Source organism: Pseudomonas sp. NFPP04, assembly GCF_900113815.1.
Taxonomy (GTDB): Bacteria; Pseudomonadota; Gammaproteobacteria; order Pseudomonadales; family Pseudomonadaceae; genus Aquipseudomonas; species Aquipseudomonas extremorientalis.
In genome coordinates, this window is sequence record NZ_FOQS01000015.1 from 1 (window position 1) to 57,671 (window position 57,671).

50 protein-coding genes, 1 rRNA gene and 1 pseudogene (1 of these 52 running past the window's edge) are annotated in these 57,671 nt (G+C 61.4%); 27 read left to right on the forward strand and 25 right to left on the reverse strand.

The features are described 5' to 3' along the window. Positions 1-97 precede the first annotated feature (97 nt). Together rrf and mrdA are read left to right on the forward strand one after the other, a co-directional pair. Positions 98-213: ribosomal RNA gene (rrf, locus tag BM017_RS25040) — 5S ribosomal RNA — on the forward strand. A gap of 216 nt (positions 214-429) precedes the next feature. Next, on the forward strand, positions 430-2,322 hold the full coding sequence (mrdA, locus tag BM017_RS25045) for a penicillin-binding protein 2 (RefSeq protein WP_071489740.1): 1,893 nt from the start codon (positions 430-432) through the stop codon (positions 2,320-2,322). A 1-nt stretch (position 2,323) separates the two neighbouring features. On the opposite strand, the gene BM017_RS25050 is transcribed toward mrdA, so the two are convergent. Next, a complete protein-coding gene (locus tag BM017_RS25050; protein WP_092249497.1) occupies positions 2,324-2,725 on the reverse strand; it encodes a GFA family protein in 402 nt (133 codons plus the stop codon). A gap of 99 nt (positions 2,726-2,824) precedes the next feature. Between BM017_RS25050 and BM017_RS25055 the strand changes: the two genes are divergently transcribed. Beyond that, a complete protein-coding gene (locus tag BM017_RS25055; protein WP_092249500.1) occupies positions 2,825-3,292 on the forward strand; it encodes an SRPBCC family protein in 468 nt (155 codons plus the stop codon). 34 nt (positions 3,293-3,326) lie between these two features. On the opposite strand, the gene BM017_RS25060 is transcribed toward BM017_RS25055, so the two are convergent. Continuing rightward, positions 3,327-5,537 (reverse strand): TonB-dependent receptor, encoded by a 2,211-nt coding sequence (locus BM017_RS25060; RefSeq protein WP_092249503.1) that lies wholly within the window; start codon positions 5,535-5,537, stop codon positions 3,327-3,329. 198 nt (positions 5,538-5,735) lie between these two features. Between BM017_RS25060 and BM017_RS25065 the strand changes: the two genes are divergently transcribed. The 4 genes from BM017_RS25065 to BM017_RS25080 all read left to right on the forward strand — a co-directional run bounded on the left by BM017_RS25065 (position 5,736) and on the right by BM017_RS25080 (position 10,141). After that, a complete protein-coding gene (locus tag BM017_RS25065; protein ID WP_092249506.1) occupies positions 5,736-8,093 on the forward strand; it encodes a DNA polymerase II in 2,358 nt (785 codons plus the stop codon). 69 nt (positions 8,094-8,162) lie between these two features. Beyond that, entirely contained in the window at positions 8,163-8,741 is a 579-nt protein-coding gene (locus BM017_RS25070; RefSeq protein WP_092249509.1) for a GNAT family N-acetyltransferase, read from the forward strand. Positions 8,742-8,753: 12 nt separating this feature from the next. After that, on the forward strand, positions 8,754-9,386 hold the full coding sequence (locus BM017_RS25075) for a glutathione S-transferase N-terminal domain-containing protein (protein WP_092249512.1): 633 nt from the start codon (positions 8,754-8,756) through the stop codon (positions 9,384-9,386). 164 nt (positions 9,387-9,550) lie between these two features. Then, positions 9,551-10,141, forward strand: a complete 591-nt coding sequence (locus BM017_RS25080; protein WP_092249515.1) for a DUF4174 domain-containing protein — start codon at positions 9,551-9,553, stop codon at positions 10,139-10,141. A 261-nt stretch (positions 10,142-10,402) separates the two neighbouring features. Here the strand turns inward: BM017_RS25080 and BM017_RS25085 are convergent, their stop codons facing one another. From BM017_RS25085 to BM017_RS25155, 15 genes are all read right to left on the reverse strand, one after another. After that, complete coding sequence (locus BM017_RS25085; RefSeq protein ID WP_092249519.1) at positions 10,403-11,458, reverse strand: acyltransferase family protein; 1,056 nt, start codon at positions 11,456-11,458, stop codon at positions 10,403-10,405. Positions 11,459-11,480: 22 nt separating this feature from the next. Next, positions 11,481-12,890: a murein biosynthesis integral membrane protein MurJ gene (murJ, locus tag BM017_RS25090; RefSeq protein WP_092249522.1), complete on the reverse strand. Its 1,410-nt coding sequence runs from the start codon at positions 12,888-12,890 to the stop codon at positions 11,481-11,483. Next, on the reverse strand, positions 12,890-14,317 hold the full coding sequence (locus BM017_RS25095) for an O-antigen ligase family protein (protein WP_092249840.1): 1,428 nt from the start codon (positions 14,315-14,317) through the stop codon (positions 12,890-12,892). Before BM017_RS25095 ends, murJ begins: the two co-directional genes overlap by 1 nt. A gap of 2 nt (positions 14,318-14,319) precedes the next feature. Beyond that, a complete protein-coding gene (locus BM017_RS25100) occupies positions 14,320-15,423 on the reverse strand; it encodes a glycosyltransferase family 4 protein (RefSeq protein ID WP_092249525.1) in 1,104 nt (367 codons plus the stop codon). After that, the gene (locus BM017_RS25105) at positions 15,414-16,631 is read right to left on the reverse strand and encodes a glycosyltransferase family 4 protein (protein WP_092249528.1); all 1,218 of its coding nucleotides are present in this window, start codon (positions 16,629-16,631) and stop codon (positions 15,414-15,416) included. The genes BM017_RS25100 and BM017_RS25105 overlap by 10 nt, the downstream gene beginning before the upstream one ends. Before the next feature lie 8 nt (positions 16,632-16,639). Further along, entirely contained in the window at positions 16,640-17,968 is a 1,329-nt protein-coding gene (locus BM017_RS25110; protein WP_071489729.1) for a GH39 family glycosyl hydrolase, read from the reverse strand. After that, positions 17,958-19,148 (reverse strand): glycosyltransferase, encoded by a 1,191-nt coding sequence (locus tag BM017_RS25115; RefSeq protein ID WP_092249531.1) that lies wholly within the window; start codon positions 19,146-19,148, stop codon positions 17,958-17,960. Before BM017_RS25115 ends, BM017_RS25110 begins: the two co-directional genes overlap by 11 nt. Next, positions 19,148-21,139 (reverse strand): GumC family protein, encoded by a 1,992-nt coding sequence (locus tag BM017_RS25120; RefSeq protein ID WP_092249534.1) that lies wholly within the window; start codon positions 21,137-21,139, stop codon positions 19,148-19,150. Before BM017_RS25120 ends, BM017_RS25115 begins: the two co-directional genes overlap by 1 nt. 15 nt (positions 21,140-21,154) lie before the next feature. Beyond that, complete coding sequence (locus BM017_RS25125) at positions 21,155-21,931, reverse strand: polysaccharide biosynthesis/export family protein (RefSeq protein ID WP_071489726.1); 777 nt, start codon at positions 21,929-21,931, stop codon at positions 21,155-21,157. Between the two features lie 29 nt (positions 21,932-21,960). After that, positions 21,961-22,872 (reverse strand): glycosyltransferase family 2 protein, encoded by a 912-nt coding sequence (locus tag BM017_RS25130; RefSeq protein WP_092249537.1) that lies wholly within the window; start codon positions 22,870-22,872, stop codon positions 21,961-21,963. Position 22,873: 1 nt separating this feature from the next. Next, on the reverse strand, positions 22,874-24,334 hold the full coding sequence (locus BM017_RS25135) for a mannose-1-phosphate guanylyltransferase/mannose-6-phosphate isomerase (RefSeq protein ID WP_092249540.1): 1,461 nt from the start codon (positions 24,332-24,334) through the stop codon (positions 22,874-22,876). Further along, positions 24,334-25,773, reverse strand: coding sequence for an undecaprenyl-phosphate glucose phosphotransferase (locus tag BM017_RS25140; RefSeq protein WP_092249543.1), 1,440 nt, complete (start codon positions 25,771-25,773; stop codon positions 24,334-24,336). Before BM017_RS25140 ends, BM017_RS25135 begins: the two co-directional genes overlap by 1 nt. 431 nt (positions 25,774-26,204) lie before the next feature. Next, a complete protein-coding gene (locus BM017_RS25145) occupies positions 26,205-28,688 on the reverse strand; it encodes a TonB-dependent siderophore receptor (protein ID WP_092249546.1) in 2,484 nt (827 codons plus the stop codon). 105 nt (positions 28,689-28,793) lie between these two features. Further along, the gene (locus BM017_RS25150) at positions 28,794-29,744 is read right to left on the reverse strand and encodes a FecR domain-containing protein (protein ID WP_092249549.1); all 951 of its coding nucleotides are present in this window, start codon (positions 29,742-29,744) and stop codon (positions 28,794-28,796) included. Then, on the reverse strand, positions 29,731-30,246 hold the full coding sequence (locus tag BM017_RS25155; RefSeq protein ID WP_071489720.1) for a sigma-70 family RNA polymerase sigma factor: 516 nt from the start codon (positions 30,244-30,246) through the stop codon (positions 29,731-29,733). The genes BM017_RS25150 and BM017_RS25155 overlap by 14 nt, the downstream gene beginning before the upstream one ends. Before the next feature lie 160 nt (positions 30,247-30,406). On the opposite strand from BM017_RS25155, the gene BM017_RS25160 reads away from it, so the two are divergent. Continuing rightward, entirely contained in the window at positions 30,407-31,036 is a 630-nt protein-coding gene (locus BM017_RS25160) for a LysE family translocator (RefSeq protein WP_092249552.1), read from the forward strand. A 56-nt stretch (positions 31,037-31,092) separates the two neighbouring features. Here BM017_RS25160 and inhA read toward each other — a convergent pair whose 3' ends face one another. Beyond that, positions 31,093-31,773 carry an isonitrile hydratase gene (inhA, locus tag BM017_RS25165; protein ID WP_092249555.1) on the reverse strand — a complete coding sequence of 227 codons (681 nt, stop codon included), beginning with the start codon at positions 31,771-31,773 and terminating at the stop codon, positions 31,093-31,095. Between the two features lie 90 nt (positions 31,774-31,863). On the opposite strand from inhA, the gene BM017_RS25170 reads away from it, so the two are divergent. After that, entirely contained in the window at positions 31,864-32,868 is a 1,005-nt protein-coding gene (locus BM017_RS25170) for a GlxA family transcriptional regulator (protein ID WP_092249558.1), read from the forward strand. Here the strand turns inward: BM017_RS25170 and BM017_RS25175 are convergent. From BM017_RS25175 to BM017_RS25195, 5 genes are all read right to left on the reverse strand, one after another. After that, a complete protein-coding gene (locus BM017_RS25175; protein WP_092249560.1) occupies positions 32,802-33,716 on the reverse strand; it encodes an alpha/beta fold hydrolase in 915 nt (304 codons plus the stop codon). The genes BM017_RS25170 and BM017_RS25175 overlap by 67 nt on opposite strands. A gap of 78 nt (positions 33,717-33,794) precedes the next feature. Further along, the gene (locus BM017_RS25180) at positions 33,795-34,355 is read right to left on the reverse strand and encodes a GNAT family N-acetyltransferase (RefSeq protein WP_092249563.1); all 561 of its coding nucleotides are present in this window, start codon (positions 34,353-34,355) and stop codon (positions 33,795-33,797) included. Next, the gene (locus BM017_RS25185; RefSeq protein WP_092249565.1) at positions 34,352-34,825 is read right to left on the reverse strand and encodes a cysteine hydrolase family protein; all 474 of its coding nucleotides are present in this window, start codon (positions 34,823-34,825) and stop codon (positions 34,352-34,354) included. Before BM017_RS25185 ends, BM017_RS25180 begins: the two co-directional genes overlap by 4 nt. Positions 34,826-34,874: 49 nt before the next feature. Beyond that, positions 34,875-36,701, reverse strand: a complete 1,827-nt coding sequence (locus BM017_RS25190) for a glycoside hydrolase family 15 protein (RefSeq protein ID WP_092249569.1) — start codon at positions 36,699-36,701, stop codon at positions 34,875-34,877. Further along, the gene (locus tag BM017_RS25195) at positions 36,694-37,494 is read right to left on the reverse strand and encodes a glucose 1-dehydrogenase (RefSeq protein WP_092249573.1); all 801 of its coding nucleotides are present in this window, start codon (positions 37,492-37,494) and stop codon (positions 36,694-36,696) included. Before BM017_RS25195 ends, BM017_RS25190 begins: the two co-directional genes overlap by 8 nt. Before the next feature lie 253 nt (positions 37,495-37,747). Here BM017_RS25195 and BM017_RS25200 point away from each other — a divergent pair, with 253 nt between their 5' ends. The 15 genes and pseudogenes from BM017_RS25200 to BM017_RS25275 all read left to right on the forward strand — a co-directional run bounded on the left by BM017_RS25200 (position 37,748) and on the right by BM017_RS25275 (position 52,595). Further along, positions 37,748-38,452: an HAD family hydrolase gene (locus BM017_RS25200; RefSeq protein WP_092249576.1), complete on the forward strand. Its 705-nt coding sequence runs from the start codon at positions 37,748-37,750 to the stop codon at positions 38,450-38,452. Between the two features lie 25 nt (positions 38,453-38,477). Further along, positions 38,478-39,701, forward strand: coding sequence for a transaldolase family protein (locus BM017_RS25205; protein WP_092249579.1), 1,224 nt, complete (start codon positions 38,478-38,480; stop codon positions 39,699-39,701). Beyond that, positions 39,698-40,426 (forward strand): sulfotransferase-like domain-containing protein, encoded by a 729-nt coding sequence (locus BM017_RS25210; RefSeq protein WP_092249582.1) that lies wholly within the window; start codon positions 39,698-39,700, stop codon positions 40,424-40,426. The genes BM017_RS25205 and BM017_RS25210 overlap by 4 nt, the downstream gene beginning before the upstream one ends. A gap of 10 nt (positions 40,427-40,436) precedes the next feature. Continuing rightward, complete coding sequence (locus BM017_RS25215; RefSeq protein ID WP_092249585.1) at positions 40,437-41,162, forward strand: SDR family NAD(P)-dependent oxidoreductase; 726 nt, start codon at positions 40,437-40,439, stop codon at positions 41,160-41,162. Continuing rightward, a complete protein-coding gene (locus tag BM017_RS25220; RefSeq protein WP_092249588.1) occupies positions 41,159-42,295 on the forward strand; it encodes an SDR family oxidoreductase in 1,137 nt (378 codons plus the stop codon). The genes BM017_RS25215 and BM017_RS25220 overlap by 4 nt, the downstream gene beginning before the upstream one ends. 7 nt (positions 42,296-42,302) lie before the next feature. After that, positions 42,303-43,073 carry a class I SAM-dependent methyltransferase gene (locus BM017_RS25225; RefSeq protein WP_071489708.1) on the forward strand — a complete coding sequence of 257 codons (771 nt, stop codon included), beginning with the start codon at positions 42,303-42,305 and terminating at the stop codon, positions 43,071-43,073. 9 nt (positions 43,074-43,082) lie between these two features. After that, entirely contained in the window at positions 43,083-44,312 is a 1,230-nt protein-coding gene (locus BM017_RS25230) for an MFS transporter (RefSeq protein ID WP_092249591.1), read from the forward strand. Next, positions 44,309-44,914, forward strand: coding sequence for an adenylyl-sulfate kinase (gene cysC, locus BM017_RS25235; RefSeq protein ID WP_092249594.1), 606 nt, complete (start codon positions 44,309-44,311; stop codon positions 44,912-44,914). Before BM017_RS25230 ends, cysC begins: the two co-directional genes overlap by 4 nt. 107 nt (positions 44,915-45,021) lie before the next feature. After that, positions 45,022-45,672, forward strand: coding sequence for a CGNR zinc finger domain-containing protein (locus BM017_RS25240; protein ID WP_092249597.1), 651 nt, complete (start codon positions 45,022-45,024; stop codon positions 45,670-45,672). Between the two features lie 78 nt (positions 45,673-45,750). Continuing rightward, positions 45,751-46,251: a sigma-70 family RNA polymerase sigma factor gene (locus tag BM017_RS25245; RefSeq protein WP_071495145.1), complete on the forward strand. Its 501-nt coding sequence runs from the start codon at positions 45,751-45,753 to the stop codon at positions 46,249-46,251. A 26-nt stretch (positions 46,252-46,277) separates the two neighbouring features. Further along, a complete protein-coding gene (locus BM017_RS25250; RefSeq protein WP_092249600.1) occupies positions 46,278-47,231 on the forward strand; it encodes a FecR family protein in 954 nt (317 codons plus the stop codon). 97 nt (positions 47,232-47,328) lie between these two features. Beyond that, positions 47,329-49,734, forward strand: coding sequence for a TonB-dependent siderophore receptor (locus BM017_RS25255; protein WP_092249603.1), 2,406 nt, complete (start codon positions 47,329-47,331; stop codon positions 49,732-49,734). 199 nt (positions 49,735-49,933) lie between these two features. Further along, the gene (locus BM017_RS28945; RefSeq protein ID WP_139216875.1) at positions 49,934-50,863 is read left to right on the forward strand and encodes a type III secretion effector protein; all 930 of its coding nucleotides are present in this window, start codon (positions 49,934-49,936) and stop codon (positions 50,861-50,863) included. A 15-nt stretch (positions 50,864-50,878) separates the two neighbouring features. Continuing rightward, positions 50,879-51,087, forward strand: a pseudogene (locus BM017_RS25265) (RNA polymerase subunit sigma-24); the annotation flags it as partial. 632 nt (positions 51,088-51,719) lie between these two features. Next, positions 51,720-52,595 carry a hypothetical protein gene (locus tag BM017_RS25275; protein WP_256575688.1) on the forward strand — a complete coding sequence of 292 codons (876 nt, stop codon included), beginning with the start codon at positions 51,720-51,722 and terminating at the stop codon, positions 52,593-52,595. A gap of 51 nt (positions 52,596-52,646) precedes the next feature. Here the strand turns inward: BM017_RS25275 and BM017_RS25280 are convergent, their stop codons facing one another. Together BM017_RS25280 and BM017_RS28950 are read right to left on the reverse strand one after the other, a co-directional pair. Next, entirely contained in the window at positions 52,647-53,798 is a 1,152-nt protein-coding gene (locus BM017_RS25280; RefSeq protein WP_092249613.1) for an MFS transporter, read from the reverse strand. Positions 53,799-53,819: 21 nt separating this feature from the next. Then, positions 53,820-54,152, reverse strand: a complete 333-nt coding sequence (locus BM017_RS28950; RefSeq protein WP_139216876.1) for a hypothetical protein — start codon at positions 54,150-54,152, stop codon at positions 53,820-53,822. On the opposite strand from BM017_RS28950, the gene BM017_RS25285 reads away from it, so the two are divergent. The 3 genes from BM017_RS25285 to BM017_RS25295 form a co-directional block, all read left to right on the forward strand. Then, positions 54,151-55,137, forward strand: coding sequence for a diaminopimelate epimerase (locus BM017_RS25285; protein ID WP_092249616.1), 987 nt, complete (start codon positions 54,151-54,153; stop codon positions 55,135-55,137). The two genes, BM017_RS28950 and BM017_RS25285, sit on opposite strands and share 2 nt — an antisense overlap. Before the next feature lie 306 nt (positions 55,138-55,443). Further along, positions 55,444-57,459: a type VI secretion system Vgr family protein gene (locus BM017_RS25290; protein WP_092249619.1), complete on the forward strand. Its 2,016-nt coding sequence runs from the start codon at positions 55,444-55,446 to the stop codon at positions 57,457-57,459. Further along, positions 57,459-57,671, forward strand: the 5' end (the start) of a protein-coding gene (locus BM017_RS25295) for a DUF4123 domain-containing protein (RefSeq protein ID WP_092249622.1). It continues 624 nt past the right edge of the window; the window shows 213 of its 837 coding nt (coding positions 1-213); the start codon lies at positions 57,459-57,461; the stop codon falls past the right edge of the window. Before BM017_RS25290 ends, BM017_RS25295 begins: the two co-directional genes overlap by 1 nt.

Consider the following 57,671-nt stretch of genomic DNA (forward strand, 5'->3'; position numbering starts at 1 on the left):
AAATGAACCGAAAGTTCGACGTTCACAAAACACCGAAAGCTGTCACATACCCAATTTGCTGAAGCGAGGCCCAGGCCGCGACTCAGTACCCGAATTTCTTGACGACCATAGAGCATTGGAACCACCTGATCCCATCCCGAACTCAGTAGTGAAACGATGCATCGCCGATGGTAGTGTGGGGTTTCCCCATGTGAGAGTAGGTCATCGTCAAGATTAAATTCCAGAACCCCTGATTGCTAACGCAGTCAGGGGTTTTGTTTTGGGCGGTCGAAAATTCAAGCGCAGCTCATCCTCAATAAATACCGTACCGTTGAGCAAAACGATGCAAAGTGTTTCTGCATTTTTGGTATGGTGCAGCACATTTTCACAGGGATTGATCTTTCACCCGCAGGATGCGGCGTCGACCTTCTTCAACGAGATGCTGTAGAAATGCCTGAACCGATACCCATCAAAGATCACGAAAAAGAAAACCGTCTGGTCAACAAGCGCCTGCTCGCCTGTGCGCTGCTGGTGATTGGCATTTCCTGCGCCCTGGTGGGGCGCATGTACTTCCTGCAGGTCGTGCAGTTCGACTATCACTCCACGATTTCCGAAAACAACCGCGTCCACGTATTACCCATCACGCCGACGCGTGGGCTGATCTACGACCGCAATGGCGTCGTGTTGGCCGACAACCGCCCTAGCTATAACCTGACCATCACCCGAGAGCGCACCACCGACCTCAAGGGCGAGCTGGACGCCATCGTCAGTTTGCTGCACCTGCCCGCCGAGGATCGCGCGATGTTCGACAAGGCGCTGAAGCAGGCACGCCACCCCTTTGTCCCTGTGACATTGTTTTACGAGCTGACCGAAGAGCAGATCGCGTTGCTGGCGGTGAACGAGTTCCGTCTGCCAGGGGTTGATGTAGAACCTCAGTTCGTTCGCCACTATCCCCTGGGCGCCCACTTTGCGCATTCCATCGGTTACGTGGGACGGATCAACGAGAAAGAGTCCAAAGCCCTCGATTCGGTTGAGTACCGCGGCACTCAATCCATCGGCAAGACCGGCATCGAACGCTTCTACGAGTCCGAGCTGCATGGTCACGTAGGTTATGAAGAGGTCGAGACCAACGCCCAGGGCCGTGTGCTGCGTGTACTCAAGCACACCGATCCGATCCCCGGCAAAAACATAGTACTGAGCCTCGACGTCCACCTTCAGGAGGCGGCAGAAGAAGCCTTGGGCGATCGCCGTGGCTCGGTGGTTGCCCTCGACCCACAAACAGGCGAAGTGCTGGCCATGGTCAGCAAACCGAGTTTCGACCCTAACTTGTTCGTCACCGGCATCAGCTTCAAGGAATATGCCGCGCTGCATGACTCCATCGACCGGCCACTGTTCAACCGCGTCCTGCGCGGGCTCTATGCGCCGGGCTCGACCATCAAGCCGGAAGTCGCCATCGCCGGTCTCGACAGCGGTGTCGTCACTGCACAGACCCGTGTGTTCGATCCCGGTTACTACCAACTGCCGGATTTCGACCACAAATACCGCAACTGGAACCACAGCGGTGACGGCTGGGTCGACATGGACGCCGCTATCATGCGCTCCAACGATACCTACTTTTACGACCTGGCCCACAAGCTGGGCATCGATCGCCTGCACGACTACCTGGCTGAATTCGGCCTGGGCCAGAAAGTGTCGCTGGACATGTTTGAAGAGTCGGCTGGCTTGATGCCCTCCCAGGCCTGGAAGCGCGCCACTCGCCGCCAACCCTGGTTCCCGGGCGAGACCGTGATCCTCGGTATCGGCCAGGGCTACATGCAGGTCACACCGCTGCAACTGGCCCAAGCCACCGCGCTGATCGCCAACAAAGGCGTGTGGAACCGACCCCGCTTGGCCAAGACCATTAACGGCGTGCCACCGGTGGATGAAAACCCTATGCCCAATGTGGTCCTCAAGGATCCACGTGATTGGGAGCAGGTCAACCATGGCATGCAATTGGTGATGCACGACCCACGCGGTATCGCCCGTGCTGCCGCACAAGGCGCGCAATACCGTATCGCTGGCAAGAGTGGTACCGCACAGGTGGTCGCGATCAAGCAGGGCGAGCGTTATAACCGTGAAAAGACCCTGGAGCGCCACCGCGACAACGCGTTGTTCGTCGGCTTCGCCCCAGCCGAACACCCGAAAATTGTGATTTCGGTGATGATCGAAAACGGTGAAGCCGGCGGTCGCGTTGCTGGGCCGGTCGTACGCCAGATCATGGACGCCTGGTTGCTCGACCAGGAAGGTCACTTGAAACCGCAATACGCAACGCCGGCCAAAGCACCTGGAGACCCAAAGGTTTAAATCAGGCTTTCCACTCGTCCCATTGCTCTACGCCTTCATGGGCAAGCCAGGGCACATCATGGGCCATCCAGATGTGCGCGGTGGGTTTGAAGCCCGGATCATCGTCCAGCGTCGCCACCCGGACAATGACGTGAGGTTGATGCCCTCGTTCGGCCATCAGGTGCGAGCCGCAACGCGAGCAGAAATGCCTGAGCTTGCCCGGCGACGACTCGAAAGACGCCAGCAGTTCCACACCCTGGGTCCAACGAAAGTGTTCGCGCATCACGCCGGCTGTCGTGACAAATGCCGCTGCATGCACCTTGCGGCAGCTGTCGCAATGGCAGTGGCTGATCGGCATGTCCAGACGCCTCACCTGATACCGCACGCCCTTGCAGAAGCAACTTCCATTCAATGGGTCAGTCATAACGTAATTGCCGGATCAATAAAGGGGTCATCATCATTGCTTACAATCCCAGGTTGCGCATTGTTCGATGTCACCTACTGTCAATGGAGGAGGTGACTTATGCACGTATTGGATCGAATCGAACGGAAAGTCCTGCTCAACGCTTCACGCAAACAGGTGTGGGAAGCCCTCACCGATGCCGAGCAGTTCGGCCAATGGTTTGGTATCGCCCTCGAAGGCAAAGCCTTTGTTGCCGGGCAAACCATCGAGGCACCGATCACCTATCCGGGTTATGAACATGTGATCTGGAAGGCCAGGATCGAACGCATCCTGCCGCAAACGCTGTTCTCCTTCTGGTGGCATCCTTTCGCGGTCGAGGCGGGTGTCGATTATGACCAGGAAACCCCCACGCTGGTGGAGTTCACCCTTGAAGACCGTGCTCCAGGCATTCTATTGCGGGTGGTCGAGTCCGGCTTCGACACGGTGCCAGAAGCCCGTCGGCAAAAGGCCTTCAAGATGAACTCCCGGGGCTGGGATGAACAAATGGGCAACATCGAAAACTACCTGAACCAAGCCCGCCAGGCATGACTGCAACAACGGGCTCACTTCGTTGTAGTGCTTTTTAGAAGTCTACAGTCGCCGACAACTTGGCAACACGCGGGTCGCCCTGGCTCAGGAAACCGCCCTGGGCCGATTCCCAGTACTTCGTGTTGGCGACGTTCTCCACGGTGGCGCCGAGGGTGACATCACGCTTGGCAACCTTGAAGTTGTAACGCGCGCCTATATCGAAGCGGTTCCACGTCGGCAAGCTCAAGTTGTTGGCGGCGTCGGCGTACTGCCCGCCCGTGCGCAGCCAGCGGCCATTGAGGGTTACGCCTTGCAGGCCAGGCACATCCCACTCCACATCGGCGTTGAGCTGGAACGAAGGCACGCCGATTGCTCGGTTACCGTCATTGGCGCCGTTTTGCGTGTCCTTGAGTTCGGTCTTCATCACCGTCACACCGCCCAGCAAACGCAGGCCGCTGAGGGGCTCGCCGAAGACGTTCAGTTCCACGCCTTTGTTGATCTGCTGGCCTTCACGCACATAGCGCGCTGTAGTCGCATCGATGACCTGAACGTAGCCGGCCCCAGGCTGTTCGATACGGTATACACCCAGCGTGGCGCCATAGGTGCCCATGTCCACCTTCACACCCGCTTCGATTTGTTTGGAGCGAGCGGGCGCAAACGCCTGGCCGCCACCGATGATCGTCCGGTTACCCGAGTTGACCGGCGACGTCGGGCCTTGCGCAAGGCCTTCGATGCGGTTGGCGTAGAAGGACACGTGTTGCCACGGTTTGAACACCAGGCCGTAGACTGGCGTGGTAATTGACTCGTCATAGTTGGAAGTGCGCGTACCGCTCATGTAGTTGTAAGCCTGTACCACCATCTGCTGGCGGCGCGCGCCCAGCGTGACCAACAGGCGGTCATCGAAGAAGCCCAGGGTGTCGGACACCGCTGCGCTGCGCACGAATGTTTTGCCTGTAATGGTAGGGTCGCTGAAATCAGTGCCTGGCGTATTGCGCGGGTTGTTCAGGGTGGGCGGAGCGCCGGTCACAGGGTCGTAGATATTGGTTCGGGTAGCCGTCGACGAGGCGTTGAACACATAGGCATTGCGTGCTTGAGTCCAGATACCGGCCAGGCCAAAGTTGAGTCGATGGCTCACAGGGCCGGTCTGGAAACTGCCGTTCAACCCGCCCATTAAGCTGCGGTTGTCTTCTTCGTGGGCGATGGTCGAGCGGCTTGCCAGGGCATTGCCGCTGTTGTCAGTCAGCGTGACCGACGAGTAGCGCCCCATTTCCCGGGTGTGCTTGGCACCGCCTGCTGCATAGGCCGTCCAGTTGTCGTTCAGGTCATACTCGGCGCGCAGCATCCCCAGGGTGTCTTCGAGGTTGGTGCTGCTCCAGCTCGGCGCGTAGTTGGTGTCTGCCGAAGGCGCATCCGGCACATGGGTGGCCGTGCCAAGGAATACCGAATTACGCCCACCGTTGATGCGCTGCTTCTGATACACGAAATCACTGGACAGACGCAACGCATCACCGCGGTAGTCCAGGCCCACGGTGAACAGCTTCGAGCGCTGATTTTCATCATCGATGCCGGTATCGCCTTCGCGCTGGGACAGGTTCACGCGTGCACCAACCTGGTTGTCCTCGCCGAAGCGCTGGCCAATATCCAGATGCTCGCCCACCCGGCCATCGCTGCTGATATCGGTACTGAAGCGACGCAGTGGCAGGTCATCGGCGCGCTTGGGTTGCAGGTTCACACCACCGCCTATCCCCGAGCCGGTCGGTGTCACACCATTGATGAAAGCATTCGGCCCCTTGAACACTTCCACACGCTCCAGGGCGTCGGTGGACATAATCTGACGCGGCAGGATGCCGTACAGGCCGTTGAAGGACATGTCGTCACCGGCGAGCGGCAGGCCTCGGATCATGAACGTCTGTGCCTGGTTGGCATAGCCAGACGCCTGGCGCACCGATGAATCATTGAGCAGTACATCGCCGATCGTTTCGGCCTGCCGGTCGCGGATCAATTTCTCGGTATAGGAGGACATGCTGAACGGCACGTCCATGATGTCCTGGTTACCCAGCACCCCCAACTGAGCGCCACGTGCCACCTGGCCGCCGGCGTATACCGGGGGCAGGGCGCCTGGCGCAGGGGCCTCGGCGCTGACAGTGGTGGCGCCCAGTTCCAGCGTGCCGGTTTCCTGGCTGGCGTGAGCCGAGAGGCTCAGGGAACAGCACAGGGCGAGCAGGGTGGGGCGATACGGCACAGCGAATGGAATACGGGCGGGCATGGTCGATCCTGACGGTGAACCGTCAATGGTGAGGGAAAGGGCAACAATGGTTGCGCTTCCTCACTGCGCGGATACAACTCCAGTGCAAATGATAGTAATTATTATTAACGTCATGCAACAATTTTGTGAGATTAAGGTCCGCGCGTTCGGATGCCGAGTAGAATCACGCCCTGAAAGCGATTCCTGAGGTGCGGTACGGTGGATTTACAGCAGGGTTTTGTCCTGACCCGGCATTGGCGCGATACCCCGGCGGGCACGGAGGTCAGTTTCTGGCTGGCCACCGACCAGGGTCCGAGGTTTATCCGCCTACCTGTGCAGACCTCGGTGATGTTCATCCCCGAAGCCCATCGCAAGCCGTTGGATTGGCTGCTCAAGGGCGAGCGCGATATCGAACTGCGCCCGTTGCAGTTGTGCGATTTCCATCACCGCCCGGTCCTGGGTCTGTACACACGCCAGCACCGCCAGGCGATGGACGTGGAAAAACGCCTGCGCGCTGCGGGCGTCGACGTCTATGAGGGCGATGTGCGCCCACCCGAGCGCTACATGATGGAGCGCTTCATCACCGCGCCCGTGTGGTTCGGCGGCACCCCCGACGCTACCGGCGCACTCTGCGATGCGCAGATGAAACCCGCGCCCGACTACCGCCCGCCGCTGAAACTGGTGTCCCTGGACATCGAGACCACCGCCCAGGGCGATCTGTATTCCATCGCTCTCGAAGGCTGCGGCGAACGCCAGGTGTACATGCTCGGCCCGCCGAACAAAACTGACGTGGTGGATTTCAAGCTCGACTACTGCGACACCCGCGCCCAACTGCTCGAGCGCCTCAATCAATGGCTCGCCGAGCACGACCCCGACGCGATCATCGGCTGGAACCTGGTGCAATTCGACCTGCGCGTGCTCCACGAACATGCCCAGCGCCTCAACGTGCCGCTGATGCTCGGGCGGGGCGACGAGCCGATGGCCTGGCGCGAACACGGCAGCCGCAACCATTACTTCGCGGCGGCAGCGGGGCGGTTGATCATCGACGGCATCGAGGCCTTGCGCTCAGCGACATGGAGTTTCGAATCCTTCAGCCTGGAAAACGTCGCGCAAACCCTGCTCGGCGAAGGCAAGGACATCTCCACGCCGTACCAGCGCATGGACGAAATCAACCGCATGTTCGCCGAGGACAAGCCCGCCCTGGCTCGCTACAACCTCAAGGACTGCGAGCTGGTCACGCGGATTTTCGCCAAGACCGAACTGCTCAAGTTCCTGCTGGAACGCGCCAGCGTCACCGGGTTGCCGGCCGACCGCAACGGCGGCTCCGTCGCCGCGTTCACCCATTTGTACATGCCGTTGATGCATCGCCAGGGCTTCGTCGCGCCTAACCTGGGCGACAAACCACCCCAGGCCAGTCCGGGCGGCTTCGTCATGGACTCACGGCCCGGCCTCTACGAATCGGTGTTGGTGCTCGATTACAAAAGCCTCTACCCGTCGATCATCCGCAGTTTCCTGATCGATCCGGTCGGCCTGGTCGAAGGCCTCAAGCACCCCGACGACAGTGAATCGGTGGAAGGCTTTCGCGGCGCGCGGTTTTCCCGTACCCGACATTGCTTGCCGTCCATCGTTGCGCGAGTTTCCGAAGGCCGCGAAGTGGCCAAGCGCGAACACAACGCGCCGTTGTCCCAGGCCCTGAAAATCATCATGAACGCCTTCTATGGCGTGCTTGGCTCCAGCGGTTGCCGGTTCTTCGATACACGGCTGGCCTCGTCGATCACCATGCGCGGGCACCAGATCATGCGCCAGACCCGCCAGTTGGTCGAAGCCCAAGGCTACGAGGTGATCTACGGCGACACCGACTCCACCTTCGTCTGGCTCGGCAAAGCCCACAGCCAAGTCGAGGCCGGCCGCATCGGCCAGGCGTTGGTCCAGCACGTCAACGACTGGTGGCGCGAGCACCTGCACACCGAGTTCGGCCTGCAAAGCGCCCTGGAACTGCAATACGAAACCCACTTCACGCGCTTCCTCATGCCGACCATCCGTGGCGCGGAGGAGGGCAGCAAAAAGCGCTACGCTGGCCTGGTGGTGCACAGCGATGGCAGCGAGGACATGGTCTACAAGGGCCTGGAAACCGTGCGCAGCGACTGGTCGCCCCTGGCCCGGCGCTTCCAGCAGGAACTCTACCAGCGCATCTTCCATCGCCAGCCGCACCAGGACTACATCCGCGACTACGTGCGCCGCACCCTGAGCGGCGAGCTCGACGAGTTGCTGATCTACCGCAAACGCCTACGCCGCCGGTTGGACGACTACGAACGCAACGTGCCGCCCCATGTGCGCGCCGCGCGCCTGGCCGATGAGTACAACGACCGCCTGAACCGCCCGCGCCAATACCAGCGCGGCGGCTGGATCAGCTACGTGATCAGCGTCAACGGCCCCGAGCCGATGGAGGTGCGGCAAGCGCCCATCGATTACGATCACTACGTCACCCGGCAATTGCAGCCGGTGGCCGATGCGATCCTGCCATTCGTGAATGACGATTTCAGTACCTTGGTCGGCGGGCAAATGGGTCTGTTTTAAAACGCTTGATTCGTCCGTGCGCGAGCCTGCACTCTTGGTCACTGACGACCACCTTGACGGCGCAGCCCTATGACCGAACTTACCTTGACCGGCACTACGGTCGAACTCCTACCCCTGCAACGGGCACACAAGGCCGCCTTGCTCGAGGCCGCCGCCGATGGCGAATTGTGGAACCTCAAGGTCACCAACGTGCCGGGCCCGGACACTGTCGACCAGTACATCGACACCGCCCTGGCCGGGCGCGATGCCGGTAGCGTGATCCCGTTCACCCTGGTGCGCCGCGACACCGGCCAGGTGGTCGGCAGCACGCGGTTCTGGAAGGTCGACCGGGTCAACCGCAAACTGGAAATCGGTCACACCTGGCTGGCGCTGTCCACCCAGAAAAGCGCCATCAACACTGAAGCCAAACTGTTGCTGCTGACCTACGCGTTCGAAGTATTCGGCTGTGTGCGTGTTCAATTCACCACCGATGAACTCAACGAAAAGTCCCGCGCCGCGATCCTGCGCCTCGGCGCCGTGCAGGAAGGCATCGTGCGTCACGAACGCATCATGCCCGACGGGCGCAAGCGCAACTCGGTGCGTTTCAGCATCATCGACTCGGAGTGGCCGCAGGTAAAAGCCAACCTGCAGGCCAAACTGCAACGCTAGGAGGACAGGTCCATGTATACGCTCTACGGCATCGACGAATCCGGCTCCTGCATGATCGAAATTGCCCTGCAGCGCTGTGCGGTGCCGTGGCGCAGGGTCGACGCGGCTTCCTGGGCAGAGGGCGAGGGCAGTGACGAACTGGCTCGTATCAACCCGCTCAAACAGGTGCCGACCCTTGTGACGCCTGACGGCCAGGTGCTGACGGAAAGCGCAGCGATCCTGATCCACCTGGGCCTGGAATTTCCCGCCTCCCACCTGTTGTCCGGCAACCGCGCGCAGATCATTCGCGGCCTGGTGTATATCGCCGCCAATTGCTACTCGGCGATCGGCATCATCGACTACCCGCAACGCTGGCTCGGTAACGTCAACGAAACCGTGCAGGCCCAGCTTGTCACCGGCACACGACGCTACCTTCACCAGGCCTGGGTGGTGTTCGCCGGTCAGTTTGCCGACCAGTTGTTTGCCCCGGACAACACCCCGAATGCACTGGGCCTGATGGCGGCGGCGGTGTCGCGCTGGGATGAGGCACGCGACGCGTTGAGCGGCCTGGCGCCAGGCTTTGCCCTGAGCCTGGCACAAGTGGACGCCGACCCCATCGTCGCGCCCGTATTTGCTCGGCATTGGCCGGAGTGGAAGGTCTCATGATGTTTCCGCAATCAGTGGAAACAATGACAGTCGCAGCCATCAAACCCTTGCGTGGCGGGCGTCCTGTCCTACGCTTTCTTAAAGTGGTGTAGGAATCATCCTTGAATTTGACTGTCGCAGACATGAAACTCAAGAACCCTGCATGGAATTCAAAGGAGGTGCGCATGCTCATCCGGTCGCTGACCCTGGCTACCTTGATGGCTTTTACGGGGCCGCTGTTGGCTGCTGATGATATCAACCCGCTCAAGCAGGACTTGGGCAAGGCCCGGCCGCTGGTGGTGGTGGAGCTTGATGCAGGCAACGACACCTTGGCCAAGGTCAAAAATCAGCTGGACGAGCCTGCGACCAAGCAGTCCTTTGAAGAACGCAGCATGGTGTTCTACACCGTGAAGTTCGGCAGCATCGGTGCTGAAGGCGAGAAATTCGCCAAGGACCCCAAGGACAGCAGGAAACTCACCCCGCCGGAAACCAACGCGCTGATCCGTGCCCTCAAGCTGGGCGCCGGCAGTGGCACCAAAGTGATCCTGGTGGGCAAGGACGGCGAGAAAAAACTCGAGAAGACCGTACCGCCGGATACCCTCGACCTGAAGGCATTCTTCAGCGCCATCGACCAGATGCCGATGGCCGAGAAAGAAACCGCTGCACCGGCCGAGCCTGAACCCGCCGCCGCACCAGCGGAGAAGCAGGGTGCCAAGGCTGGCACCAAACCTGGCAAGCCCGCCAAGCATGCCGCGCCGCAACCATTGGACGACTGATCCTGTGCGGGAGCTGGGCAGTCGGCTCCCGCAGCAGAAACCTGCAGTAACAGCTCTGCGAAGAATATGATAAACGTTATCATTTACGCCTTGTTCTTCGCGCGCGACCTCTAAGTCCTTGATCTCTACGTCACCGGCCCCTTCAACCTGCTCGATCGCGAGTACTTCAGCTACGCCGGCAACCACGGCGTGTACGGAGCGCCGCGCAACCTGATGACCAGTGTCAAATACGCTTTCTGACGCAATGATTGAACGGCGCCCTCAAGGCGCCGTTTTTGCGACAGGCGCCTTGCGCACCGGAAACGGAAAGTAGAAAAACCGCAGGAACGCCACCCGCTTGATCACTTCCCCGATCAACAACGGCACCACCACCGCCACCACAAACCCCACGCAGGCCGCGACAAACGCGGGCAGCCCCAGGCGCTCCAGCAGGTCGACCGTCTTGTGCTGGATCTCGCCGTGGAAGATCAGCAGGATCAAGGTGTTCTGACCGATGTAGGTCATGGCCCGCGTGACCCAGGTCGACACCATCAATACGCGCGCCAGCGCCCAGCAGGCGTACACGCCGATCACGGCCGGCAGGGTGGTCCAGAACCAGTGGTCGTAGCGTCGCTGCGCCAGGTCCATGGTGTCCCAGGTGAAGGTGAACACCACAACGAACAATGCAATCGAAATCAACAGGGTCAGCCAGGAGCCCGCGTGGGTGCGCAGCCAATCACGCAGCAGGTAGCCGACAATGAAATAAGTGCTGCTGATCAAGGTGATATCCAGGCTGAACGGCAGGCCCGGCAGCACCCAGGTATGCCCGCCTAGCGCGACTGGCAACTGCCAGAACCACGGCAGCATCCAGACGCCCACAATCAACTGCAGCGTTACCAGCGCGCAACTGAGCAACAGTGACAGCTTCAGGCGCTGGATCAGGCGCAGCATCACCCAACTGAACAGGATCGCCACCCAGAAATGCGGCAGGAACCACAGCGCCTGCCACGGAATGGTATCCACCGAGGCGTACAGCACACCGCCGATATCCGGCAACAGCGGCTGGCCACGCAGAATGCTGCGCACGATCACATAGGTGAGCATGGTGAAGAAAAACGGTTTGAGCAGGCCATCGGCCTTGCGTATCGCCATCTCCACGAACGGCTGCTCGGGCTTGAAGAACACGCCCGACAGAAAAAAGAACAGCGGCAAGATGAACGACGCCAGCACCGGGTATAGCAAGTCCGGCGAAGTGGCGACGAACCAACTGTGGGCAAACACGATCACCAGGATGCCGATGCCTTTGGCGATATCCATTTGAATCCAGCGATGTTTCATATGAGTTGTCCTGATCGATCATTCATGCTTTGCGCCACGGTCTCAGCCAGAGTGCCATGCCCAGCAATACCACCGCGCCAGCCAGGGTGCTCAGCCCCAGTTGCAGCCACACGCCTTCAATCCGAAACAGCGCCAACGCCGCCACGCCCATCAGCACCGCGCTGAGCAGCCAGCTCCGAGCCCAGGGCAGGGCGCCGAGCAAGGCCTGGCGTTGCATCAGCAGCAACGCGGTGCAGAGCACGCCGGCCAGCGCAGCCAGCGGAATCCCGGCCAGGCCGAACACAAACGGCAGCACGCCCAGCAACAGCACATTGGCCAGGCTGCCGAGCAGTTCACAACGCAATGGCTGGCGCGTATCGCCTGCAGCGTAGGCGTAGCGCGCGAGCAGGGCGTTCCAGGCGCCGAACACCAGCGGTACGGCAAACCAGGCGAGCAGCAGCGGCAACGGGGAGTCCAGCGATTGCTTGGGCAGCAGCAACGCCACCAGGCTCGGCGCCGCCGCCACCAGGCCGACTCCGGCGGGCAGGGTCAGCACGCTGGCGGTTTCCAGGCCACGCTTGAGCAGGGCCAGGCGCTCGTCGCCCTGGCGCCGACTCATCATGCCCAGCAACACCTGGTTGAGGCTCATCAGCGCAATCAGCGGCAGGTTCATCAGCTTGCGCGCCAGGTTGACCCAGGTCACCGCACCTTCGCCCAGCAAGGACGCCACCAGCCGTTCGATCAAGGCCAGGCCCTGGCTGGCGCCGTTGCTCAACAGCAGCGGGCCGATGCGCTGGCCCAACTCCCGCAGGGGCGCCCACGACCGCTGCCAGTGCCACGGCCGCCAGCCCTGGCGCCACATCGACGGCAGCAACGCCAACGGCATCAACAGGCTGCCGGCCAGGCAGGCCATGGCCAATGAGTGAGGTTCAGTGGCAGTGCCGGCGAAGGCGAGGTAGGTCACCGGCGGCAGGTTGAACAGTAACGAGCCCAGGCCCGCCAGTACAAAGCGCTCGCTGGCTTGCAACGGAATGCTGAACAGCGCATGCAGCATCAGCCCCGGCACGCACCAGGCGACAATCTGCAGGTTGCTGCTGGCGAGCGCCGTGGCACTGTTCGCCAGGCCCGGCCCGAGCAGTTGCACCAGCCACGGCGCCAACACGGTCAGCAGCAGGCTGGTGGCCAGCGCGATCAACAGCAACGCCGGAAACAGTACCGCCAGCCAGCCCAGCCGCTCGTCGTGCTTGCGCGCCAGGTACAGCGGCAGCGCCGCCGCACTCAGCACACCGCCGGCCAACGACATGCGCAGCGCCTCCGGCAAAAATAGCGCGATCAGGAACGCATCACTGCGCTCGCCGGCGCCCCAGGCCGCCACCAGCAACCATTCGCGGGCGAAACCCAGGCACAGACCGAGTAGCGTCGCCAGCGTCAGCCATGCGGCAGAGCCCAGCATCAGGGCCGTACGCCATCGGGCAGCGATTTGCGTTGCACTACGCTTTTCACCTGCGGCAGGCGCGCCGGAAACAGACGCCGCGCTTCCAGCACATTAATGCCCACCATCAGCCAGAACAGCGCGACCATCACCACGGCAAAGCTGAAGTAGTGGTCAAACAGGCCGCTGACCAGCGCCGAGAGAATCCCGGCGGTGGTGCCCAGCCACAGCGCGTTGTCCTTGGTCAGGCGGATCGGGCCGTTTTCCGGACGCGCTTCACGCCACCAGCGTACGGTCACCGCCACGAAGAACAGCATGCCGACAATGCCGGTCTTGTAAATGAAGTTCAGCCACAGGTTGGAGATGCCCAGCAAGTGGGTGTCGGGTACGGGCGGGTCGACCTTGAAGCCGATACCGAACGGATACGCGGCCACCGCCTGCGGAAACATGCGGTACTCGTCGAAACGCACTTCGGTACTGGCGTTGCTCGACGAAAAAATCGTCGCCAGGCGCTCCTGCAACGGCGGATACGCGATCACCAGCGCCACCGTCAGCGCCGCGCCGATCATCAGCAGCCGCCCGGTGTACGGCACTCGGCGCGTGGCCATCCACAGCAGCACCAACGCCAGGCTGACCATCGCGCCACGGCTACTGGCCAGCAGCAAGGCGGCGGCGCCCAGGCACGCCACGCCCAGGCCCAGCGCGCGTTTCCAGCCTTGCTCGGTCATGCCGAAGCAGAACGCCAGGGGCAGTAGCAACGCCATGATCCCGCCGATGGCATTCGGGTGCATCCACGGCGAGCCCATGCGCGACGACATCGCCTCCAGGCCGAATTTCAACATGTCGAAGTTGCCGTAGTTGAACAGCGCCAGCACCGGTGCAATGCCGGCCCCGGAGCGTGTGCGCACGAACACCGCAATCGACAGCACCAGCATCGCCAGGCTGCCCAGCAGCAGGGCGATCACCAGGGATTCGCGGTGCTTGCGGTCCACCAGCAACTTGGCGCAGAGGAACACCGCCGACAGGCTCAGCAACCAGCGCAGCCAGTTGGCCACGCCGCTGGTGTCGGCGTGAATGGTGACCTGGCCTACGATGAACGGGAACACGCTGAACAGCATCAGCCACAACAGCATCTGGTCGGTGGGGCGGCGGGCGAGGCTGGGCGTATCCGGCAGGCGCGCCAGGAAGTTGTGCCACAGCACCGCGCCCCAGGTCAGCGCCAGGATCGCTTCGCTGACGGTACTGCGAATGCCCAGGTTGACCGTGGAATACGGCATGAATGTGGCGACCAGGGCAAACAGCACCAGGCCCCAGAACGGAAAACGCAGGATGGTCACCGCACCGGCCAGGCCGATCACGGCGAGGAACGCCTTGGCCGGCGACAGCAGCAGAGCGGCGGCGCCGAACAACAGGCCGAACAGTATGGCGACGAGGCTGGGCAGGTTCACGTTCACTTCAGCTCCTCGATCAGTTCGGCCAGGCGTCGGCGATAGGCGTGATGGTTGAAGCGTTCCGCCCACTGCCGGCATTGTTCGGGCGATTCATCGGCGGCCCGCTCGCCGAGGCTGATCATCAACTGCGTCAGCGCCAAGCCATCGGTGGGCGAAAAGCGCGGTGCCGACGGCGGGGTGATTTCATCCAGCGACGTGCCGCTGGCCACTGCCACCGGGGTGCCGACGCTCAGGGCTTCGATCACCGGCAGGCCAAAACCTTCGGCGTAAGACGGTTGCCACAGGCGCGAAGCCTGGCGGTACAGCGCATGCAATTCGGCATCCGACACGCCACTGAGTGCACGAATCCCAGGCAGGCTGCGCTGGTTTTCAGGCAAATGATCGAGGCTGCCCACCAGCACCAACTCCGGCACGCCGGGGGACTGGCGCCGCGCCTGGTGCCAGGCCTCCACCAGGAACGGCACGTTCTTGCGCAGCTCGCGGGTGCCCACCAGCAACCAATAGCGCTCGGGCAATTGGCGCGGGCCGAGGTCCGCCGCCAGTTCGGTAAAGCCGTCGACCTGATTGGGCAGCACGCGAATCTTGCCCGCGGCCTTGGGAAACAACCGCGCGGTTTCATCGGCGCTGTACTGCGACGGCGTCCACACCCGGTCGGCGCTGTGCACCGCGTAGGTGATCGACAGGCGATCGCTGGTCTTATAGACGAGCGCCTTCAAGCGGTTGGCGTGGTAGTTGTTCAAGGTGATCTGGAACAGGTCATGCAACAGCACCACGGTGCGCAGGCCCTTGGGTTTGGGCGGCAACGGCAGGCCCATGTTGAAGGTGCTGATGTACAGGTCGATGTGGTGCTCGCGCAACGCCCGTGGCAGAAACCCGGCTTCGAAGCGCAGGCGATTCTGCGGCTGGTGCATGGCGGTCTTGGCGCAACCCCAGGCCGGGCAGTGCGCCTGCAAGCGGGTTTCATCGCCCAGGGGCGCCACGGTAAACCGCTCGAGCTCGATGCCGGGCAGGCCGTGCAGGGCGCTTTCCAGCGCGTACACCTGGCGGCTGATGCCCGATTGCGGCGAGGTGCCGACGGTGCGGTAATCCAGGCCTACACGCATGCGGGCTCCTTTTGATTCTGGGGCAAAAGGGTCGTGTAGACCTTTTCCAGCTGGCTGGCGGCGACGTTCCAGTCATGGGCACGACGCACATAGGCGCGGCCGGCTTCACCCATGGTCGTGGCGGCATCGGGAAATTGCAGCAGGCGCACCACGGCATCCGCCAGGCTCGCAGCGGTTTGCCCGCCGAGGTAATCCAGGCCTTCCACCAAATCCAATCCCGATACGCCTTGCTCGGTACTTGCCAGCGGCAAGCCGGCGGCCAAGGCTTCCAGTACCTTGAGCTTGGAGCCGCCGCCATGGCGCAACGGCGCCAGGAACACCGAGCAGCTCGATTGCAGGCTCAGCAGGTCGGGCACAAAACCCTGCCACTCGATACGCGGGTCCGGCCAGCGTGCGCGCCAGCTGTCGGGCATGCCGAAGCCGCACACGCTCATGCGTACGTCGGGGCAGCGTTCCCAGACCTGGGGCAGGATTTCATCCAGGGCCCATTCGATGGCGTCCACATTGGGCGCGTATTCGTAGTTGCCGAGAAACAGCACGCGTTGGGTGGTTGGGTCGGGACGGGCGGCGGCGAAGTGATCGCAATCCACGCCGTTGACCACCACCGACACCGGCTTGCCAGCGATTTTTTCCAGTACCTGCGCATCGCTGTCGGTCACCGCGACCACCTGGGCGGCCTGGCGCATCACGCGGCGTTCCCAGCGGGCGTAGCGCCATTGATCGTAGCGAATGAACGGCAGCGACCAGCCCGGCAAACGGTCATACGTGGCGGCGCCAAGGGCCGATTCAACGTTGTGTTCCGTCAGCACAAAGGGTTGGGACTTGCGCGCCAGCACCTCTTCATACGGCTGGAAGCTGTAGCTGTGTTCGATTTGCACCACGTCCCAAGGGTCACCCAGCAACCAATTGAAGGTGTCCTGCAATTCACCCGACAAACCATTCACGCTGGCCAGCAGCGGGTACGGCGCAAACAGCCCGGCCAACAGGGTCGTGACGCTGCGCAGAGGGCGGCGCGGCAGGATGATCAGTTGTTCGAGAAACGCTTCCAGCACCTGGCGGTCGCTGAGCGACACCGGGTGTTTGTCATGCAAAAGCAGGGTGATCCGATGCCCGCGCGCGGCGAGGTTGCGCAGCAGATGGAACTGGCGCGTCTTGCCGCCGCTGGTGGCGGGCCAGGGTGAGTAGGGCAGGATCCATAAAATACGCATGGCAGGCCTCAGTCCCATAACAGAATTTGCAGGTTCGACTTGACCGGCACGGTCAGGCCGCTGGTGCCGCTTACCGGGGTTTGTGTGCCGCGCAGCGGGTCGTACAGGGTGGCGCTGGCCAGGCCCGGCAAGTGGGCGTTGCCGCCCTGGGCCGACCAGAAGAACCACAGCTTGCGCCCGTCGGCGCGGGTCCATCCGATGCTGAACAGGCCGTCGGGCAACTGGTCGGCAACCGGCGGATCGCCCGGCGTGAGCGTCGGCCCACTGACGTCGAGGAAGTTCTTCAAGGCGGTGTAGACGGGCTTGGGGTTGGTGTCGATATCCAGCAAGCCGTAGGAGCGGTCACGCACGCTGGCGCGCTGGTCGAGGTCGCTCAAGGTGAACAGGAAGATCTTGTCGAAATCCATCGCACTCATCAGCGCCAGGCGGCGGACCACGTAGTCGGCCTGGGCCTGGAGGGTGATGATGTCCTGGGCGTCTTTTGGCCCCTTGTAGGTTGACCAGCCCCACTCGGTGCTCCACAGCGTGTTCACGCCGCCATGGCGCAGGGCCTGGTTGAGCTGGGTGGTCTTGGCGATGAAGTCCAGGTTGGCCGGGTCGTTGCCTTCGGGCAATTGGGTATAGGGGTGGTAGGAGATCACTGTATTCAGGCTGGCCACGCCGAGTGCGCCCAGGGCGTCGAACATGGTCTGGCCACTGGGCATTTCGCTGAAGAACGCCATGCCGGCGGCCACCACCGGTTTGCTCGGGTTCACTGCGCGCAAGGCGTTGGTGGTGACGGTCAACAGATTCGCGTACCCGGCAGGGTCTGCCGCCGGGCGCCAGAAGCCGAGCAGGTTCGGTTCGTTCCAGACTTGCCAGGCCTCGACGCTGGGGTAGCGCTGCGACAGCAGAGCCATGCGGTTGGCAAACACATTGGGGTCTTTCGGCGGGTACTGGTCCGGGTACATCGACAGCGGCGGGGCGCTGCTGATAAAACGCGCCGACCCCACCAGGTAAAACACCGACTTGATCTGGTTCTGCTGCAGCTTGCCCACCAACTCGTCGAGGGTGGCGAGCTTGTATTGGTTCTGCGCGGTTTCCAGCTGATCCCAATGCAGATCCAGGCGCACCCACTCCAGGCCCAGGGCCTTGAGGCGGTCGATCTGCTTCTGGTAGCGCTCGGGGCTGAACCACAGGAACTGCGCATTCACCCCCAGGAAGTCCTTCCAGACCACCTCCTTGCTGCCCTTGAGCACATGGCTTTCGGCATCCGCCTGGCGTCCCCACAAGAATGCGGTCAGGCCCAGGGCGGCGACCACCGCGAGGGTGGCCAGGTAGGTGCGTTTACGCGCCATAGGGGGCTCCGGTGATGGCCTGCTCGAAGAGCTGCTTGAATTTCCGCGCGGTCAACGGCCACACGCGCTCACGGCCGATTTCGCCGGCTCGTTCGGCCCAATCCCGGGCCAGCAGCGGCGTACGCGCCAGGCGCAGCAGCTGTTCGCCGAGCGCGGCTACATCACCCTCGGGGTAGATCGCGCCGTTGCCGCTGGCGACTTCCTCGGCAAACGCGCGGGCGTCGGAGGTGATCGCGCCGCGCCCGCAGGCGGTGGCCCAGGACAGTGCGCCACTGGTGCCACGCTGGCGCCCCAGCAGGCCGAGTTTTTTCGATTCACGGTAGGGCAGCACCATCACGTGGTGCGCCTGGATGGTCTGGGCGATGTCATCCGCCGGCAGGTTCAGGCGCCAGTCGATGGCGTCGGTCAGGTCCAGCGCCGCGATCTGTGCGTTCAACTGCTCCAGGTAGTTACCGCCTGCGCCAAACGCCATTTCCGCGGCGGTGCCGCCCGCCAGTGTCAGGCGCACGCGGTCGCGCAATTCGGGGGCTTGCTTGAACACATCCGCCAGTGCCTGTACCAGGTCTTCGATGCCTTTGCCTCGGTAGATAAACCCGAAATACAGCAAGCGCAGCGTGGCGAGGGGCGGCAATGGTGCCGCCGGGATCGGCAGGTTGGCATGGTTGATCACCGCAACTTTGCCGGCCGGCAGGTGCATGCGCTGGCTCAGGCAGTCGGCGCCCAGGCGGGTGAGGGTCACCAGCCGGGTCAGCCCCTTGGCGACCTGGCGCTCTTCGCGCAGGGTCAGCGGGTCGGCCAGCACCACGGCTGCCTGCGGCAGTGGGCTGGGCAACCTTTCCATCAGGTTCAAGGGGAACGGCAGGTGCTCGCGGCGCCACACGATGCGTTCCGGGTCATGCACCGTGGCGGTCAGCGGCAACTGGGGGTAAGCCTTGCGCAATTCACGCAAGGCCAGGAATTCCCCCAGGCGCCCGCCGCCCAGTTCGGCGTGTACCAGGTCGACGGCCTGCCAGTCGAACGCGTCGATGGCCTGTTTGATCGCTCCGGAGTTGCCCGCCACCCCGGCCAACGGCGTCAGCACCGTCACACCAAGGTGTTCCAAGGCCGTGCGGAAATGGTTCGCGTAGTCGGCGATCCCGTTTTTCTCCGGCGGCAAGGGGGCGAGCAGGGCGATTCGCATCAGAACGCTCCCCGGTACTTGCCGATGGTGCGCAGCACTTTGCCCGGCACTTCAAACTTGCGACGGTTGATGATAATGCCGTCCACCTTGCCGAACGCGGTGTTGAGGATCGACAACGCATGCTCCACCACCGGCACGGTACTTTTGCGCGCTTCCACCACCAGCCCGATCAGGTCGGCGCGACGCAGATCGACAAACGCCTCGCGGTTGTCCAGCAGGGCCGAGGCATCCAGCAGCACCACTTCACCCGGCGCAGCAGCGTGCGGCCCGCCGACGCGCACGTTGATGCCGTTTTCACTGAGCAATTGGCGCAGTTGCTCAACCACAAAGGTCACCCCTTCGCCGTGACGCGCCGAGGTCAGGCCCAGGGTCAAGCCCTGTTCGGCAATGCGCTCGGGCTGCAGCAGGCTGTACAAACGGTAGATGCTCGCATTGAACGCGTTGGTGCTTTGCGCGGTGGAGGTGTCCAGCTCCGGCAGGGTGGTCCACAGCGGCAGGCCGAACTTGCGCTCCACCAGGCCACCGTCGTGAATCCGCTGGTCGAGCAGGTAGCACAGGTAGATCACCAGCAGGCCGACCACGATGGCGAACGGGATCGCCAACACCAGCATCACCAGGGTTTTCGGGAAGATGCGGCCCGGGTTCAGGGTGGCTTCTTCGATCACGGCGATGTTGCTGATCTGGCTGTTGTCCAGCTCACGGTCGATGCGCGATTTTTCCAGGTTATCCACGTACAGCGCGTAGTTGCGCTCGGTGGTGTTCAGCTCGCGGGAAAGGCGAGCCAGCTCCGGCTCGATCTCCAGGGCTTGCTTGCGTTGCTCTTCCAGGTTCAACAGTTGTTTCTGTTGTTGCACCAACTGAGTACGCAGCGCCACGTTGTTGCTGGTTTCATCCAGCAACACGCGCTGCAAGTGAATTTCCAGGGTGTTTGGCGCACGGTTCTCCGAGGCTTGCACCGTGTTGCTCTCGCTGTTGACCTGCATCTGCATGGCCCGGATCGACGCGTCCAGGGCTTTGACCGGCGGCGCGTTGTCGGTATAGGTGCGCATCATGTCGGCCTTTTCCAGCAGCTTCTGGTTGAGCAGGCGACGCAAATCCTGCTGCTGCGGGTTCAGGGCGATCTGGCGTACGGTGGTGACTTCCTTGGGTTGGCCCTTGAGCTGGGTGCGCGTGCTCTGGATCGCGCTGTCGGACGAGGCGATCAACCGCGTCGTGTTGAAGGTCTCACCGCGCAGCACGTTGATGCGCTCGGACAAATCCTCCAGGCGGTCGGTGATGCTCGCCGCGCCGATCTGGTTCAGGTGCGTGAGGATCTGCTCCTTGTAGCTCTTGATCTCGGTGGCACTGTTGGCTACCTGGCCTTCGTAGAACGCGTACAGGCTTTTGCGCCCCAGGGCCTCGGTACGCTCGTTGATGTAGGTCTCGACCCAATCCTTGACCACCGCCTGGGCGATCTCGGGGTTACCCCACTTGAAGCTGATGTCCATCACCGTGGAACCGACGGCGTGGCTGACCTCGAAGTTTTTCTCCAGGCTGGCGGCCAGGCGTTCCACCGGCGTGGTTTTCTCCACGATACCGACGGTTTCAAGCACTACGCGCAGGCCATCGAACACCGCGCCCACGCCGCTCTTGACGTAGTACTTGGTGCGCTTCCAGAAACCTTCCGGCGGCGGCGCGTTTTCAATCACTTCCAGGTAATGCTCGGCCACCGCGCGTACGATCGGCCGGCCGGTGAGCAGGCGTTCTTCGTCGACAATCGGGTCGCGTTGGGTGCTGGGCATTACCAGCGCCTGGCGGTTGCTGATCTCGATGGGCAAGGTCGAATCACGCCCTGGCTTGACCAACAGGCGCGCGGTGGACTCGTACTTGGCCGGCAGCAGGAACGCCCCCAGCAGGATGATCACCAGCGCGGCAATCGCCGCCAGCTTGAACTCATGCCGGAAGATGAAGAACAAGCGCAGAAGATCACGAAAAGAACGGATCTCGATCATTGGGATGTCGCTCCTTTAGTTGTTGCCGCCGCTGGTTCGGGTGTAGTTGTAGCCAACCCCGATCGACTTGGTGAACGGGATCAGTTGGTTCATGTAGGTATCCACCCCCTGGATGCGTTCGCCCACGTTGGACTTGGGCACGAACACCACATCGCCGCGTTGCAGGCGCACGGGTTTGCGCCCGTTGGGACCGGTCTTGAGCAACTGGCTGAAATCCAGGAAGTACGCGCGATAGGCACCCTGGGCGTCTTCGCGCAGCAGGGCGACCATGCTGGCGTTGCCTGCCGGGCTGACCCCGCCGGCACCGATGATGGCTTGTTCCAGGGTGTTGGCCGTGGCGATCTGCACCGCCGTCGGGTTGTTCACCGCGCCGCCGACGATGATCGAGCCGCTCGGCGCCTGGTTGATGTTCACCGTCACACGCGGTTCGCGGTAGATGGGCGCGAGTTTGCCGGTCAACTCCGTGGCCAGCTCCGACGGCTGGCGACCGGCGACCTGCACCGGCCCCAGGAACGGGTAGTTGATCTTGCCGTCGGTCTGCACCGTGTACAGCGTCAGCTCATAGATGGTGCTGACGTTGAACGCCGACAGTGTCGGCATCTCGCCGGCATCGCGGACGATGCGCAACTGGTCGCCGATGCGGATGCGCTCCACCGCCGGCGGCAATTGTGCCAGCTGGTCGAGGGCGCGTTTGCCGGCCTCGACGGTGTCACTGTCGGGCGGGACGATGCGTGCCGGCGTATTGCAGGCGGCCAGGGCCACCATGGCCACGACGAGCAGGGTTCGTTTCATCAAGGGGGACTTCCTGTGGGTCATGATGCTCACCTCCAATAACCGGGAAACATGCTGATGCGCCGCTTGAGGGCGAGGGGGAGGCGGCGCTCCAGATGGCCCAGCCGGTAGCCGAGCAGTTTGAACGCGCTGCGCACCAGTACTTCGGGAACACGGTGCAAGGCACCGGCCTTGCGCAAGGCCGCCAGTTCAGCCAGCACGTAGCGTTTGCCTTCGCTACCGGCATCGCCAAAGGCCTGCTTGATCCACGGTTCGCGGCCGTAGAACACGCCGATATCGAAGTAGCGGTGAAACTCATCCATGAGCTTGTAATCGTGCGAGTGATGCACCAGCGCCGTGGCGGCGTAGCGCACCTTGTAGCCTTCGAGCAGCATGCGCGCCGCCACATAGGCGTCCTCGCTGCCGATCACATCCGCCGGGAAACCGCCCACCGCCTCCAGCACGCTGCGCCGGTAGACGGAAAACGAGTCGGAACTGAAGCAGGTCTTGATCCCCAGCTCCGGCGCATCGGCCAGGCTCTTGCTGCGGCTTTGCTCCGGGTAGTTGAAGTGCCGCGATTGCGCACCCAGTACTCCGGCATCGGGGTGCGGCAACTGACGACCGTAGGCCACGCCGTTGAGCGGGTCCTGCTGCAATTCGGCGAGCAGGTTGGCGAAGGTTTCCGGGGTGGCGGGGATCGCATCCTGGGTCATCACGATCAGCGCGTCGCCGCTCACCTGCCCACTGGCCCAGCGCCGGGTGCCGCCGTGGTTGAAGTCACGCGCGTCGATCACCTCGACCCGCGCCCCGAATTCGCGAAAGCGCGCCACAGTGTCATCGTTGGAGGCGCTGTCCACCACCAGCATCTCGTCGGGTTGCAGGGTTTGCATCTTCAGCGCCGGCAGCAGGCGGCCCAGATGGCTGGAAGCGTTACGGGTCGGGATGATCAGTGAGGTGAGCATGTCATTTCTTCACTTCTGCGGGCGCGCGCCCGTAGATGTCGTCGAAACGCACGATGTCGTCCTCGCCCAGGTACTCGCCGCTCTGCACCTCGATCATCACCAGGTCGATGATGCCGGGGTTGGTCAGGCGGTGCTTGTGCCCGGCGGGGATGTAGGTGGACTCGTTGGCGTTGATCAGGAATTCACGCTCGCCGTTGGTGATTTGCGCCGCACCGCTGACCACCACCCAGTGTTCGCTGCGGTGGTGGTGCATCTGCAACGACAGCGACGCCTGGGGCTTGACCACGATGCGCTTGATCTTGAAGCGGCTGCTTTCCTCCAGCACGGTGTAGGTGCCCCATGGCCGGGTGACGGTGCGATGCAGGCTGTACGCCGGGTGGTTCTGGCGCTTGAGCTCGGCGACGATGTAGCGCACGTCCTGACTGCGCTGGGCGTCGGCGATCAGCAGGGCGTCGGGGGTGTCGACGATGATCAGGTCGCGCACGCCCACGGCGCCGAGTACGCGCTTGGGCGAGTCGATGTAGCAGTTGTGCACGTCGTGCAGAATCGCTTCGCCGTTGACCTGGTTGCCATGGGCGTCGCTGGGGGTGAGCTGGCGCAGGGCTTCCCACGAGCCGATGTCGCTCCAGCCGATGTCGCAGGGCACCACGGCGACTTGCCTGGATTTCTCCATCAGCGCCACGTCGATGGACACATCCGGCGCGCTGCCGAAGGCGTCCGCGTCCAGCTCACGCTGGCGTGAGGTCTTGTTCTGCAGGCTTTGGCTGTGCTCCAGCGCGGCGCGGGCAGCGTCCAGTACGTCCGGTGCATGGGCGGCGAGTTCGTCCACCAGGGCGCTGGCCTTGAAGCAGAACATGCCGGCGTTCCACAGGTGTTTGCCGCCGGCGAGGTAGCCTTGGGCGGTGGCCAGGTCGGGTTTTTCCACGAAGCGCTTGACCCGATGGCCGGTGCCCAGCGCCTCGCCCTGTTCGATGTAGCCAAAGCCGGTTTCCGGATGATCCGGCTGAATGCCGAAGGTCACCAGGTAGCCCGCTTCGGCCAGGTCGCGGGCCTGGGTCACGGCCTCGGCGAACGCCACTTCATTGAGGATCAGATGGTCGGCGGGCATCACCAGCAACTGCGCGTCACCGCCGAAATGCTCCTGCACATGCAACGCCGCCACGGCAATCGCCGCCGCCGTGTTGCGGCCGAACGGCTCCAGCAGCAGGTCCAGGGGCAGATGGGCCTTGTTGACCAGGCGGTAGTCATCCAGGGTGCGGAACAGCAGGTCGCGGTTGGTCACTGTCAGCACGCTTTCCACACCCGGCAGCTTGGCCGCGCGCTGGAAGGTTTTCTGTAGCAGGCTCTGGCCGTCGCGCATGCGCATGAACGGCTTGGGCATGTTCTGCCGGGACACCGGCCACAGCCGCGTGCCCGAACCACCGGAAATAATGCAGGGAATCAATCCGTTGAGTGTGTTCATCAATAGACTTCCTTGGTGGAAAGGACGGCCGGGACCGTCATGAAAACGATGTACAAGTCGAACCACACCGACCACTTCGAGATGTACTCCAGGTCGTATTCGACCCGTTTCTGGATCTTGAACAGGGTGTCGGTCTCACCCCGGTAGCCGTTGATCTGCGCCCAGCCGGTGATGCCCGGCTTGACCCGGTGCCGCGAGCTGTATTCGCTCACCGCCACTTCGAAGGGAATGCCCGCAGCCTTGGTCGCAGTGGCATGCGGGCGCGGGCCGACCATGGACATGTTGCCCAGCAGCACGTTGAACAGTTGCGGTAGCTCGTCGATGCTGGTCTTGCGGATGACGCGGCCGACGCGGGTGATGCGCGGGTCTTCGCGGGTGGTCTGGCGTTCCGCGGTGAAGTCGCTCTGGTCGGTGTACATCGAGCGGAACTTGAACACGCGGATTTCGTTGTCGTTGTAGCCATAGCGGTTCTGGCGGAACAGCACCGGGCCTTTGGAGTCGAGCTTGATCGCAATCGCCGTCATCAGCATCACTGGTGACAGGCATACCAGCGCCAGGCTGGCCAGCAGCAAGTCCTCGCAGCGCTTGATTACCGGCGACCAGCCGCGCAACGGCAATTGCGAGGTGTTGAACATCAGGATGCCGCCCACGTCGGTAATCTTGCTGTGGCCGTAACGCAGGGCGGCCATGTCTGGTACCAGCATCACGTTCACCGATAGCTGCCGCAGGCGGTTGACCAAACCATGGATGCGCTGCTCGGCGGCCCAGGGCAGGCAGATCATCACCTGGTTGACCTGCTCGGCGCGGATCAGCTTTTCCAGGTCGCGGGTGTTGCCCAGCAGGGGCAGGTTGCTCAGTTCCTTGGGAATGCGTTCGGTGCGGTCGTCGATGAACCCGACCAGGCCGGAGCGGATGTCACCGTTGCGCAGCAGGTGATCGGCAACGTGTACGGCGGTGTCGGTAAAACCCAGGATCACCGTGCGTTGCAGGAATTTGCCGGCACGCATCAGCTTGCGATACAGGCGCAGCATCAGCAGGCGCTCCAGGCAGAACAGCGCCAGGCTGGCGACGTACCAAGTCACCAGGTTGCGCGGGGTCAACTGCGGGAACATTTGCAGGATCTGGTACATGAACAGCAGGATGCAGAACGCCGCCGACCAGGCCTTGATCTTGGTTTTCAGGCGCAGGCGATTGCTGAACAGTTCTTCGGAATAGATGCCCAGCGCTTGGAACAAAATAATGGTGAGGACCGCGAAAAATACCAGCAGGCCCAGGAAGTGGGCGCGCAGCTCAGGGGCCATCGGGTCGAGCAAGAGCACCAGGACCATGGGGGGCAGAATGGCCGTCAGGCCATGGACCAACTTGACGAAAACAACAAAGAACTCAACAAAACCGGCGCGCGTTAAGAACAGGCTGTCGACGGACGACTTCTCTCGCATACAAACATCCCTCATTGCACTCCAGGCTTCACTGTTCGACGGTTTGTTCAATAAGCGGTGACTGGCTTTAGAACTGGGGTCGAACGACTACGCTGGGTAATACGCAACTAGCCATTCCAAATGCGGCTATCCATTTGAGTGGGTTTTGCGGGGTAGTGACTAAAGGAGTGTTCCTTTGATATGTGTTCAGTCAATGAATTGACGATGGTGCGGAGGTGGCGTGTTAGACAGGTTAACTGGCTTTTTCTTAGGCATTTTATTGACGTTCCTTGTCCGAACACTCGGTGATTGGGTGTGTTTTTGAGTGTAGGAACAAATGTCAGATTTTTCCTGCTTAAAGGAAAAACCTTTTTCAATGCGAGGTAGGAAAGGGGGACAAAGAGGGAGGGGCAGGGCGCACTAAGTACCCTGCCACCGGGGCTTTCACCGGATCAGAAGTTGCCTTTCAAACTGACGGTAAAATTGCGCGGTTCACCGTAGAAGTTGCCCCAAGAGGCGGTGCCGACCGTGTTGTAATAACGTTTATCGAACAAGTTGTTGCCGTTGAGCGCCACGGTCCAGGTGTCATCGAGGCGATACGCCACGCGCGCGTTCCAGGTGGCGTAACCGGCCTGTTCCAATTTGATGGTTTGCACGCGGTAGTTGCTGCTCTGGGCATTGACTCCGGTGCCCACGCTCCATTTCGACAGTGCGCCATCGAGCTGGTAGTCACCCCACACGCGCAGCATGTGCCGAGGCACATAGGTGTTGGAGACGCCGCCTTCTTTTGTGCTGTCAATGGTGTTCAGGGATTTGGTCTGGGTGTAGGTGTAGCCGCCGAACAGTTGCAGGCGCTCGAGCACTTCACCGCTGATTTCGGCCTCCACGCCTTGGGCGCGCACCTTGCCTTTATCGGTGTAGCAATAGCCATCGGCAGAGGTCGGGCAGAAGCTGTTGTAGTCGGTTTCGGCGCCGTTTTTCTCGATGGCACGGAACAATGCCAGGGAGCTGTTGAGGCGCCCATCGAACCATTCGCCCTTGATACCCAGCTCGTAGTTGTCGCCGATTTTCGGTTTGAGCGCCGCGCCATCGGCCGTAGCGTAGGCACTCTGCGGCTGGAAGATATCAGCGTAGCTGGCGTACACCGAGAGGTGCTCATTGAGGTCGTAGATCAGTGCGGCGAACGGCGTGACCTCGCCGGTTTCCTTGGTGTGCGCATCTTGCAGGGACCACTCGCCCCAGCCCAGGTTATAGGACTCGCGACGGTTGTCGTACCAGCTCACGCGACTGCCGACGATGAACATCAACGGCTCGGCCAGGCGCAGGCGCAAGGTGGCATAAGTACCGTATTGGGTGGCGGTTTCCTTGACCGTGCCGCCACGGTACATGTTCGGCCAGAAGGTGCTGTTGGCCGGTTCCGGGAAGTGGTGGTCTGGCTGGTAGATGCTCTGGCGTCTGGGCAGGTTCTGGATTGCATAGACGTCGTCCTGGGTTCCGCGGCTGCCGTTGGCGCCGAGGATCACTTCGTGTTCCAGGCCGAAGGCTTCGAACTTGCCGTCGATATAGGCATCGAGGCCGTAGTCCCTGTGGTCGTAGTCCATCAGCGCTGCATAGGAGTTGGCCGTCGGCGTCGGGTCGCCGTAGTTGATGGTGCCTTCGCTGGCGGCGTATTTGGTGTCTTGCAGGTTGCGGCTGTGCACTGCCGAGACCTTGAGTTTCCAGTCATCGTTGAAGTGGTGGGTGACGTCGGCAAAGAACGTGGCACGCCGGCTTTGCCAGTCGTTCCAGGATTGGCCAAGGCAGGTCGAGCGGCTGAGGTTGGCGCTTTTGCCGTCGGCGTAGCGCGGCAGGCCACCCCAGCACGGGGAGGCATCGACATCCTCGTAGCTGGCGCCGACGCCCAGGGTCGTGTCAGGTGTGAGGTCAAAATCCAGCGCACCGTAGAACGCCTGGTCCTTGCGCTTGGCGATGTCCATGTAGGACCCGCGATCCTGCTGGCTCACGGCAGCGCGGCCACGCAGCGTGCCGCTGTCATTCAGCGGGCCGCCGGTGTCGAGATCGGCGCGGTAGTTGTCCCAGGTGCCGGCCGACAGCGACAGGCTGGTGGTAGGCTTGGCCTGCGGCCGTTTGCGCACAAAGTTCACCGCGCCGCTGGCGGTGCCAGCCCCCTTGAGCATGCCAGCGGCGCCCTTGAGCACTTCCACGCGGTCATAAATAGCCATGTTCGCACTGAAGCTGTCGGCCTGGACGTAGTCCTTGCCCATGTCCAGGGGCACGCCGTCGTACTGGTACTGGCCGAGCATCTTGAAACCACGGGAGTAGAAATACTTGCCGCCCATGGGCGACTCGTAGGAGGTGATGCCGGGCGTGCGCTCCATTACGTCGTCGATGGTGGTGACGTTCTGGTCGTCCATGAATTGGCGGGTCATCACACTCACCGATTGCGGGGTTTCCCGCAGGCTGTGTTCGCCCTTGCCGATGGTGACTGCACCGGTGGTGTATGACCCGGTGCCCTCGGTGGTGACACCCAGGCGTTCGCCGTTGATAAGGGTAGCGCCCAGGCTCAGCGAGCCGGTATCGGCCACTTGCGGCAATAGCATCCAGGTGCTGTTGCCCTGGCGTTGGGCTTCAAGGCCCTGGCCGCGCAGCAATTGCTCAAGCGCTTGCTGAGGATCAAGGCGGCCGCTCAAGCCCGGGCTTGTCTTGCCGGCGACGCTGGTGGCGTCGTAGGACAGGCTGATACCGGCCTGGCGTGCGAACTGATCCAATGCAGCGGCGAGGGCGCCGGGCGCGATGTTCCAGTCACGGGCCTGGGTGTCGCTGGACGGTGTATCGGCCATCACGGCCAGGGGCAGGGCACTGCTCAGGCAGGCGCCAAGCAAGGCGGCCTGCATGGCGCGCTTGAGGGGTGAACGTTGGGAGGGGAACGCTTGCATGACCGCGGGGTGCTCCTGAAGGAAGTGGACAGAACCGGCCTGTTGATCGGCCTTTCCTTACAGGTCGAATGGCAATGAGAATTCACCTCATTTATTTTTGAGCGTTTACGCGCGCGCGGAAACCGTCACCCAATAGCGGCTGCGGTACGTGAGATCGAGCTTGAGTGATTGCGCGATCAGGCCCAGCACTTGATCGGTGTCGTCCAGTTGATAAGTCCCCGACACTCGCAGCCCAGCCACCGCCTCGCTGCAGCGCACCAGGCCGTTGCGATAGCGCGCCAGTTCGGCGAGGAAGTCGTCCAGCCGCATCGCCTGGGCGCTGATCACGCCGTCGCTCCAGGCCCAGGGGTCAAGGCCGTTGCCGACAACCGGACGAATGCCGCTGCGATTGAACAACACCTGCTCGCCAGGCTTGAGTACCTGGCGGGCATTGCCCGCATGGCTGTCGGCAAACACCGCCACCGTGCCCTGTTGCACCGCCAGCTGTGTGCCTTGGGCTTCTTCGCGGACCAGCAGACGCGTGCCAAGGGTGCGCAGGTAGCCGTCGCGGGTCTGTACCCAGAACGGTCGGTGATCGGTGCCGGTGTTGACCAGTATTTCACCCTGGCGCAAACGCACCAGGCGACGCTCTTTATCGAAGGCCGTGTCGAGGGCGCTGGCGCTGTTCAACTGGATCCGGCTGCCATCGTCCAGCGCCACCCAGCGCCGCTCGCCGGTGGCCGTGCGGTAGTCGGCCATCAGTGCAGGCAGTGGCGTGTAGTCGCGGCCGAGCCAGGTCAAACCGGCCGCACCCGCAACCAGGCCGAGCAGTTTCAAGCCTTCACGACGGGAGATGTGTCGGCGCGCGCCGCGCAGGGCGTGCCGGCCGACCTGGGGCGGCAGTTGGCTGAAATCGTCATTCATTGCGGCCACCCGCTGCCACACCAACTGGTGCTCGGCGCTGGTGTGCAGCCAGCGTTCGAACGCGGCGGTGCTGGCGTCGTCGGCCACGTTGAAGCGCAGCGTGATCATCCACTGGATGGCCTGGTCCACCAGGCGCGGGTCAGCCTTCGGCATAACGCAAGCGGTAACAGGCATGCAGCGCTTTGGACAAGTCACGTTCCACCGTGGCCTTGGACACACCCAGGCGCAGGGCAATCTGCGCACAGGTCAGGCCGTCCAGTTGCGCCAGCAGGAAGGCTTCGCGCACCCGCGGCTTGAGCTGGTCGAGCAAGCGGTCGATGCGTTCCAGACTATCGAGAATGAGCAGGCGGGTTTCTTCCGACGGCACTTCGAGTTGCGGAAAATGCGCAAGGCTTTCCAGGTAGGCGCGCTCCAGTTCGCGGCGGCGGTACTGGTCGATCATCAGGCTGCGGGCGATGCTGCTCAGGTAGGCGCGCGGCTGCTGCAAGGTTTGCTGTTTGCGCGCATTGAGCAGGCGCACGAAGGTTTCCTGGGCCAGGTCGGCGGCGTGTTCACGGCACCCGGTGCGCCGGCTCAACCAGCCGCGCAGCCAGGAATGATGGGCGTGGTAAAGCTGGCCGATGGCGGCGTGGTCCAGTGGGTGATCGCTCGACATGGGCATCCTGGCACAGCTGTCTTAATTGATAATGTTTCGCATTCTAGACGTTGGTCGTGGCCCTTCGCAATTCCCGGCGCGCACTGTATCCAGCACAATTTTTTGTTTGCCGCCGGTGCACCGACTAATCTGCAGGCTTTTCTCGGTGGAAGGCTTGAGCATGATCGACCTGGCGACCCTGGCGGTTTTTTCCGGTGCTGTGCTGCTGTTGCTGTTGTCCCCGGGGCCGAACATGGCCTTTGTGATCAGCCACGGCGTGACCCACGGCTGGCGCGGCGGGATGGCGTCTGCCCTGGGCATTGGCGTGGCCGACGTGCTGCTGACCGCCTTGACCGCCACCGGGGTGACGGCGCTGGTTGCCAGTTGGCCGCCATCCTTTGACGTGATCCGGTATGCGGGTGTGATCTACCTGCTGTGGCTGGTGTTCAAGACCTTGCAGAAAAAACCTGGGGTGGATGCTGGCCCCGTCAGCCGGGTGCCGCTGGGCCGGGTGTTCCTGCAAGCCATGCTCAACAGTTTGCTCAACCCTAAGGCGCTGCTGTTTTTTGTGGTGTTCCTGCCACAGTTCGTGAGGCCCGAGGCGGGGTCCATCGCTGTGCAGTTGATGGTGCTGGGGGGCGTGTTGACCCTGATTGCGGGCGTGTTTCATCTGCTGCTGGGCATGTCTGGCGGGGCGCTGAGCCGGTTGTTCGCCAGGCGCTCGAAAGGCGCCTGGTTGCAGAAGTGGGGCCTGGCGACGGTGCTGACAGTGCTGGCGGTGCGCCTGGCGGTGATGTCGCGTCCGGCCTGACTAAACGTGTTGGGTCAGCTTTTTGTGGCAAGCCCGCTCGCCACGGAGAAAGCGTATCAACCCAACCGAGCAGCTGCCCGTGCGACGATCTCCCCGCGTACCCTGCGTGATTCGGCGGTGCGCTTGTTGGCCTCGTCCAACACATGCCTGGGGGCGGTGTCCGGGCGACCGGCATCGAACGGCGGTGCCGGCGCGTATTCAATCTGCAGTTGCACCAACTGCGCCGCTGCTTCGCTGTACAACTCTGCCGCGAGGGTCAGGGCGAAGTCGATTCCGGCAGTGATGCCGCCACCGGTCAGCAGGTTGCCATCGCGTACCACGCGCTCTTGCACAGGAATGGCGCCGAGCGGGGCGAGCAGGTCGTGGTAGGCCCAGTGTGTCGTCGCCTTGCGCCCGCGCAGTAAACCCGCCGCACCGAGCACCAGCGAGCCGGTACACACCGAGGTCACGTAGCGTGCGGTTTGTGCCTGGGCCTTGAGGAAATCCAGGGTCTGCGGGTCTTCCATCAACGCGCCGACGCCGGAACCGCCGGGCACGCAGATCACATCCAAGGGCGGGCAGTCGGCATAGGCCATGGTCGGGGTGAACACCAGGCCGGTGCTGGAGGTGACGGGGGCCAGGTCTTTCCACACCAGGTGCAACTTCACGTCCGGCAGGGAACCGAGCACGTCGTAGGGGCCGGTAAGGTCCAGTTGCTGGATGCCGGGGAACAACAGAAAGCCGATCTGCAAGGTCATGAATGAAGCTCCGATAAAGGGGTGGACGGCTTCACTCTAGAGGCCTAGGCTTTGGCGGATGCGCCATTAAGCCCACGAATCACGCCAATCATGCCTCGAATCGTCCATGTACTCGCTTTCGATAACGCCCAGGTGCTCGACGTCACCGGGCCGCTGCAGGTGTTCGCCTCCACCAATGACCTGGCGCGCCAGCGCGGCGAACCTTTGCCTTACGCGGTATCGGTGATCGCCGCGCAATCGCAGCCGGTGATGACCTCCGCCGGTCTGGCGCTGGTCGCCGAGACGCTGCCCGCTGTCGATGCGCCGTGCGATACGCTGGTGATTGCCGGCGGCTGGGGCGTGTACGGCGCCGCCGAAGACCCGGCGCTGGTGGACTGGGTGCGTGCGAAAGCCAGATATACCCGGCGCATGACCTCGGTGTGCACCGGCGCTTTCCTGTTGGCCGCCAGCGGTCTGCTCGACGGCTGCCGTGTGGCCACCCACTGGACCCGTTGCGAGGAGCTGGCGCGCAAGTTCCCTGCGCTGACGGTGGAGTCCAACCCGATTTTCATCCAGCAGGGCGCCGTCTGGACCTCCGCCGGTGTCACCGCCGGTATCGACCTGTGCCTGGCGCTGGTGGAGGAGGACCTGGGCCGCGCCGTGGCCCTGGAAGTGGCGCGGCACCTGGTGGTGTTTCTCAAGCGCCCCGGTGGCCAGTCGCAATTCAGCGTGACGCTGTCCCTGCAAAAAGATGACAGCCGCTTCGCCGAACTGCACGCCTGGATAGCCGAAAACCTCACCCTGGATTTGAACATTTCGACCCTGGCCGCCCAGGCCGGCATGAGCGAGCGTAGCTTTGTACGTCACTATCGCGCCGAAACCGGCCAGACCCCGGCACGTGCCGTCGAGCTCATCCGCGTCGAAACCGCGCGTCGGCAATTGGCCGATAGCACGGCGTCGGTCAAACGCATTGCGGTGCAATGTGGGTTCGGTTGCGAGGAAACCCTGCGTCGCAGCTTTCTGCGCGCCTTGTCGGTGACGCCTCAGGCTTATCGTGAACGTTTTTCGCCGAGCAATTCCAACACCGCGTCCAGTGTGGCCTGCGGCGCTTCCTGAGGGATGTTGTGACCCACGCCTGGCAACACCCGGCGCTGGTAAAACCCGCTGAAATGCTCCACGTCGTCATCCACTTCAGGCGGCGGACCCACGCCATCATCGGCACCGCACAATGAAATGCTCGGCACCGAGATCGCCGGTTGCAACGCCAGTGCCTGCTCGATGGCTTCCAGCGCCGGGTCGCCAGGTGCGTACATGAAGCGGTGGCGGTAGGAGTGAATCACCACCTCGACAAAATCCGGGTTATCAAACGAAGCTGCCGTCTGCGCATACAGCCCCGGCCCCTCGGCCCAGGACGGCGACCACAGCGACCACAACAGCTTGCACAGTTCGCCACGGTTGGCGGTCAAGCCGTCCACACCGCGCGGGGTATGAAAGTAGTACTGGTACCACAAGCGATGTTCCGTCACAGGTGCCCTGGGCTTCAGCGACTGGGCGATGTCCTGGATGTTGTAGCCATCCCCGGTCACCAACCCATGCACGCGCTCGGGCCACAGCGCTGCGACGATACACGCGGCGCGCCCGCCCCAGTCGTACCCGGCCAGCGTGGCCTGCGGGATCGCCAATGCATCCATGAAGTCCAGCAGGTCCTTGGCCAGCGCCGCCTGCTGGCCTGAACGCATTACCTGCGCATTGATAAACCGTGTCGGGCCGTAACCGCGCAGGTACGGCACCAGCACACGGCAGCCATGCCCGGCCAATACCGGGGCGATCGCGTCATAGGCACGTGGGTCGTAGGGAAAACCGTGCAGCAGGATCACCGGTTGGCCGTCGATGGGGCCGTGGGCTTCATAGGCCATATCGAGCATTGAAGTGCGTACGTGGAGCCGTGGGGGGGTCATGGTCATGGTTCACCAAATGGCCAGAGATGCTGGAACTCTAGCCGAAAGGTGTGACGGGAAGAGGTGGTTTTTGGGACCGCGGGCTTACTTGTCCAGTCTGGATCGATACGGCCATTCCCGCGCCAGCAGCCCCAGCACTTCAAGATCATGTCGCTGGCCGTTCCAGAATCCGGCTTCTCGCATTTTTCCTTCGGCTTTGAAGCCAAGACGCTCCAGCAACGCGCGGGACGCGTGATTATGTGGATGAACCAGCGCTTCCACCCGCTGCAGATACATCTGCCTGAAACCCCATTCCAGCGCGGTGCGTAGCGCTTCGCTCATCAGACCCTGGCCTCGGAATTGCGGTGCTAGCTCACAGGCCAGCGAGCAACTGTTCCATCCCTGGTTCCACTTGAACAAGCCACAACTGCCGATCAATCGGCCCTCGAACTCAAGCCCCCAGCGAGTCCCGGGATTCGGTTGGGTACGCCATTGGGCAAAGGTCTCGACCAGGCGCTTTGCCTGGGCAATATTGGCCATCGGGTCTGCGCCGAACCAGCGCATGCTGTCGGTATCACGGTAGATGGCGAACAGCGCTGGGGCATCCTGGGGCACCAACTCCCGCAGTTGCAGGCGTTGAGTGTGCAGGGTAGGAAAAGGGGTCATAAGGTGGCAGCGACCTGGTCTCGATCAACCACGTGCCCAAAGTGATGCCGCCACAAGTCCACCCCCAACTGCCCGGACCTGTCCAGCGACGAGCCTATCGTCAGATCGCTGATCAACGTCGGCTGCAACCCGGCATCAAACAACGCAAACCCCGCCGCCAGCACGCAGGTGTCGGTCTGGATGCCGCACACCAGCACGCGCTCGGGCCCCATGTTTTTCAGGTAGGCAACCGTCTCGGGCGTTGGCGCGTAGCCGTGCTTGATGAAGATACGATCCGCCGCAATCAGGCTTTGGTCATCCGGCGCCGGTTGCCAGCCGAGTTGACGGGCGAAGGGGGTAATGCTCTCGTCGTGACGCTCCACGGTGGCGATTGACGGCATGCGGCCCAGCAGGGCATTGATGCCGTCCACCAGCCACGCGGGAGGGTTGAACGAGGGTTGCACATCGATGATCAGCAATACCTGGCGCATGGTGTTCCTGTCCGTGGCCTGGAGGGCTGCCCATTGTGCACAGGCTATTTCAGGGTTGCCAGGTGGTTTTCTCCCCGCTGAGCTTGCGGTCCAGGAACGTCGCCGCGCTGATCAACGCCAAGTGGCTCAAGGCCTGGGGCGTATTGCCCAGGTGCCGGGCCTGGTTGTCGAACTCTTCGGCGTACAGCCCCAGGGGGTTGGCGTAGCGCAGCAGTTGTTCGAACTCCAGGTGGGCCTTTTCCACCTGGCCGGCGCGGGCCAGGCATTCGACGTACCAGAACGAGCAGGCCGCAAACGCGCCTTCGGTGCCTTGCAGGCCGTCGATCTGGCTGTCGTCGTTGCGGTAGCGGTAGACCATGCCGTCGCGCACCAGGCTTTTCTGGATCGCTTCCAGGGTCGAGAGCCAGCGCGGATCGGTCGCCGCGACAAAGCGCACCAACGGCATCAGCAGCATCGAACCGTCCAGCGCCGTGCTGCCGATATGCTGCACGAAATGCCCGCGTTCCTCGTTCCAGAAGTTGCTCCAGATATCCGCGTAGATCGCCTGGCGGGTCTGGTCCCAGCGCGCGAACGGCGCCGGCAGCGAGCGCTTGGATGCCAGGCGGATGGCACGGTCCAGCGCCACCCAGCACATCAGCCGCGAGTGCAGGAAGTGGTGCTGTTCGCCGCGCATCTCCCAGATACCCACATCCTCGGTATTCCAGATTTCGCAGACCTGGTCGGCGACTTCCACTGTGTGCTTCCAGCCCTCGTGGGAGATGGCTTCGCCGTACTTGTTGACCAGGTACACCGCGTCCATCAGCTCGCCATAGATGTCCAGCTGGATCTGGTCGAACGCGCCGTTGCCGATGCGCACCGGCTTCGCGCCGCCATGGCCTTTGAAGTGCTCCAACTCGGCTTCCGGCAGCTCCTGGCGACCGTCGATGCCGTACAGGATATTGATCTTGGTCGGCTGGCCGCAGCAGTCACTGACGCGGCCCTTGAGCCAGCGCATATAGGCGTTGGCCTCGTCGACAAAACCCAGGCGCATGAAGGCGTAGACGGTGAACGACGCATCGCGGATCCAGGTGTAGCGATAGTCCCAGTTGCGCTCTCCGCCGGGGCTTTCCGGCAGGCCGAAGGTGGCGGCGGCGATGATTGCGCCATGTTTGCGCGACGTCAGCAGCTTGAGGGCCAGGGCCGAGCGGTTGACCATTTCGCGCCAGCGCCCACGGTAGTTCGATTGCGCGATCCAGCCGCGCCAGAATTTCAAGGTGTGGGCCAGGGCCAGGTCGGTGCAACCGCTGTCTACGCGTTCGTCGTCCTGGCCGCCGAGGACGAACTCGGCACCTTCGTCCTGGTCCAGGGTGAAGCGGGCTACGGCAGCGCCGTCCTGGATCTGCAGCGGATGGCTGCCGGACAGGCGCAGGCCGGGCTGGCCGTCGGCACTGAAGCATACGGTGCCGTTGTCGACGGTCGCGTGTGTGGGCGTGCACGCATAGTCATGCCGCACGGCGCAGCGCAGATGAATCTCGGCCGTGCCGCTGACCACCCGCACCCGGCGTATCAGCAGTGGCAGGTCGTCGATTTCTTCGCTGATGGCCAGCAGGTCGGTGATCTCTACCACGGCGTCGTCGCTGAGCCAGCGGGTTTGCAGCACGTTGGTGTCGGGCAGGTAGATCTGCTCACGGCGCGCGTTGGGCAGGTCCGGGGTGAGCTGGAAGATGCCGGCATCGGGGCTGTCCAGCAGCGAGCAGAAGATCGACGGGCTGTCGAATTCCGGCCAGCAGAAGAAGTCGATGCTGCCTTTGTCGTTCACCAGTGCCGCGCTGCGCATGTCGCCGATGATGCCGTGGGCATCGATGGGGCTTTGTTGCTCGTTCTTCAAATCAACCATTGCCACGGAACTCCGGATACAGGCTCATGCCGCCATCAATAAAGAGTGTGCTGCCCACGACGTAGTCGGACGCATCACTGGCCAGCCACACCACGGCGTTGGCCACGTCTTCCACATCGCCGACCCGTCCATAGGGAATCAGCTTCAGCAGTTCCTTCTCTGCGGCGCCTTCAGTGGCCGCACGATTGATCGCCGTACGGATCGCTCCCGGCGCAATGCCATTGATGCGGATGCGCTGTTCGCTGACTTCCTGGGCGAGGGTGCGCATCAGCATTTCCACGCCGCCCTTGGACGCTGCGTAGTTCGCATGCCCGGCCCAGGGGATCAGCTGGTGCACCGAGCTCATGTGGATGATTTTGCCGGCTGCCCGCGACACACCCTCGCGCACGCCCTGGCGGTTGAAAATGCGCACGGCCGCCCGGGCACACAGGAACTGGCCGGTGAGGTTGACGCCAATCACCGTATTCCAGTCGTCCAGGCTCATGTCCACCAGGTTGGCGTCCTTCTGCAGGCCGGAGTTGGCCACCAGGATGTCCAGGTGGCCGAAGGCATCGAGGGCCTGGGCAAACAGCTGTTCTACCTCTTCTTCTATAGAGACGTTGGCGCCGATGGCAATCGCCCGGCCACCCTCGGCGTTGATCTGCCTGGCCAATGCCTCGGCCGGGGCAGCCTGGCTGTTGTAATTCAGCACCACGGCCGCTCCGGCTTGTGCCAGAGCCTTGGCCGCGCCGGCGCCGATTCCGGAACTGGCGCCGGTTACCAGCGCCACTTGTTGCTCCAACGAGATACGCATTGCTCACCGACCTTTATTTCGTGAGTTCAAGTAGCTGACTGACGGTGCGCAAGGGAAGTTCAGCCGTGTGAATTTAGCGACTACAACCATGGTGGAAAATGGAATAACAGAACTATAAAAAATAACCATAAGATACTAAAAAACCGCTTAAAAGCGTTTGACAGGCTTTTTGTGCCCGTGTCTTATAGGCACACCTCAACCCGCTCCGTTGGTAGTTCGGAAGTCATCGCGGGGCCACTTACAAGAGGTATCTATGTGCCTTTCGGCCGATATAGGGGAACTACCAGTTCAGGGAAAAACCGCTGCCTTAGTTGGCATGCCTAAGTTAGTGATCTTCGATTGCGACGGTGTACTCGTCCAAAGTGAAGAGATCACCCTGTCTGTGTTGATCTCCATGCTAAATGCACGTGCACCTGGCAGTGCGACACTTGATGTGACACGTTTTATCGAACACTTCCGCGGACGCAGAATTGCGGAGTGTTTGCGTGAGGCTGAATGTATTTTAGATATTCATTTGGACAATGAGTTTGAGCAACACTTTCGTCAGCGCGCGCTGGATGCCTTGACGCTTGATTTAAAAGCGACGGATGGGATTGTTGAAGTGCTGGACAGTTTGCGGGTCCCGTATTGCGTTGCCTCCAGCGCACCCCGTAGCAAGATAGAACACTGCTTGCGTACTGCCGGTCTGTTTTCTTATTTCGAAGGGCGAATATTCAGTTGTTATGAACTGGGTCGCTGGAAGCCAGATCCGTTGGTGTTTTTGACGGCTTGTGACACTTACGATATTGCCGTTACTGATGCGCTGGTTATTGAAGACAGTGTTACGGGTATTCAGGCGGCCGTCGCTGCAAATATAAGGGTTTTGGGTTTTGGTCCACCGCACCGGCGTGCACAGTTGGCGGCTGCCGGCGCATTACCGATCGCCGACATGCGTGAAGTACTGGCGATTTTTAATTGATCTTATTACTCAGGGAGGAGGCGTTGTGAACACACTGGGTTACCTGGAAAGACTTAAACGCAACGATCAATCTTCACAGCTATGGTGGGATTCTTCGCCTGCCGTTTACCTGCCTTACAAACAGCACCTGCTGGATAAGTACCCGGCCGCCGCAGCTTATATAGATGCGTTGATGCCAGACGATTTCTCCCAGTCCTGGGGCTTGTGCAGCGTGACCACCAATCCCCGGCTGGTGACCGCCGTTATCCTTGAAAAACGCGAGTACTGGTCGTCGCGCTTCAACCTGGCGAGCCTGACTCCCAGCGAATTGCACAAGCAGTTGTACAACGAGGTCATCGTTGAGGGGGCGTCGGCGCTCCAGCCGTTGTGGGTTCAATCGGCACAGGTCGAAGGCTGGATTTCCGCGCAGGTCGACCCGGTGGATGTGCGCTGCACCGAGCGCATGACCGTCAGGGGCCTGGAACTGCATCGCCTCGCACCGAATGTGATGGTCAAGGTGCCGGGCAGCCTGGAGGGGTTGTTGACCGTCGAGCAACTGGCCGCCCAGGGCGCGTCGATCAATATCACCTTCTGCTTCACGGTTGCGCAGTTCCAGGCCGGCATCCAGGCCATCGAGCGGGGCATGGCGACCGCGCGCAGCAACGGTATCGACACTGCCCACTGCAAGTACGTGATCACCTTCATGATCGGGCGTTTCGCCTGTCAGCCCGAACTCACGCTGCAGGCCGCAGAGCGTGGCCTGGCATTCAGCGCCGAGGAGCTGCGCTGGGCCGAGCTGATGATCTACGAGCAGGTCCAGGCGTTGGTGGCGGCCGCGAGCGTGCCGGTCAAAACCTTGCTGTCCAGTATCAAAGTCGATGTGGACGAGCGAGGCAACAAGCATTGCTGGCACCTGGAAAAGACCGGGCATGCGGCAACCTGCTACACGCTGACGCCGGATGTGGTGGAGTTCCTCATCGAGCGCGAAAGCCACGGCAAACCGGTAGTGCCCGCCTTGAAACCACAGAAACCGCCCGCGTCGACCTTCGCCAAGCTGATCCGTATCCCGTATTTCTACGAAGCCTACTTTGTCGACAGCATCGAGCCGTATGACTTTGGCAACCATGAGGCGTTTATCAACGCCTGCAACGAAGCCAACAGCGCGCACCGACGCCTGACCGATTACTGCGTGCGGCTTTGCCCGGTGACCAAGCCTTTCAAGCGCGCGCTCAACGCACTGCTGGCCGCTGAATTCGGGGTGGTCGCATGAACCGGATGATCGGGTTGTGGGCCCACCCACGTTCGCGCTCCACCGTGCTGGAACGTGTGTTTATCGAGAGGGGCGATTTTGAGGTTTTCCATGAGCCCTTTGCGCACATGGCGTTTTCCGAGGACTCGGCGATCCCGTCGGATGAGTGGGATCACAGTTTGCCCACGACGTACCAGGGTATAAAACAGCATCTGTTGACCGCCCGTGAGCGCACACACGTATTTCATAAAGACATGTGTTACCACTGTCTGGATAATTTGAAAGTTGACAGTGAGTTTCTCGCGCAACAGGACAATATCTTTCTTATCCGCGAGCCGGCCAGCAGCATTATTTCCCATCATCGGGTGCACCCGGATATGCCGTTGCAGGCCATTGGGCATAAAGCGCTGTACGAGATCTTTTGCGTGGTCACAAAACTCACGGGCAAAGTGCCTTATGTGATTAACGCCGATGATCTGGCCGCTGAACCGGAACGGGTGATTCGTAAGTTGTGTGATTACTTGGGCATTGAGTTTCTGCCGCATGCCATGACGTGGAAGCGAGAGTGTCCGCAACAATGGAAAACCTGGCGTCGTTGGCATGCTGCGGCGGAAAACAGTGAGCGCATTGTGACGCCGGATAAACACCACATCGATATGAAAGCCTTCGACCAATACCCGAAGTTAAAAGCGATGTATGAATACCATCGGACTTTCTACGCGCGCATGAACGAATTTTGCCAATAAGGATGGTTGTATGAAGAAGTTGGTTGTTACCGGGGCGGCCAATGGCATTGGTCGGGCCACGGTGGAAATGGCGATTCAACAGGGTTACTTCGTTATCGGCGCCGACAAGGATGCCGAAGGCCTCAACGTGTTGCAGCGGCTTTACGGTGCTGAAGTATTTGAAGCGCATATCGCCGACTTTTCCGATATGGCGGTTATCAAGGGTTTTATTCCTGAACTGTATAAGCGTCATGCAACCATTTATGGCTTGGTCAATAACGCCGGGCTTTACCACGGTAAAAGTGTCTACGCCTATTCCGATGAGCAGATCGACGAGATCCTCACCGTCAATCTCAAGGCACTGGTGTATCTGTCCAAGGACTTCGCCGAACGGGAAATGACCCACGAAGCCCCGCGCAGCATCGTCAACATTGCTTCGGTGGCCGGTGAAGTGGGCAGCTGCGATGCCCTCTACGGTGCCACCAAGGCGGCGGTGATCGGCCTGACCAAGGCCAACGCGTGGAACTTTGCGCCGTTCGTACGGGTAAACGCGGTGTCCCCGGCGCTGATCCATGACACCGCCATCTACGACACCATCCCCGAATACCGCCGCGCCGAGTACGCACGCCAGGAAGTCCTCAAGGATCCGATCCAGCCTGGCGGCGTGGCCGAGGTCATCTTGCTGCTGGTCGGCGATGCCCTGCGTCACAGCACCGGCAGGGTGATTTCGGTCGACAACGGAGCCTACCCACGGTGAGTCATTCGATGCGCAAGAAAAAACTGCTGCTGGTGGGCGCCGGCAACCTGTGCCTGCAGATCCTCAAGATTCTCGGGCCGAAAAACGCGTTCGAGTTTGTGGTGTTGGGGCGCAATGAAGAGGCGACGATCCGGCTGTGCAACCTGGTGGCGCTGTCGTGCGCGCAACTGGGGCAATTCATTGCTATCAGGCCGGTGATTGCTGACCTCACGGACATCGGCCGGGTGACGCAGCTGCTGCGTGAAGAAGCCCCGGATATCCTGGTGAACTGCGCGTCGCTGCAGTCGTGGCGGGTGATTACCGGGTTGCCCAAGCTGTCGTTCGAAAAGCTCGACCAGGCCCAGTTCGGGCCCTGGCTGCCCATGCACCTGACGTTGATGCACTGCCTGATGCAGGCGGTGAAGGCTTCCGGCATCTCGGCCAAAACCGTCAACGCGGCGTTCCCCGATGCGGTCAACCCGATCCTGGCTCGCGTCGGCCTGGCACCCGATATCGGTGTGGGGAACGTGGCCAACCTGATTCCCGCCGTGCGTCTTTCCATTGCGCGGTTGCTCGAATGTTCGCCCGCCGATGTGCAGGTGCAGTTGTATGCCCAGCACTACTTCAGCCACTACGTGCCGCGCGGCGGCCTGCCACCGCGTGCCAACTACCGCCTGCTGTATGAAGTGCGCGACCGCCCACAGGTGGCCCGCCTGCCGGCCGAGGCGATTTTTTCTACGGTGAAATCCGAGTTCCGTCGCCTGGGCGGGGTGGATGGGCAGTTCCTGACCGCGTGCTCCGCCGTCACGGTTATCGAAGGGCTGTTTTCACCCACGCCGGCGTGGGTGCATGCGCCTGGCCCACTTGGGCTTCCGGGTGGCTATCCGGTGCGGCTGCATGAGGGGCGGATCGAGGTGCAGTTCTCCGAGGCCTGCCCACGGGATGAGGCGGTGCGCATCAACAGCATCTGCCAGAGCCAGGACGGCATCGACGAAATCCATTGCGATGGTTCCGTCACGTACAACCCGCAGTGCATGGCCGTCATGCAATCGATGCTGGGCTACTCCAAGCACAGCATGTCCATCGAACAGTCCGCCGAGTTTGCCCGTGAGTTGGCGAGCAAGTACCTGTCCTTCAAGAATTCGACCTGGTAGGTATGTCATGAATCAGATGACCAGAAACAAGCACAACGACGTGGCCAGTTACTCCGCGCAGTACTCGACGGAATTTGTCGAACGTTGGGATGAGTTGATCGATTGGGAGAAGCGTAAGGCGGGGGAGGGCGGGTTCTTTGAAAACCTGTTGCGAAGCCACGGCGTGCAGTCGGTGATCGACGTCTCGACCGGCAGTGGTTTTCATGCCGTCCAGCTCAAGCAGGCCGGCTTTGACGTGGTCGCCACCGATGGCAGCAGCACCATGTTGACCAAGGCGCGGGCGAACTTTCGCAAACATGGCCTGGATATCCAGTCCCATTACCGTGACTGGCATTCACTGGATCCACAGGAACTGGGGCAATTCGACGCCGTGGTGTGCCTGGGCAGTTCGCTGTGCCATGTGTTTGAAGCCCATGATCGATTGAGGGTGCTGGCGAAATTCAGGGCCTTGCTCAAGCCGGGCGGGTTGCTGATTGTGGACCAGCGCAATTTCTTCGCCATCCGTGCCGGTAAATTCAAAGCCAGCGGTCATTACTATTACTGCGGTACGAACGCTTCGGTGAGCTTGGGCCAGGTCGATGAACGCCTGTGTGAGTTCATCTATTCCTTCGATGATGCGCAGCAGTACAGGCTGCAGGTTTACCCCCTGTTGCCGGGGGAGTTGAAGGGGGAAGTGCTCAAGTCCGGATTTACCGACCATGAAAGCTACGGTGATTTCGAGCGTGACTACGACATGATGGATTGTGATTTTGTCATCCACACTGCGCGCGCCGAATAGGGAGGCTTGATGAGCACACTCGTACAGAGCAATGCCCGCCCATTGGACAGTGTCGTGCTGGCGATCGTCCTCACCGGGTTCGTGGCCAGTACCTACGGCTTTGGGGTTTACCTGTTCGCCAACCTTGTCGTGGACATGCGCCGCGACATCGGCTTCGACTACACCACGGTGGGCCTGATCACCGGCGGCGCGCAGATTGGCTTCCTGCTGTTTTCGTCGGTGACCAGTTACATCAGCCGTTTCTTCGACGGCTGGAAAATCAGCCTGGTGTCCACCGTGATGACGTCCCTGGCGCTGCTGGGCCTGAGCGTCAGCGACAGCATCTGGTTGTCGGGGGCCTTGTTGATCCTGCTCGGTGGTTGCTCCGCCTCGGTGTACATCCCGCTGGCGGAAATCGTCACCAAGGGCTTCAGCCCGGGTAATCGCTCGCGGGTCATGGGGCTGATCTCCAGTGGCACCAGCTATGGCGTGTTCATCAATGGCTTGCTGGTGTCGTTCCTGACCTTGAATGGCGGCTGGCGCTCGATCTGGCTCACTGCCGGCCTGATCTCGGTGGCCCTGTGTCTGGTGGCCTGGTTTCTGTTGCGCAACCTGGCCGCGAGCCAGGACACCGGGTTTGCCGGCGAGCGCGCCGTAGCGTTTGACAGCCGCCAGCCGTGGCTCAGCCGCTCGCTGTACCTGACCTGGGCCATCGCGTTTCTCAATGGCATGGCATTGCTGCCTTTCCAGACGTACCTGGCGCCCTTCCTGCGCGATGAATTGGGCGTATCGGTTCAAGACGCCGGGTTTATCTGGACCACCATCGGTGCGGTGGGCATGGCCTCGGGCTTTCTGGTGGGGTGGATTGCCGACAAGGTCGGTGTGCGGGCGTCGCTGGCGATGTGTTTCCTCAGTGCAGGACTGGCCGCCACCCTGGTGTTCAGTTTCAACAGCCTCCCGCTGTTCTACTTGGCCGCGTTCCTGTTTGCGCTGGCGTTCTACCCCATTTTCGGGCTGGTCCCCAGTTACATCGGGCAGATCGTGCCGGTCAGCCGGCTGACCCAGGCCTTTGGCATCGCCAATGTGCTGATCGGCTTGGGCGGGGTGTGCGGCAACTTTCTGGGTGGCTTTTCCAAGGACCTCACCGGGTCGTTCTCGACGGTGTACTGGGTGGTTGCGCTGTTGCTGTTCGTGCAATGCGTGATGGTGTTCATGTTGGGTAAACCGCCGACTGCGGCGAAGGAGGGCGTGCGGCCATGAGTTATTTTCCAGACAGTCCAAGCCAGAACCTGCACGCGTTTGCGTTCAGCCATCGGCGCGCCGGACGCGGGCACAAGCCTGCGGTCATCTGGCTGACGGGTATCTCGGCGTCCGGCAAATCGACCATCGCTGATGCGTTGGACATCGCCTTGCAGAAACAGGGGCGGATCACCGCGATCATTGATGGCGACTCGGTGCGTGGCGGGTTGTGCCGCGACCTGGGTTTTACCGACAGCGACCGCGATGAGAATATCCGGCGGGTCGCCGAAGTGGCCCGCTTGATGATGGAGGCGGGGCTGATGGTGATTGTCGCGCTGATTTCACCTTCGTCGGCCAGTCGGCATTACGCACGTTCGATCATCGGCAATGAGTTTTTTGTCGAAGTGCATGTGGATGCACCGTTGGAAGTTGCTGAACAACGTGATCCGAAGGGCCTGTATAAAAAAGCCCGTGCGGGCCAGATCAAACACTTCACCGGGATCGACTCCCAGTACGACGTGCCGGTGTTTCCTGAAGTGCACTTGAATACCCAGGCGCTTTCGGTGGAGCAGTCGGTCGAGGCGATTCTGGATTGGGTGGGGCACAACGACAGTCGCGGTTAGCCGTCTGTCTTTGCGTCGGCTTTGCGCCGGGATGACAATATCTGTAACTCGAAAAAACAAGGTAATCTGCGCCATCGCAGGGAGAACGCGTTTTTTCGGGAGCAGGCATGACACATTTTACGGGCACTGCAAAATCAATTCGCCTGATTGGCGGGGCCCGGGTCCTGGACTTCATCAATACCACCAATGGGCGTCGCCCCGGCACTTCGCTCAAGGTCATGGAAGAACGGCTCACCAGTTTTCAGTTCTTCTTTGAATGGGCCCTGCATGCGTCGTTGATCTCGGCCCGGGAGTTCGATGACTACAAGCCGATGGTGTTTGAGTCATCGATGGCTTACCAACCGAACCTCGACGCGATCATTGCGTTCAGGGAATGCCTGTACGCAGTGTTTTATCCGTTGTCCTTGCAAACTGCCGCGCCCGACCACGCCTTGCAGCAGATCAACGAGGCCTTCCAGCAAGGCGCAGCACGGCGGGTGCTGCGTTCTGTCGAGGGCAAACCTGCCTGGGCGTGGATGCCTTGCACCACGGCGCAGGAGCTCACGGCCATGGTGCTGGGCCGCCTGGCCATCGAGGCCACGCAATTGCTGGTATCCGGTGATCTGCACGCATTGCGCAGTTGCAGCGCTACCGACTGCGACTGGGTGTTCCTGGATATCTCTAAGAACAAACAGCGCAAGTGGTGCCAGATGAGCGTGTGCGGCAGCCGGGAGAAACTCAGCCGGCTCAGACAGGTGGGTGGCAAAACGGCGCATTGAGGGCCCATGGCGAGTAGCAATTGCCCTACTTAATAGGAAGCATTACTATTCACGCCCCGCTTCCCCAGTGCTCCCACGATGATCCCTCAGCCGCCCCGCAGAACAGGCTTTTTCGAACACTACGAAGAGTTGATCGGGACCTGGACGCGCCGCCTGAGAAATCGCCAGCAGGCCGAAGACCTGGCCCATGACACTTTCGTGCGGGTGCTGGAGGCAAAATCCTCCGAGGTCGAGCAACCTCGCGCCTATCTGCATCAAACGGCGCGCAATATTGCCGTAGACGCCTTTCGACGCGAAGACCGTCGCGAGGCCATGACCCTGGAAGCCTTTGATCAGCGTTCGCCGCACACCGGCGACCCGGAACATTTCATGCACGCGATCCAGTTGGCGGACTCTATCGAGCGAGCCTTGGCCGAGCTGCCGCTCAATTGCCGCAGGATTTTCATCTGGCAGAAAATCGAGGGCCTGACCCAGCAGGAAATCGCCGACCGCCTGGGGCTGTCTAAAAACATGGTGGAAAAGTATATGATCCGCACCCTGCGGCATCTGCGCGACCGCCTGGACGCGATGGCGCCATGATCGCCCGCTCTGAAACAGGATCATCCATGATGGATAACCGTGCCCGAGACGAAGCCGCGCAATGGTTTGTGCGCCTGCAAGACGCCGAGTTGAGTGCTGTCGAACGCCAGCGTTTCGACGCATGGCGCACTGAGCATCCCGATCACCAGTATGAGTTCGATGTATTGCAGGGCGTGTGGAGCGCCGCTGACTTGCTGCCCAACGCCCGCCTGCAGGCGCTGTGCGAAGCGCCTGCGGAACGTCCCAAGCGCCGAGCCATCCTGCGTTATGCGGCGGCCGCCAGTGTGGTTGCAGTCGCGCTGGGGCTGGGCCTGTTCAGCGGGCTGGATCATCCCAAGCCCTACCGCGCCGAGTTCAGTACGCGTCTGGGGGAACATCGCCAGGTGGCCTTGCCCGACGGTTCGGTGATGGACCTCAATAGCCGCAGCATCGTCACGGTGCATTACGAAAAAGGTCGGCGTGGCGTCGAGATCAAGCAGGGCGAAGCGATGTTCAGCGTCGAACATGACACCAGCAGGCCCTTTGTCGTGGCGGCCGGGGCAGGGCAGGTGACCGTGACCGGCACGCGATTCGATGTGCGCCGCGATGACGACCAGACCCGCGTCATGGTCGAAGCCGGCACCGTGAAAGTACAAGGCCGTGCGCCGGACAAGATGGTGACGCTGACAGCGGGCCTGGGCAGCCATGTCGACAACCAGGGGCGGGTAGCCGCGGCCTACGCGGTGAACACCGAAGAACTGACCGCCTGGCGTACCGGCAAACTGGTCTTCAACAACGCTTCGCTGGGCGAAGTGGCCCGGGAAGTCTCGCGTTATCGGGAGCAACCGCTGCGGGTCAGCACGCCGGCCGTGGGCAACCTGCGCCTGACCAGCGTATTCAAGTCCGACGACACCGATGCCTTGCTCAAGGCGTTGCCGCACATCCTGCCGGTAGCCTTGCGCACCTTGCCGGACGGCAGCCAGGAAATTATTTCACGCTGACATTCAGGTTTTTTTCGAGTTCTTCGTCTTCTCCTGCAACTGCAACTGGTTTGCATTAACAGCCGCACACTCTTGCGATCACAGGACTAGGTTCGACGTGAAAAAACTCGCCGTGAACAACAATAAAATCTCCCGCTGGGCGCCGCTGGCCCTGGCGCTTGCGGTCAGTGCCGCGCTGCCTGTGGCCTACGCCGCCGAGGCTATCCACATCAAGGCCCAGTCCCTGGGCACAGCGCTGAGCCAGTTGGGCCAGCAGACGTCCCTGCAAGTGTTCTTCAGCCCCGAACTGGTTGCGGGCAAGCAGGCGCCGGCGGTCGACGGCAACCTTTCCCCCGAACAAGCCCTGCGCCAGTTGCTGCAAGGCAGCGGCCTGGACTACCAGATCGATGCCGGCTCCGTGACCCTGCGCCCACTGAACAGCGGCACCGGTGAAGCCGGCTCGCCGCTGGAACTGGGCGCCACCGATATCAAGGTGGTGGGCGACTGGCTCGGCGACGCCAACGCCGAAGTGGTGCAGAACCACCCCGGCGCACGCACGGTGATCCGCCGCGAAGCCATGGTGGAGCAGGGCGCGATGAACGTCGGCGACGTGCTGCGCCGTGTGCCGGGTGTGCAGGTGCAGGAATCCAACGGCACCGGCGGCAGCGATATTTCCCTCAACGTTGGCGTACGTGGCCTGACGTCACGCCTGTCGCCACGTTCCACCGTGTTGATCGACGGTGTACCGGCAGCGTTCGCGCCGTACGGTCAACCGCAATTGTCGATGGCGCCGATATCCGCCGGTAACCTGGACAGTATCGACGTGGTGCGCGGTGCCGGTTCCGTACGCTACGGGCCCCAAAACGTCGGCGGCGTAATCAACTTCGTGACCCGCGCCATCCCCGAGAAGTTCTCCGGTGAAGTCGGCACCACCCTGCAAACCTCCGCCCATGGCGGCTGGAAGCACATCGACAATGCGTTTATCGGCGGCACCGCCGACAACGGCATCGGCGCCGCCTTGCTGTACTCCGGGGTCAATGGCAACGGTTACCGCAACAGCAACAATTCCAACGACATCGACGACGTGATCTTCAAGACCCACTGGGCGCCGACCGATCAGGACGACTTCTCGCTCAACTTCCATTACTACGACGCCAGCGCCGACATGCCCGGCGGCCTGACGCAGAAGCAGTTCGACGCCAACCCGTACCAATCGGTACGCGACTGGGACAATTTCAGCGGGCGCCGCAAGGACGTATCGTTCAAGTACATCCGCCAGTTCGACGACCGTACCCAGGCCGAGGTGCTGACCTATTACTCCGACAGCTTTCGCGGCAGCAACATCGCCAACCGTGACCTGAAGACCCTCGGTTCCTACCCGCGCACCTACTACACCTTCGGCATCGAGCCACGCGTCTCCCGTGTATTCGATGTAGGCCCGAGCACCCAGGAAGTCAGCCTGGGCTATCGCTACCTCAAGGAAGGCATGCATGAGCAGGCGACCAGCCTGAATCTGGTCAACAATGTACCGACGCCGGGCGGACAGAGTGACGGCCATGTCTATCAGGATCGCACCGGGGGCACCGAGGCCAACGCGTTCTACATCGATAACAAGATCGATATCGGCAAGTGGACGGTGACTCCGGGGATCCGTTTCGAAGATATCCGCACCGAATGGCACGACCGTCCGGTGATCGCGTTGAACGGCACCCGCACCCAGGAAAAACGCCGCGAAGTCCACAACAACGAACCGCTGCCCGCATTGAGCGTGATGTACCACGTTTCCGACGCCTGGAAACTGTTCGCCAACTACGAGACCTCGTTTGGCAGCCTGCAGTACTTCCAACTGGGCCAGGGCGGCACCGGCGACCAGACCGCCAACGGCCTGAACCCGGAAAAGGCCAAGACCTACGAGGTGGGTACGCGCTACAACGACAATGTCTGGGGCGGTGAGCTGACGTTCTTCTACATCGACTTCTCGGACGAGCTGCAATACGTCAGCAACGACGTGGGCTGGACCAACCTCGGCGCCACCAAGCACACCGGTATCGAAGCCTCGGCGCACTATGACCTGTCGAACCTGGACCCGCGCCTGGATGGCCTGACCGCCAATGCCGGCTTCACCTACACCAAGGCCACGTCCGAAGGTGACGTGCCGTTCAAGGGCCGTGACCTGCCGCTTTATTCCCGTGAGGTGGCTACCTTGGGCCTGCGTTACGACGTCAACCGCTGGACCCATAACCTGGATGTATACGCCCAGTCCGGCCAGCGTGCGCCAGGTACAACCAGCACCTATATCACCCAAGGTACGGCTGACGGCCAGTTCGGTGATATTCCGGGCTACGTCTCGGTCAACGTGCGCAGTGGCTATGACTTTGGCGAGCAGTTGTCCAACCTGAAACTGGGCGTTGGTGTGAAAAACGTCTTCGACCAACAGCACTACACCCGTTCCAGTGACAACAATGCTGGACTGTACCTTGGCGAGCCGCGAACGTTCTTTGTACAGGCCAGCGTCGGGTTCTGATTCATTGCGAAAGGAAAAGTCGCAGCTCCCTTCAGGGCTGCGATTTTTTTTGCCTGTTTCCTACGTGTGCGCAGCGCATTTGGCTGTCTGTCGCGGAACTGATTCCGACGCAAACCCCACACATGGGCACACCTTATTGGCATCGACGCTAAGTTGAAGCGACAGCCTGAAGGTCACGCTCACTGTATTGGAGAAACTCATGTCGGTATCGACTCTCGATCCAACCGCATCTGCATCAACCACGTACAACCGTGCGCTGGCACACGCCAAGCCTCAGGCTAAACCCGCCAACCCGGCGCCTACAGCGCTGTCTTTCAATGACCATCGCGCTGCCAGCGTCAGCTTTCACTGCAGCGAGAATAACTCCGGCCCTGTGCTTGGTAACGCTCAGCCAACCATGGGCGGTCACTTTTCGGGTCAGCACAGCGTGTTCATGCCGCCCAGTTTCAGGGACAGGTTCAAAGAATTGATGACCAGTTTGCTTGGTGGTCACCGATCACCGATGCATCCAGGCTGTAGTAATCCGCCGCCAAGGCCGAATCCTGGCTGGAGCAGCCCGCCGCCACGACCGAACCCCAGTGTTGGCAGGCCATGCCCGACCCGACCGTGCGAATCTGATACTGACTACAGCTTGAAGAACCGTGAACAGTTGATGCGGCTGATGCTCGACAAATTTACAGCCTTCGAGGACACCGGGTACCCGGGCTACATGAGCGTTGACAGCATTAAAACGAAGGCGAATCGGCCGTTGCTCCCTGAATACGGTCCGAACAAAGAAGAGAACAAAAAAAGGAACCAGGAAACTCGCCTGGCCAAGCAAGTCTTGAAAGATCCGAACCTGATGAATGCCATCTTCCGAAACCCTGTCACAGGCGCACGGGAGCGTCTGGCCAGCCCACAAAGGCTGGACATGCTTGCCAACAGGGAGGACTACTTCACCTACCACAGCGACAAGCAATTGCGCCAAGAAGTGCGTGAGCATTGGGGTCGGAATCCGCGGATCGAAGTCCTTCAGTGGTGGGCGAACAGACCGCTGACGGGGGATTCTGAGCAGGACCATCGGACCCAACTGGCGAAGGAGCTCCTCTTCCATCGCAGCGATCTGGTGCAGAAACTGTTCAGAAAATGACTTCCAAATCGGTCCCTGGCCCACGACACCTTTGTGCGGTGCTTGAGGCAAAATCCTCCGAGGTTGAGCAACCTCGCGGCTATCTGCATCAAGCAGCGCGCAATATTGCCGTTGACGCCTTTCGACGCGAAGACTATCGCGAGGCCATGATCCTGGAAGCCTATGAAAAGCGCACGCAGCACACGGGCGAGCCGGAGCGTTTCATGCGCGCGATCCAGTTGGCGATGGACAATCGCTTCTCTTGGCTGCGCGATGGTCAGATCAAGCGAAAGGAGTTGATGGACTATCACCCAGTCACAATGGAACCGTTCGTGAAGACCCCGCCACACAGAAAACATCCACCGGTCATTGACTGCCGATGGGGGTCTTCATCTACCGAATCAGGTCTGGACCATGAATTCGACATCATTTGAATCCCTTCAATCCCAGTACAACGTTCCAACCCTGGCTACGCTCGCGCAGGAAGCGGAACGCCCAACCACATCCCCGTTACACGGGGTCAACCTCACATCCTCACCTAAATGCAGCTTCAAGGCGCCCACCGCCGAAGATTTTGACAAAGGCTCTCGGATGTTCATTGAAACACCGGCGCACACCCCTGTGCTTTCAACAGTTGCCAACTTTTTGAAACGGTGGTCCAGCCGCGGCTAGGCGACTTTCCCAGGGCATGGATGGCCCGGTCAGATGAGCAGTTACAAACGATCAAGATTTACTGAGGTATGGAGGGCAGCCTTCGGAACCATTGTTTTGTCGCCGCCACTCAGTTGGCGCTTGGACCGTGTTGATTTCGAGGCATTTTCTTCGATCAAGCTATCAAGGGCCAGGCTACGGAATTTACATAGGTTGGAGGTGAATAATGAGTAGTGGTATCAGAAGTCCGGTAGCAGGAGCGAGCACTGGCCAGTCTCGTTTGGGGGTGGATACCCGCCCACTGGGCACGGCGCTTCCAGCGGCGCGGAGACATAACCTTGGTTTGGTGAACGGCGCCGAGCGGCACGTTGACGGTCAGAATCTGTACGGTGGCATGACCAGGGTTGGGAACCCCTTTGTCAGCTCAGATGATCACTTGGTGGCCACCTTCATTAAGAACAACTTGTCATTATTGGACGAGTTCAAGGAAGACGGCAAACTGACACAGAAGTCTTGGCAGAAGGCCGCTGTTAGCGTGACGATCCCGGAGCGCCTCATGATGGCGGTGGCAGAGTCAATCAACCGTCCTCGACTGAATGCCGCGATTCTCACAAAGAACGGTGAGATCACCAGCGACAGTCTGACCAAGGCTTCCAACTCGCAAGTCGGCAATACCAACCCCAACACCCAGAGCGCAGATCCGTTCCATTCGAAATCCGATGCTCAGGTCATCAAGGCATTCCTGGACAAATTTAATGTGTTGCGGGACAAGTCGCAAGACTTCGATGTCCTCTTTGGTTTAGAGAAACGTCGGTACATGAAAACAGACACAGTTACCTATATCAGCACAGACCCTGATGTAACTGATAAAAACGGCCAACCTGTGCTTGACCCACGCACCAGGTTTCCCTTGAAAAAATTCCCTGAAATAGACGTGTATATGTGCAGGAATATTCAGGAGAGGGGGCTGTTGGACAGGATGGATGGTTACGAAGCCAACGGTTATAACATCTTTGGCAGCCGTAATGACGATGGCTGGTTGAAGAGAAGCAGTATTGAGCGCTTGCATGAAAGCATGAGTAAAAAGCCGGGGGGGAGTTAAAGGCCGGTACGAGCGGCTTGAAAAGCTCAAGCTGCTCGTATCACTTTGCGTTCACACCCGCAGTATTTTGCCACTCACCGCCACCGCCGCCAGCAGCCCTGCGATCAACATGAAAGCGGTTGCCAGGCTGCTGCCATGGGCGATGAACCCGATCAAGGCCGGCCCGGCCAATATCCCGGCATAACCCAGAGTGGTAATGGCCGGTACAGCAATGTGTTCTGGCATGACGTTCTGTTTGCCCACAGCCGTGTACAGCACCGGGACAATATTGGAGCACCCTGCACCCACCAGTGCATAACCCAACAATGCCATTTCCCACGCTGGAGACAAGGTGGCGAGCAAGGTGCCGGCCGCTGCCAGTGTGCCACCCGCCACAATGACCCGGGTTGCGCCCAGCCGGCGCACGATGGCGTCACCGGTCAACCGCCCGACCGTCATGGTCAGCGCAAATGCTGCGTAGCCCAACCCTGCATAGGCTTCGTCCAGGTCACGTTCGGCACTGAGGAACACGGCGCTCCAGTCGAGCACCGCCCCTTCGGCCAGGAACACGATAAAGCACAGGCAACCGATAAACAGCACCACACCGTGGGGCACGGCAAACGCCGGGCCGGAACTTTCACTGCCATAGGGCAGCAGGTGCGGTGCAGCCTTGAGCAGCGCCGCCAGCGTGATGACGATCACCACCAGGGTCGCCTGCAACGGCGACAGGCCCAGCCCGAGCAAACCCGAGACACCCGCCGCACCGACGATGCCCCCCAGGCTGAACAGCCCATGAAAGCCCGACATCATGGTTTTGCCGCTGGCGCGTTCAACGATCACCGCCTGCAAGTTGACCGTGGAATCCACCGTGCCCAGGCCGGCACCAAACAGGAACAACCCAGCCATCAGTAGCGGAATCGAGCTCACTGTCGCCAGCATCGGCAATGCCAGGCAGATCAGGATCGTGCCGGCGCTCAGGACGCGTCGGCAGCCGAAACGTGAGGCCAATGCACCCGCTGCGGGCATGGCGATAATCGAACCGACCCCCAGGCACAGCAGCAACAGACCCAGCGTGCCTTCGCTCAGCCCGGCACGAGCCTTGGCATACGGCACCAGCGGCGCCCAGGCCGCGATGCCGAAGCCGGCAATGAAGAAAGCGATACGGGTCGACATTTGCTCCAGCCGCCCGGGAACCACGGGCGCTGAGGTGGGGATGGCAGTCATGAAAAATCCTTGGTTTTGCGTTCAACGAACGATGTCCGGCGCGACATCCTTGCACATCAGGCCTTGGTGTGCGAGCCGGGTTCCGTTGGGATTCGGGCTGCCTTGAATTTTATTTTTACAAGCTGGAACGCTGGAGCAGGTTGCAACCACATAGGTCGTAACGAGTCTGTAGGAGGCGGTCTGGAAGGTGCGTAATCCCTGCGAGAGCAGTTGAACCCCAGGGTTCTCGCGGTGGATTACCACCTTCCAGGCTACTTCTGAAAACGCGTCAAGCGGGTGGTGTGCAACGCCGGGATCCCCCACAATCGAACAACTCTTTTTTGCGATCACGCATGCCTCGGTGGATAAGCTCATGACCCTGTTCTACGACGCTCGCGGCAACATCTATGGCGTGGCCAGCCCGGCTTTATTGCGCCGCAAGGGCATCGATGTACCCGAGAGTGCTGAGCATGCCGCGGTTGCTCGTACCGCCTGGGCGGCGTCGGCGATCGCCTCGGAATGCAGTTGGGGCTCGGTGCCGCACCCGGCTGGTGGCAAGGCCCACCGTTGTGATGGCCTGCTGGTGGGGCCGTTCAAGGACGCGCCGCCGTTCGATCTGCTGATCGTAAACACCGACGGTTCCCTGGCCGAGCGCAGCGGTAATGGCTTGACGATTTTTGCCCAGGCTCTCACCGACCAGGGCCTGATGACCGAAGCTTGTGAGTTGCGGGTCCATCACGACAAATCGGACGCGCAATCTCCAGTCGCCACTCGGGTGGAACCCACCGTTCGTGACGATGTTGCAGGGTTCTGGCTTGAGCTGGGGGTACCTGCTTTTGGGCCGGCGGCGGTGGGCGCGCAGGGGGTTGGTCAGGTGTTTCTGCAGGGGACTGAACTGAGCCATGTGACCGAGCTGACGGCGATCAGCCCGCAGTGGGCCGCCAGTCAATTCGTGCGGGTGGGCAACCCCCACTGTGTGACGCTGGTCCAGCAGCTCTCGGCGTTGCCGGACAACGCACAGATGCTGCTGCCAAAGCTGTTCGAGTCCTTGAAGGCGATCGCCTTCGCGCCCCCTGCGGGCGGCGGCCAGCCTTGTGGGGCGGGGGTCAACTTGCAATGGGCGGCGCGCCAGCCTGGCAACCAGGTCGTAGCGCGGGTGTTCGAGCGCGGTGAGGGGCCGACCGCGTCTTCCGGCACCAGTGCCAGCGCCGTCGCCTGCGCGGCATGGCGTGCGGGCTGGGTCGAGAACGGTGACGTCGCGGTGGTGATGCCGGGTGGCGTTGCGCCGGTACGCTTGCACACCCAGGGCGAGACGCTGCTCGGCGTCAGTCTGTTCGGGACCGCACGGCTGCAGGCCTGAGGTTTTTTAACGGCTGACGCTGTGATTCAGTGTCGGCTGTTTCTGTGTCAGTTAGTTGTTATTAAGAAGTTTAGTGTAGGGCATTTCTTATTGTTAAGAAGTGGCACATTGACTCGTTTTATTGTTTTGTAAAAGACACTTCCAACTTCTTTGTACGAATCTTCTTTTTTATTTTAAAACAGCCGATTTTTTCCCGTAATCGCTAAGCTTTGAGGCGTTCAGGGGCTTTTTCTCGGCAGTTTATTCGCACACTTAACGAGGCAAAGCATTCCTGCGTGCTCATTCATTTATGGCGGGTAACAACGGATGGTTAACGCGTTTGTTTCGTCACGTTTCAAACTGATTCTTCCCTGCATGGATACCGACTTTCAGGTGCTGGCATTCAATGGCGGCGAGCGCCTTGACCAGCCTTTTTTCATCCAGGTGCAGGTGGTGAGTGAAAATCCTTCCCTTGACCTTGAGAGGTTGCTCCATCAACCCGCCTACCTGGATTTCGGAATGGGCGAAGGGCTGCATGGCCAGGTTTACGCAATCGGCCGGGACGACCCTGGCCGGCGCATCACGCTCTACCACCTGACCCTGGCACCGCGCCTGGCCTACCTTGCACACCGGCGCGACCAGCGGATCTTCCAGCAACGCAGCGTGCCGCAGATTATCGCGGCGGTGCTTGAGCGGCATGGCATCCTGGCGGACGCCTATGCATTCGAGCTTGGTCCCGTGGTGTATCCGCCACGCACGTTCTGTGTGCAGTATGCGGAGAGCGACCTGCACTTCATCCAGCGGCTGTGTGAAGAGGAGGGCATTCATTACCATTTTCGTCACAGCGCGGATGCCCATCTGCTGGTGTTCGGTGATGACCAGACGGTGTTTCGCCGTTTGCCCCAGCAACGCTACTGCCCTGCTGGCGGGCCGCAAGCCGCTACGCAGGTCGTCCAGCGTTTTGATGTGCGCCTGGCCACACGCACCCAGAAGACGGTGCGTCGCGATCATGACTTCGAACACCCTTCATTGCTGCTGCAGGACTGCGCGGGCTCGGCGCCGGCGCAACCTCTCGAGGATTATCGTTACCCAGCGGGATTCACGGGTCATGCCCGGGGCAAGCGCTTGGCGCGGCGGGGCTTGGAGCGTCACCAGCGCGACCGTCTTCGCGCATTGGGCCGCAGTGATCAACCGGCGCTGCGCAGCGGGCATTTCCTTGACTTGCGCGATCACCCCGATCCGTCCTGCAATGACTTGTGGCTGATCACTTCAGTGCGTCATGAAGGTTATCAGCCGCAGGTGCTGGAGGAGGTGACGCCCACCACCGATGCATTCGAGGGGTATCGTAATCGCTTCACCGCGACGCCTTGGCAAGCGGTGCATCGACCGCCCCTCAAACATCCCAAGCCGACCATCAATGGCAGCCAGACCGCAACCGTGACCGGGCCGCCGGGTGAAGACGTGCATTGTGACGCCTATGGCCGGGTGAAGGTGCGCTTCCACTGGGACCGCCTGGACAAGGCGGATGATAAAAGCAGTTGCTGGGTTCGGGTTGCGTCCGGATGGGCCGGTGACGGGTTCGGTGCAACGATCATCCCGCGTGTGGGCATGGAAGTGCTGGTGACCTTCCTTGAAGGCGACCCGGACCAGCCGTTGATCAACGGTTGTCTGCCCAATGCGTCGCACCGGCCGGCCTACCCGTTGCCGCAGCACAAGACCCGCAGTGTCTTGCGCACCCGCAGTACGCTGGGGGGCGAGGGCGCCAACGAGTTGTACCTGGAGGATCGTCGTGGCGAGGAGCTCATTTACCTTCGTGCACAGCGGGACCTGGAGCAGCAGGTCGGCCATGACAGTCGGTTGGAAGTGGCGGGGGAGCGACGGGAAGTCATTCATGGATTGAGTACGGCTCACCTGGCCAGCGAGGAGCATCGTCATATCACCGGCGATCGCAGGATCGTGCTCAAGGCGAGCGACTACCTAGATGTACTAGGTGACAGCCGTACCCATGTGGGGCAGACCCTTATCCTGGAGGCCGGGCAGCAGTTTCATCTCAAGTCCGGTGCCAGCCTGGTGATCGACGCCGGGGCGCAACTGAGCCTCAAGGCGGGGGGCGAGCATCTGGTCATCCAGGCCGGCGGCATCTTCAGCAGTCGCCCCATTACCCTGGGTGGAGCGCCGTCCGTCACCCTGGCGGCGAATGCCTCGGCAGCGATCGACACACCCAGGATCTCCCTGGTGCAAGGCAGCCTCATGAACCTGGCCAGGCAATTGGGCGCCGATTACTGCCCGGTGTGCGAGCGCTGCCGCGAAGGACGGTGTGAACTGCCAGGGAGGGCCGCTTGATGCCAAGGATGCCAGGCCAGTGGATGGACCAACAGCAACAGCGGGGACGACGACTGTGCTTGATCCTTGAGGGGCAGAGCGACGCGCGCGCACCGCTGCTGGAGGTACGCGACTTGCCGGCGTACCGCAGTGTTTACGCCGAGACTGCCGTAGCGGAGTTGGCGGCAGAAGGCCCACTGATTGTGCTGCTGGGCCCGCTGAACGAGCACGCT

Bases quoted from the DNA above. Each gene is read 5' to 3' on its own strand.
- murJ (WP_092249522.1), bottom strand. From the start codon at position 12,890: ATGCTGGGCTCTGCCGCATGGCTGACGCTGGCGACGCTACTCGGTCTG.
- cysC (WP_092249594.1), top strand. From the start codon at position 44,309: ATGAGTTATTTTCCAGACAGTCCAAGCCAGAACCTGCACGCGTTTGCG.
- BM017_RS25085 (WP_092249519.1), bottom strand. From the start codon at position 11,458: ATGAAACATCGCTGGATTCAAATGGATATCGCCAAAGGCATCGGCATC.
- BM017_RS25140 (WP_092249543.1), bottom strand. From the start codon at position 25,773: ATGCGAGAGAAGTCGTCCGTCGACAGCCTGTTCTTAACGCGCGCCGGT.
- BM017_RS25050 (WP_092249497.1), bottom strand. From the start codon at position 2,725: ATGACTGACCCATTGAATGGAAGTTGCTTCTGCAAGGGCGTGCGGTAT.
- BM017_RS25055 (WP_092249500.1), top strand. From the start codon at position 2,825: ATGCACGTATTGGATCGAATCGAACGGAAAGTCCTGCTCAACGCTTCA.
- BM017_RS25170 (WP_092249558.1), top strand. From the start codon at position 31,864: ATGCCTCGAATCGTCCATGTACTCGCTTTCGATAACGCCCAGGTGCTC.
- BM017_RS25190 (WP_092249569.1), bottom strand. From the start codon at position 36,701: ATGGTTGATTTGAAGAACGAGCAACAAAGCCCCATCGATGCCCACGGC.
- BM017_RS25230 (WP_092249591.1), top strand. From the start codon at position 43,083: ATGAGCACACTCGTACAGAGCAATGCCCGCCCATTGGACAGTGTCGTG.
- BM017_RS25175 (WP_092249560.1), bottom strand. From the start codon at position 33,716: ATGACCATGACCCCCCCACGGCTCCACGTACGCACTTCAATGCTCGAT.
- BM017_RS25060 (WP_092249503.1), bottom strand. From the start codon at position 5,537: ATGCCCGCCCGTATTCCATTCGCTGTGCCGTATCGCCCCACCCTGCTC.
- BM017_RS25160 (WP_092249552.1), top strand. From the start codon at position 30,407: ATGATCGACCTGGCGACCCTGGCGGTTTTTTCCGGTGCTGTGCTGCTG.
- BM017_RS25145 (WP_092249546.1), bottom strand. From the start codon at position 28,688: ATGCAAGCGTTCCCCTCCCAACGTTCACCCCTCAAGCGCGCCATGCAG.
- BM017_RS25110 (WP_071489729.1), bottom strand. From the start codon at position 17,968: ATGGCGCGTAAACGCACCTACCTGGCCACCCTCGCGGTGGTCGCCGCC.
- BM017_RS25130 (WP_092249537.1), bottom strand. From the start codon at position 22,872: ATGCTCACCTCACTGATCATCCCGACCCGTAACGCTTCCAGCCATCTG.
- BM017_RS28945 (WP_139216875.1), top strand. From the start codon at position 49,934: ATGTCGGTATCGACTCTCGATCCAACCGCATCTGCATCAACCACGTAC.
- BM017_RS25200 (WP_092249576.1), top strand. From the start codon at position 37,748: ATGTGCCTTTCGGCCGATATAGGGGAACTACCAGTTCAGGGAAAAACC.
- BM017_RS25135 (WP_092249540.1), bottom strand. From the start codon at position 24,334: ATGAACACACTCAACGGATTGATTCCCTGCATTATTTCCGGTGGTTCG.
- BM017_RS25275 (WP_256575688.1), top strand. From the start codon at position 51,720: ATGAGTAGTGGTATCAGAAGTCCGGTAGCAGGAGCGAGCACTGGCCAG.
- BM017_RS25155 (WP_071489720.1), bottom strand. From the start codon at position 30,246: ATGTCGAGCGATCACCCACTGGACCACGCCGCCATCGGCCAGCTTTAC.
- BM017_RS25210 (WP_092249582.1), top strand. From the start codon at position 39,698: ATGAACCGGATGATCGGGTTGTGGGCCCACCCACGTTCGCGCTCCACC.
- BM017_RS25240 (WP_092249597.1), top strand. From the start codon at position 45,022: ATGACACATTTTACGGGCACTGCAAAATCAATTCGCCTGATTGGCGGG.
- mrdA (WP_071489740.1), top strand. From the start codon at position 430: ATGCCTGAACCGATACCCATCAAAGATCACGAAAAAGAAAACCGTCTG.
- BM017_RS25115 (WP_092249531.1), bottom strand. From the start codon at position 19,148: ATGCGAATCGCCCTGCTCGCCCCCTTGCCGCCGGAGAAAAACGGGATC.
- BM017_RS25180 (WP_092249563.1), bottom strand. From the start codon at position 34,355: ATGACCCCTTTTCCTACCCTGCACACTCAACGCCTGCAACTGCGGGAG.
- BM017_RS25150 (WP_092249549.1), bottom strand. From the start codon at position 29,744: ATGCCGAAGGCTGACCCGCGCCTGGTGGACCAGGCCATCCAGTGGATG.
- BM017_RS25075 (WP_092249512.1), top strand. From the start codon at position 8,754: ATGTATACGCTCTACGGCATCGACGAATCCGGCTCCTGCATGATCGAA.
- BM017_RS25105 (WP_092249528.1), bottom strand. From the start codon at position 16,631: ATGCGTATTTTATGGATCCTGCCCTACTCACCCTGGCCCGCCACCAGC.
- BM017_RS25245 (WP_071495145.1), top strand. From the start codon at position 45,751: ATGATCCCTCAGCCGCCCCGCAGAACAGGCTTTTTCGAACACTACGAA.
- BM017_RS25125 (WP_071489726.1), bottom strand. From the start codon at position 21,931: ATGAAACGAACCCTGCTCGTCGTGGCCATGGTGGCCCTGGCCGCCTGC.
- BM017_RS25285 (WP_092249616.1), top strand. From the start codon at position 54,151: ATGACCCTGTTCTACGACGCTCGCGGCAACATCTATGGCGTGGCCAGC.
- inhA (WP_092249555.1), bottom strand. From the start codon at position 31,773: ATGACCTTGCAGATCGGCTTTCTGTTGTTCCCCGGCATCCAGCAACTG.
- BM017_RS25185 (WP_092249565.1), bottom strand. From the start codon at position 34,825: ATGCGCCAGGTATTGCTGATCATCGATGTGCAACCCTCGTTCAACCCT.
- BM017_RS25280 (WP_092249613.1), bottom strand. From the start codon at position 53,798: ATGACTGCCATCCCCACCTCAGCGCCCGTGGTTCCCGGGCGGCTGGAG.
- BM017_RS25250 (WP_092249600.1), top strand. From the start codon at position 46,278: ATGATGGATAACCGTGCCCGAGACGAAGCCGCGCAATGGTTTGTGCGC.
- BM017_RS25120 (WP_092249534.1), bottom strand. From the start codon at position 21,139: ATGATCGAGATCCGTTCTTTTCGTGATCTTCTGCGCTTGTTCTTCATC.
- BM017_RS25215 (WP_092249585.1), top strand. From the start codon at position 40,437: ATGAAGAAGTTGGTTGTTACCGGGGCGGCCAATGGCATTGGTCGGGCC.
- BM017_RS25080 (WP_092249515.1), top strand. From the start codon at position 9,551: ATGCTCATCCGGTCGCTGACCCTGGCTACCTTGATGGCTTTTACGGGG.
- BM017_RS28950 (WP_139216876.1), bottom strand. From the start codon at position 54,152: ATGAGCTTATCCACCGAGGCATGCGTGATCGCAAAAAAGAGTTGTTCG.
- BM017_RS25225 (WP_071489708.1), top strand. From the start codon at position 42,303: ATGAATCAGATGACCAGAAACAAGCACAACGACGTGGCCAGTTACTCC.
- BM017_RS25070 (WP_092249509.1), top strand. From the start codon at position 8,163: ATGACCGAACTTACCTTGACCGGCACTACGGTCGAACTCCTACCCCTG.
- BM017_RS25100 (WP_092249525.1), bottom strand. From the start codon at position 15,423: ATGCGTGTAGGCCTGGATTACCGCACCGTCGGCACCTCGCCGCAATCG.
- BM017_RS25290 (WP_092249619.1), top strand. From the start codon at position 55,444: ATGGTTAACGCGTTTGTTTCGTCACGTTTCAAACTGATTCTTCCCTGC.
- BM017_RS25195 (WP_092249573.1), bottom strand. From the start codon at position 37,494: ATGCGTATCTCGTTGGAGCAACAAGTGGCGCTGGTAACCGGCGCCAGT.